Annotated in this window: 64 protein-coding genes (2 of these 64 only partly in view); 26 read left to right on the forward strand and 38 right to left on the reverse strand. The window is 64.5% G+C overall.

Features of this window, described 5'->3' with window-relative positions:
- Both tyrS and ACMV8A_RS06215 read right to left on the reverse strand, forming a co-directional pair.
- A protein-coding gene (tyrS, locus tag ACMV8A_RS06210; protein WP_495324890.1) for a tyrosine--tRNA ligase crosses the window boundary here: on the reverse strand, nt 1-217 show its 5' portion. Its footprint begins 980 nt before the window's first position; the window shows 217 of its 1,197 coding nt (coding positions 1-217); it begins with the start codon at nt 215-217; its stop codon lies off the left edge, out of view.
- 318 nt (nt 218-535) lie between these two features.
- Nucleotides 536-667 (reverse strand): hypothetical protein, encoded by a 132-nt coding sequence (locus ACMV8A_RS06215; protein WP_495324891.1) that lies wholly within the window; start codon nt 665-667, stop codon nt 536-538.
- Nucleotides 668-775: 108 nt separating this feature from the next.
- On the opposite strand from ACMV8A_RS06215, the gene ACMV8A_RS06220 reads away from it, so the two are divergent.
- Nucleotides 776-1,864: a peptidoglycan DD-metalloendopeptidase family protein gene (locus tag ACMV8A_RS06220; RefSeq protein WP_495324892.1), complete on the forward strand. Its 1,089-nt coding sequence runs from the start codon at nt 776-778 to the stop codon at nt 1,862-1,864.
- 4 nt (nt 1,865-1,868) lie between these two features.
- Complete coding sequence (locus ACMV8A_RS06225) at nt 1,869-2,993, forward strand: anhydro-N-acetylmuramic acid kinase (protein WP_495324893.1); 1,125 nt, start codon at nt 1,869-1,871, stop codon at nt 2,991-2,993.
- Here ACMV8A_RS06225 and ACMV8A_RS06230 read toward each other — a convergent pair.
- The 5 genes from ACMV8A_RS06230 to argC all read right to left on the reverse strand — a co-directional run bounded on the left by ACMV8A_RS06230 (nt 2,977) and on the right by argC (nt 6,815).
- Entirely contained in the window at nt 2,977-4,128 is a 1,152-nt protein-coding gene (locus ACMV8A_RS06230) for a citrate synthase (protein WP_495324894.1), read from the reverse strand. The two genes, ACMV8A_RS06225 and ACMV8A_RS06230, sit on opposite strands and share 17 nt — an antisense overlap.
- 102 nt (nt 4,129-4,230) lie before the next feature.
- Nucleotides 4,231-4,572, reverse strand: a complete 342-nt coding sequence (erpA, locus tag ACMV8A_RS06235; protein ID WP_495324895.1) for an iron-sulfur cluster insertion protein ErpA — start codon at nt 4,570-4,572, stop codon at nt 4,231-4,233.
- 66 nt (nt 4,573-4,638) lie between these two features.
- Complete coding sequence (locus ACMV8A_RS06240) at nt 4,639-5,067, reverse strand: bactofilin family protein (protein ID WP_495324896.1); 429 nt, start codon at nt 5,065-5,067, stop codon at nt 4,639-4,641.
- A gap of 6 nt (nt 5,068-5,073) precedes the next feature.
- Nucleotides 5,074-5,787: a DUF6776 family protein gene (locus ACMV8A_RS06245; protein ID WP_495324897.1), complete on the reverse strand. Its 714-nt coding sequence runs from the start codon at nt 5,785-5,787 to the stop codon at nt 5,074-5,076.
- Nucleotides 5,784-6,815, reverse strand: coding sequence for an N-acetyl-gamma-glutamyl-phosphate reductase (gene argC, locus ACMV8A_RS06250; protein WP_495324898.1), 1,032 nt, complete (start codon nt 6,813-6,815; stop codon nt 5,784-5,786). Before argC ends, ACMV8A_RS06245 begins: the two co-directional genes overlap by 4 nt.
- Before the next feature lie 201 nt (nt 6,816-7,016).
- Here argC and ACMV8A_RS06255 point away from each other — a divergent pair, with 201 nt between their 5' ends.
- Together ACMV8A_RS06255 and hemJ are read left to right on the forward strand one after the other, a co-directional pair.
- Nucleotides 7,017-7,514, forward strand: coding sequence for a peroxiredoxin family protein (locus ACMV8A_RS06255; RefSeq protein WP_495324899.1), 498 nt, complete (start codon nt 7,017-7,019; stop codon nt 7,512-7,514).
- A gap of 2 nt (nt 7,515-7,516) precedes the next feature.
- Complete coding sequence (gene hemJ, locus ACMV8A_RS06260; protein ID WP_495324900.1) at nt 7,517-7,942, forward strand: protoporphyrinogen oxidase HemJ; 426 nt, start codon at nt 7,517-7,519, stop codon at nt 7,940-7,942.
- Nucleotides 7,943-8,012: 70 nt separating this feature from the next.
- On the opposite strand, the gene ACMV8A_RS06265 is transcribed toward hemJ, so the two are convergent.
- The 7 genes from ACMV8A_RS06265 to ACMV8A_RS06295 form a co-directional block, all read right to left on the reverse strand.
- Nucleotides 8,013-9,005 carry a cytochrome-c peroxidase gene (locus ACMV8A_RS06265; RefSeq protein WP_495324901.1) on the reverse strand — a complete coding sequence of 331 codons (993 nt, stop codon included), beginning with the start codon at nt 9,003-9,005 and terminating at the stop codon, nt 8,013-8,015.
- Between the two features lie 228 nt (nt 9,006-9,233).
- Entirely contained in the window at nt 9,234-9,470 is a 237-nt protein-coding gene (locus ACMV8A_RS06270) for a FeoA family protein (RefSeq protein ID WP_495324902.1), read from the reverse strand.
- A 1-nt stretch (nt 9,471) separates the two neighbouring features.
- Entirely contained in the window at nt 9,472-11,412 is a 1,941-nt protein-coding gene (feoB, locus tag ACMV8A_RS06275) for a ferrous iron transport protein B (protein ID WP_495324903.1), read from the reverse strand.
- 273 nt (nt 11,413-11,685) lie between these two features.
- Nucleotides 11,686-13,770, reverse strand: a complete 2,085-nt coding sequence (locus tag ACMV8A_RS06280) for a TonB-dependent receptor family protein (protein WP_495324904.1) — start codon at nt 13,768-13,770, stop codon at nt 11,686-11,688.
- A 118-nt stretch (nt 13,771-13,888) separates the two neighbouring features.
- Nucleotides 13,889-14,302, reverse strand: a complete 414-nt coding sequence (locus ACMV8A_RS06285; protein ID WP_495324905.1) for an ExbD/TolR family protein — start codon at nt 14,300-14,302, stop codon at nt 13,889-13,891.
- Nucleotides 14,302-15,012, reverse strand: coding sequence for a MotA/TolQ/ExbB proton channel family protein (locus ACMV8A_RS06290; RefSeq protein WP_495324906.1), 711 nt, complete (start codon nt 15,010-15,012; stop codon nt 14,302-14,304). Before ACMV8A_RS06290 ends, ACMV8A_RS06285 begins: the two co-directional genes overlap by 1 nt.
- Before the next feature lie 166 nt (nt 15,013-15,178).
- On the reverse strand, nt 15,179-15,811 hold the full coding sequence (locus ACMV8A_RS06295; protein WP_495324907.1) for an energy transducer TonB: 633 nt from the start codon (nt 15,809-15,811) through the stop codon (nt 15,179-15,181).
- Between the two features lie 128 nt (nt 15,812-15,939).
- Between ACMV8A_RS06295 and ACMV8A_RS06300 the strand changes: the two genes are divergently transcribed.
- Both ACMV8A_RS06300 and thiD read left to right on the forward strand, forming a co-directional pair.
- Complete coding sequence (locus tag ACMV8A_RS06300; RefSeq protein WP_495324908.1) at nt 15,940-16,506, forward strand: class II aldolase/adducin family protein; 567 nt, start codon at nt 15,940-15,942, stop codon at nt 16,504-16,506.
- 151 nt (nt 16,507-16,657) lie between these two features.
- Entirely contained in the window at nt 16,658-17,458 is an 801-nt protein-coding gene (thiD, locus tag ACMV8A_RS06305; RefSeq protein ID WP_495324909.1) for a bifunctional hydroxymethylpyrimidine kinase/phosphomethylpyrimidine kinase, read from the forward strand.
- A 15-nt stretch (nt 17,459-17,473) separates the two neighbouring features.
- Here the strand turns inward: thiD and ACMV8A_RS06310 are convergent, their stop codons facing one another.
- Nucleotides 17,474-17,755: a heavy-metal-associated domain-containing protein gene (locus tag ACMV8A_RS06310; RefSeq protein WP_495324910.1), complete on the reverse strand. Its 282-nt coding sequence runs from the start codon at nt 17,753-17,755 to the stop codon at nt 17,474-17,476.
- Nucleotides 17,756-17,888: 133 nt separating this feature from the next.
- On the opposite strand from ACMV8A_RS06310, the gene thiE reads away from it, so the two are divergent.
- From thiE to ACMV8A_RS06345, 7 genes are all read left to right on the forward strand, one after another.
- Nucleotides 17,889-18,527, forward strand: a complete 639-nt coding sequence (thiE, locus tag ACMV8A_RS06315; RefSeq protein WP_495324911.1) for a thiamine phosphate synthase — start codon at nt 17,889-17,891, stop codon at nt 18,525-18,527.
- A gap of 153 nt (nt 18,528-18,680) precedes the next feature.
- The gene (gene katG, locus ACMV8A_RS06320) at nt 18,681-20,855 is read left to right on the forward strand and encodes a catalase/peroxidase HPI (RefSeq protein ID WP_495324912.1); all 2,175 of its coding nucleotides are present in this window, start codon (nt 18,681-18,683) and stop codon (nt 20,853-20,855) included.
- Nucleotides 20,856-20,979: 124 nt separating this feature from the next.
- Nucleotides 20,980-21,216: a FitA-like ribbon-helix-helix domain-containing protein gene (locus tag ACMV8A_RS06325; RefSeq protein ID WP_495324913.1), complete on the forward strand. Its 237-nt coding sequence runs from the start codon at nt 20,980-20,982 to the stop codon at nt 21,214-21,216.
- Nucleotides 21,206-21,574: a type II toxin-antitoxin system VapC family toxin gene (locus ACMV8A_RS06330; protein ID WP_495324914.1), complete on the forward strand. Its 369-nt coding sequence runs from the start codon at nt 21,206-21,208 to the stop codon at nt 21,572-21,574. Before ACMV8A_RS06325 ends, ACMV8A_RS06330 begins: the two co-directional genes overlap by 11 nt.
- A 70-nt stretch (nt 21,575-21,644) precedes the next feature.
- Nucleotides 21,645-22,928, forward strand: coding sequence for a glutamate-1-semialdehyde 2,1-aminomutase (gene hemL, locus ACMV8A_RS06335; RefSeq protein WP_495324915.1), 1,284 nt, complete (start codon nt 21,645-21,647; stop codon nt 22,926-22,928).
- A gap of 99 nt (nt 22,929-23,027) precedes the next feature.
- The gene (locus ACMV8A_RS06340; protein ID WP_495324916.1) at nt 23,028-23,660 is read left to right on the forward strand and encodes an MBL fold metallo-hydrolase; all 633 of its coding nucleotides are present in this window, start codon (nt 23,028-23,030) and stop codon (nt 23,658-23,660) included.
- Nucleotides 23,661-23,731: 71 nt separating this feature from the next.
- Nucleotides 23,732-25,924: a hybrid sensor histidine kinase/response regulator gene (locus ACMV8A_RS06345; RefSeq protein ID WP_495324917.1), complete on the forward strand. Its 2,193-nt coding sequence runs from the start codon at nt 23,732-23,734 to the stop codon at nt 25,922-25,924.
- 8 nt (nt 25,925-25,932) lie between these two features.
- On the opposite strand, the gene ACMV8A_RS06350 is transcribed toward ACMV8A_RS06345, so the two are convergent.
- Entirely contained in the window at nt 25,933-26,769 is an 837-nt protein-coding gene (locus tag ACMV8A_RS06350; protein WP_495324918.1) for a rhodanese-like domain-containing protein, read from the reverse strand.
- A gap of 328 nt (nt 26,770-27,097) precedes the next feature.
- Here ACMV8A_RS06350 and ACMV8A_RS06355 point away from each other — a divergent pair, with 328 nt between their 5' ends.
- Nucleotides 27,098-27,409 (forward strand): DUF2934 domain-containing protein, encoded by a 312-nt coding sequence (locus ACMV8A_RS06355; RefSeq protein WP_495324919.1) that lies wholly within the window; start codon nt 27,098-27,100, stop codon nt 27,407-27,409.
- A 66-nt stretch (nt 27,410-27,475) separates the two neighbouring features.
- On the opposite strand, the gene ACMV8A_RS06360 is transcribed toward ACMV8A_RS06355, so the two are convergent.
- Nucleotides 27,476-28,753, reverse strand: a complete 1,278-nt coding sequence (locus ACMV8A_RS06360) for a bifunctional O-acetylhomoserine aminocarboxypropyltransferase/cysteine synthase (RefSeq protein ID WP_495324920.1) — start codon at nt 28,751-28,753, stop codon at nt 27,476-27,478.
- Between the two features lie 208 nt (nt 28,754-28,961).
- On the opposite strand from ACMV8A_RS06360, the gene ACMV8A_RS06365 reads away from it, so the two are divergent.
- Nucleotides 28,962-30,917, forward strand: coding sequence for a VTT domain-containing protein (locus tag ACMV8A_RS06365; protein WP_495324921.1), 1,956 nt, complete (start codon nt 28,962-28,964; stop codon nt 30,915-30,917).
- 25 nt (nt 30,918-30,942) lie between these two features.
- On the opposite strand, the gene ACMV8A_RS06370 is transcribed toward ACMV8A_RS06365, so the two are convergent.
- The 4 genes from ACMV8A_RS06370 to ACMV8A_RS06385 all read right to left on the reverse strand — a co-directional run bounded on the left by ACMV8A_RS06370 (nt 30,943) and on the right by ACMV8A_RS06385 (nt 34,188).
- Nucleotides 30,943-31,530, reverse strand: a complete 588-nt coding sequence (locus ACMV8A_RS06370; RefSeq protein ID WP_495324922.1) for an LON peptidase substrate-binding domain-containing protein — start codon at nt 31,528-31,530, stop codon at nt 30,943-30,945.
- Between the two features lie 9 nt (nt 31,531-31,539).
- Complete coding sequence (locus tag ACMV8A_RS06375) at nt 31,540-32,145, reverse strand: flavin prenyltransferase UbiX (protein ID WP_495324923.1); 606 nt, start codon at nt 32,143-32,145, stop codon at nt 31,540-31,542.
- A gap of 160 nt (nt 32,146-32,305) precedes the next feature.
- Nucleotides 32,306-33,658, reverse strand: a complete 1,353-nt coding sequence (gene mpl, locus ACMV8A_RS06380) for a UDP-N-acetylmuramate:L-alanyl-gamma-D-glutamyl-meso-diaminopimelate ligase (protein ID WP_495324924.1) — start codon at nt 33,656-33,658, stop codon at nt 32,306-32,308.
- 29 nt (nt 33,659-33,687) lie between these two features.
- The gene (locus tag ACMV8A_RS06385) at nt 33,688-34,188 is read right to left on the reverse strand and encodes a hypothetical protein (RefSeq protein ID WP_495324925.1); all 501 of its coding nucleotides are present in this window, start codon (nt 34,186-34,188) and stop codon (nt 33,688-33,690) included.
- A gap of 119 nt (nt 34,189-34,307) precedes the next feature.
- On the opposite strand from ACMV8A_RS06385, the gene rnd reads away from it, so the two are divergent.
- Nucleotides 34,308-35,474: a ribonuclease D gene (gene rnd / locus ACMV8A_RS06390; RefSeq protein ID WP_495324926.1), complete on the forward strand. Its 1,167-nt coding sequence runs from the start codon at nt 34,308-34,310 to the stop codon at nt 35,472-35,474.
- Between the two features lie 53 nt (nt 35,475-35,527).
- Nucleotides 35,528-36,697, forward strand: coding sequence for a phospholipase D-like domain-containing protein (locus ACMV8A_RS06395; RefSeq protein WP_495324927.1), 1,170 nt, complete (start codon nt 35,528-35,530; stop codon nt 36,695-36,697).
- Between the two features lie 2 nt (nt 36,698-36,699).
- Here the strand turns inward: ACMV8A_RS06395 and ACMV8A_RS06400 are convergent, their stop codons facing one another.
- On the reverse strand, nt 36,700-36,894 hold the full coding sequence (locus ACMV8A_RS06400) for a YjfB family protein (protein ID WP_495324928.1): 195 nt from the start codon (nt 36,892-36,894) through the stop codon (nt 36,700-36,702).
- 103 nt (nt 36,895-36,997) lie between these two features.
- Here ACMV8A_RS06400 and ACMV8A_RS06405 point away from each other — a divergent pair, with 103 nt between their 5' ends.
- Complete coding sequence (locus ACMV8A_RS06405; RefSeq protein ID WP_495324970.1) at nt 36,998-37,519, forward strand: metallophosphoesterase family protein; 522 nt, start codon at nt 36,998-37,000, stop codon at nt 37,517-37,519.
- Nucleotides 37,520-37,688: 169 nt separating this feature from the next.
- Here ACMV8A_RS06405 and ACMV8A_RS06410 read toward each other — a convergent pair whose 3' ends face one another.
- The 3 genes from ACMV8A_RS06410 to moaD are packed head-to-tail and all read right to left on the reverse strand — an operon-like array spanning nt 37,689 to nt 38,823.
- Nucleotides 37,689-38,084, reverse strand: a complete 396-nt coding sequence (locus ACMV8A_RS06410; protein WP_495324929.1) for a TraR/DksA family transcriptional regulator — start codon at nt 38,082-38,084, stop codon at nt 37,689-37,691.
- A gap of 60 nt (nt 38,085-38,144) precedes the next feature.
- Nucleotides 38,145-38,588, reverse strand: coding sequence for a molybdenum cofactor biosynthesis protein MoaE (locus ACMV8A_RS06415; protein WP_495324930.1), 444 nt, complete (start codon nt 38,586-38,588; stop codon nt 38,145-38,147).
- A gap of 1 nt (nt 38,589) precedes the next feature.
- On the reverse strand, nt 38,590-38,823 hold the full coding sequence (moaD, locus tag ACMV8A_RS06420) for a molybdopterin converting factor subunit 1 (RefSeq protein ID WP_495324931.1): 234 nt from the start codon (nt 38,821-38,823) through the stop codon (nt 38,590-38,592).
- A gap of 91 nt (nt 38,824-38,914) precedes the next feature.
- Between moaD and moaC the strand changes: the two genes are divergently transcribed.
- The 5 genes from moaC to ACMV8A_RS06445 all read left to right on the forward strand — a co-directional run bounded on the left by moaC (nt 38,915) and on the right by ACMV8A_RS06445 (nt 41,883).
- Nucleotides 38,915-39,403 (forward strand): cyclic pyranopterin monophosphate synthase MoaC, encoded by a 489-nt coding sequence (gene moaC / locus ACMV8A_RS06425; protein ID WP_495324932.1) that lies wholly within the window; start codon nt 38,915-38,917, stop codon nt 39,401-39,403.
- A gap of 10 nt (nt 39,404-39,413) precedes the next feature.
- Complete coding sequence (locus ACMV8A_RS06430; protein WP_495324933.1) at nt 39,414-39,593, forward strand: hypothetical protein; 180 nt, start codon at nt 39,414-39,416, stop codon at nt 39,591-39,593.
- Nucleotides 39,594-39,666: 73 nt separating this feature from the next.
- Entirely contained in the window at nt 39,667-40,278 is a 612-nt protein-coding gene (gene wrbA, locus ACMV8A_RS06435) for an NAD(P)H:quinone oxidoreductase (RefSeq protein ID WP_495324934.1), read from the forward strand.
- 140 nt (nt 40,279-40,418) lie between these two features.
- Nucleotides 40,419-40,751 carry a hypothetical protein gene (locus ACMV8A_RS06440; RefSeq protein ID WP_495324935.1) on the forward strand — a complete coding sequence of 111 codons (333 nt, stop codon included), beginning with the start codon at nt 40,419-40,421 and terminating at the stop codon, nt 40,749-40,751.
- A 238-nt stretch (nt 40,752-40,989) separates the two neighbouring features.
- Complete coding sequence (locus ACMV8A_RS06445; protein ID WP_495324936.1) at nt 40,990-41,883, forward strand: cation diffusion facilitator family transporter; 894 nt, start codon at nt 40,990-40,992, stop codon at nt 41,881-41,883.
- 160 nt (nt 41,884-42,043) lie between these two features.
- On the opposite strand, the gene ACMV8A_RS06450 is transcribed toward ACMV8A_RS06445, so the two are convergent.
- Nucleotides 42,044-42,634, reverse strand: coding sequence for a malonic semialdehyde reductase (locus tag ACMV8A_RS06450; RefSeq protein WP_495324937.1), 591 nt, complete (start codon nt 42,632-42,634; stop codon nt 42,044-42,046).
- Nucleotides 42,635-42,702: 68 nt separating this feature from the next.
- On the opposite strand from ACMV8A_RS06450, the gene mutH reads away from it, so the two are divergent.
- The gene (gene mutH / locus ACMV8A_RS06455) at nt 42,703-43,398 is read left to right on the forward strand and encodes a DNA mismatch repair endonuclease MutH (RefSeq protein ID WP_495324938.1); all 696 of its coding nucleotides are present in this window, start codon (nt 42,703-42,705) and stop codon (nt 43,396-43,398) included.
- 4 nt (nt 43,399-43,402) lie between these two features.
- Here mutH and ACMV8A_RS06460 read toward each other — a convergent pair whose 3' ends face one another.
- The 5 genes from ACMV8A_RS06460 to ACMV8A_RS06480 form a co-directional block, all read right to left on the reverse strand.
- Entirely contained in the window at nt 43,403-43,774 is a 372-nt protein-coding gene (locus ACMV8A_RS06460; RefSeq protein ID WP_495324939.1) for a PilZ domain-containing protein, read from the reverse strand.
- Nucleotides 43,775-43,836: 62 nt separating this feature from the next.
- Nucleotides 43,837-44,496 carry a dienelactone hydrolase family protein gene (locus tag ACMV8A_RS06465; protein WP_495324940.1) on the reverse strand — a complete coding sequence of 220 codons (660 nt, stop codon included), beginning with the start codon at nt 44,494-44,496 and terminating at the stop codon, nt 43,837-43,839.
- Nucleotides 44,497-44,680: 184 nt separating this feature from the next.
- Entirely contained in the window at nt 44,681-45,499 is an 819-nt protein-coding gene (locus ACMV8A_RS06470; protein ID WP_495324941.1) for an NYN domain-containing protein, read from the reverse strand.
- 10 nt (nt 45,500-45,509) lie between these two features.
- Entirely contained in the window at nt 45,510-45,836 is a 327-nt protein-coding gene (locus tag ACMV8A_RS06475) for a cupin domain-containing protein (protein ID WP_495324942.1), read from the reverse strand.
- A gap of 42 nt (nt 45,837-45,878) precedes the next feature.
- Complete coding sequence (locus ACMV8A_RS06480; protein WP_495324943.1) at nt 45,879-47,435, reverse strand: cyclic nucleotide-binding domain-containing protein; 1,557 nt, start codon at nt 47,433-47,435, stop codon at nt 45,879-45,881.
- An 87-nt stretch (nt 47,436-47,522) separates the two neighbouring features.
- Here ACMV8A_RS06480 and ACMV8A_RS06485 point away from each other — a divergent pair, with 87 nt between their 5' ends.
- Together ACMV8A_RS06485 and ACMV8A_RS06490 are read left to right on the forward strand one after the other, a co-directional pair.
- Nucleotides 47,523-47,927 carry a DUF1622 domain-containing protein gene (locus ACMV8A_RS06485; protein ID WP_495324944.1) on the forward strand — a complete coding sequence of 135 codons (405 nt, stop codon included), beginning with the start codon at nt 47,523-47,525 and terminating at the stop codon, nt 47,925-47,927.
- 24 nt (nt 47,928-47,951) lie between these two features.
- A complete protein-coding gene (locus tag ACMV8A_RS06490) occupies nt 47,952-48,209 on the forward strand; it encodes a glutaredoxin domain-containing protein (RefSeq protein WP_495324945.1) in 258 nt (85 codons plus the stop codon).
- Between the two features lie 27 nt (nt 48,210-48,236).
- Here the strand turns inward: ACMV8A_RS06490 and ACMV8A_RS06495 are convergent, their stop codons facing one another.
- The 7 genes from ACMV8A_RS06495 to ACMV8A_RS06525 all read right to left on the reverse strand — a co-directional run.
- Nucleotides 48,237-49,124, reverse strand: a complete 888-nt coding sequence (locus tag ACMV8A_RS06495; protein ID WP_495324946.1) for a DMT family transporter — start codon at nt 49,122-49,124, stop codon at nt 48,237-48,239.
- A gap of 204 nt (nt 49,125-49,328) precedes the next feature.
- Nucleotides 49,329-49,790 (reverse strand): DUF4124 domain-containing protein, encoded by a 462-nt coding sequence (locus tag ACMV8A_RS06500; protein WP_495324947.1) that lies wholly within the window; start codon nt 49,788-49,790, stop codon nt 49,329-49,331.
- Nucleotides 49,791-49,892: 102 nt separating this feature from the next.
- Nucleotides 49,893-50,099: an Alvin_2107 family globule sulfur oxidation protein gene (locus tag ACMV8A_RS06505; RefSeq protein WP_495324948.1), complete on the reverse strand. Its 207-nt coding sequence runs from the start codon at nt 50,097-50,099 to the stop codon at nt 49,893-49,895.
- Between the two features lie 111 nt (nt 50,100-50,210).
- Complete coding sequence (locus ACMV8A_RS06510; protein ID WP_495324949.1) at nt 50,211-50,600, reverse strand: thioredoxin family protein; 390 nt, start codon at nt 50,598-50,600, stop codon at nt 50,211-50,213.
- 3 nt (nt 50,601-50,603) lie between these two features.
- The gene (locus ACMV8A_RS06515) at nt 50,604-52,043 is read right to left on the reverse strand and encodes a CFI-box-CTERM domain-containing protein (RefSeq protein WP_495324950.1); all 1,440 of its coding nucleotides are present in this window, start codon (nt 52,041-52,043) and stop codon (nt 50,604-50,606) included.
- A gap of 5 nt (nt 52,044-52,048) precedes the next feature.
- The gene (locus ACMV8A_RS06520; protein WP_495324951.1) at nt 52,049-53,023 is read right to left on the reverse strand and encodes a hypothetical protein; all 975 of its coding nucleotides are present in this window, start codon (nt 53,021-53,023) and stop codon (nt 52,049-52,051) included.
- A 5-nt stretch (nt 53,024-53,028) separates the two neighbouring features.
- Nucleotides 53,029-53,338, reverse strand: partial view of a FecR family protein gene (locus ACMV8A_RS06525; RefSeq protein ID WP_495324952.1) — the final stretch only. Its footprint extends 614 nt past the window's final position; only the last 310 of its 924 coding nucleotides appear in the window; the start codon falls outside the window, past its right edge — the gene reads right to left on this strand; the stop codon is at nt 53,029-53,031.

The raw sequence follows: 53,338 nt of genomic DNA on the forward strand, positions 1-53,338 counted from the left end.
CGATGAGGAACATCACCTCGTGGCCCAGCTCCTGGAACTGGCGCAGCTTGTTGATGAGGACGGTATGGCCGAGGTGCAGGTCCGGCGCGGTAGGGTCGAAGCCGGCCTTGATACGCAACGGACGCCCTTCCTTCAGCTTGGCCTTTAGATCGTCCTCTGGCAGGATTTCGTGGACACCGCGTTTGAGCAGTTCAAACGCTTCCTCAACCTTGGTCATTCCCCTCTCCCAAACACGTTCCTATATAACCAGCGCCCGGCCGCCACACAGCGGCTCACCAGCCACAAGGCGGGGCCGAAACGGGCGAGTAGCGGAGTTTACACGAGTAGATGACTGGCGCAGCGCGCGGCACGCATGGTTATTGGCAGCGGTGACGCATTCCGGCAGCGTATTCTAGGGTACCATACGCGGCGCGCCGTACTTGGCGGCGGAGACACACCAACATTGACCCGCAGCCCCAGGCGGAGTAAGTTTAGCCAAAAGGTTTTTCGAGATATTTCCGTGGATTACAACACTATCTTAAACCGGGACTGTAAATCACTGGGAGAGACGCCGCGGGGCAATCCGTTGCGCCGCCGCACCATCCACGCCCTGATCCTGGGTGGGGCCGCAGTATTTGGCCTGCTGGCACTGCTGCAACCGGCGCACGACGCCGCAGCCATACGCCATGAAGCCAGCCCACAGCCATTGTCTCTCCCCCTCCCCGCCACACCCTCCGCAACTATCGCCTTAGAAGAATCCCCACCGGCGGCAGAGCTGGTCTGGCAGGATATTACGGTGCGATCCGGCGACACCCTGTCGGCCATTTTCGACCGCCTCAAAATCAGCCCGCGCGAACTCCATGCCTTGATGGCCACGGATCGTGCCATGACAGCCACCCTGCGTCAGCTCCTGCCAGGCCAGGTGTTGCGCTTTCAGATTGACGAGGAAGAGGGACGACTGAACGCACTGCATTACCGCATCGATCCGCTGACCACCCTGGCGGTGGAGCGCGGCGACGACGGTTTCAGCGCCCGCCACATCACCCGCCAGGTGGAAAACCGTCTGGCCTACACCAGCGCCACCATCGAGACCTCGCTATTTGCTGCCGGCCAGCGCGCCGGTCTGTCCGATGGACTGATCATGGAGCTGGCCACCATCTTCGGCTGGGATATCGATTTCGCCCTGGACATCCGCAATGGTGACCATTTCACCGTGCTGTACGAGCAGGCCTTCCTGGAGGGTGAGCACATGCGCGACGGCAACATCCTGGCGGCGGAATTCATCAACCAGGGCCAGACCTACCGCGCCATCCGTTTCGAAGACCAGCAGGGCAACAGCAGCTATTACACCCCGGAAGGTCTGTCCATGCGCAAGGCCTTCCTGCGCTCGCCGGTGGACTTCAACCGCATCAGTTCCGGCTTCCAGCCCGAGCGTTTCCACCCGGTGCTGGGCGTCAAGCGGCCGCACCGCGGCGTGGACTACGCCGCCCCCGTCGGCACCCCGATCAAGGCCTCGGGCGACGGCCGCATCGAATTTATCGGCACCAAGGGGGGCTACGGCAAAACCGTGATCCTGCAACACGGCGGCGCCTACAAGACCCTGTACGCCCACATGTCTCGCTACCGTCCCGGCCTCGCGGCGGGCACGCGGGTCAAACAAGGCCAGATCATCGGCTATGTCGGTCAGACCGGCGTCGCCACTGGCCCGCACCTGCACTACGAATTCCTGGTCAACGGCGTACACCGCAACCCGCTGACGGTCAAGCTGCCCACCGCCGCCCCCATCCCCGCGCAACACAAGGACGAATTCCAGCAACAGGCGCAAATGCGGCTGGCCCAACTGGAAGCGGTGAAGCAGACCACCCTGGCCATGAACAACCGCTGACATCTTGGCGGACACCCTTTACATCGGCCTCATGTCAGGCACCAGCCTGGATGGTGTCGATGCCTTACTGGTGGATTTCGCTGCGGCCTCGCCCGTGATCCGGGCCAGCCACCACCAGCCCTACCCCACCGCGTTGCGCAGCGCACTGCTCGAACTCAGCCACGCCAGTCGTCCCGAGTTGCATGGGCTGGCCCAGCTGGACGTGATGCTGGGCGAGTTGTACGCGGCGGCGGTGCAGACCTTGTTGACCAAGACCGGGGCCGATGCCGGCACCATCGCCGCCATCGGCAGCCATGGCCAGACCATACGCCATCACCCCCACGGCCCCCATCCCTATACCTGGCAGCTGGGCGATCCCAACATCATCGCCGAGCGCACTGGCATCACCACCGTGGCCGATTTCCGCCGCCGCGACATCGCCGCCGGCGGGCAGGGCGCCCCATTGGTACCGGCGTTTCACGCCGCCCTGTTTCGTCACACCGAGCGCACCCGGGTCATTCTCAACCTGGGTGGCATCGCCAACATCACGGTGCTGCCGCAGGACACCAACCAGGCGGTGACCGGTTTCGATACCGGGCCAGCCAACGTGCTGCTGGACGGCTGGACGGCGCGGCACTGCGGTATCGCCTATGATGCCGGCGGCCGCTGGGCCGGCGGCGGCACGGTGCTTCCCGACTTACTGGAACAGTTGCTGGGCGACAGCTATTTCACCCAGGCGCCGCCCAAAAGCACCGGACGCGAACGCTTCAATCTGGAGTGGTTGGAGGCACAACTGAAGGGCATGGAAGACCCGCAGGACGTGCAGGCGACTTTGCTGGAGTTGACAGCGCGCAGTGTGGCACAGGCTATCGCCAGCCATGCGGCGTCTGCAAAGGAAGTGCTGGTGTGCGGCGGCGGCGCCGGCAACGACGTCCTGATGCGGCGTCTGGCCTTCCACCTGGCACCGCGCGCCGTGCACAGCACGGCGGTCTACGGCGTGGAACCCCAGGCGGTGGAAGCGATGGCCTTTGCCTGGCTGGCACGGCAGACCCTGCACGGCGCGCCGGGCAACCTGCCGGCGGTAACCGGCGCCCGCCACCCGGTGGTGCTGGGCGGTATCTACCGCGGTCGGCTCAGCGCCGATCGATGAGGACGTAGTCGCGCAGCGGCTCGCCGCTGTAGACCTGGGTGGGACGGAAGATGCGGTTGTCGGCCAGTTGCTCACGCCAGTGGGCCAGCCAGCCGGCGGAGCGGGCCACCGCGAAGATCGAGGTGAACTGGTCCGACGGAATGCCCATCTCCGCGTACAGGATGCCGGAGTAGAAATCGACATTGGGATATACCCCCTTGGCGCCCAGCCGTTCGGCCGCCGCCTCTTCCAGCGCCAGGGCGGTTTCGAACTCGGCGCTGACGCCACGTTCCCGCGCCAGTTTCTCCACCAGTTTCTGCAGGATATTGGCGCGCGGATCCTTCACCTTGTATTCGCGGTGACCAAAGCCCCACACCTTCTCCTTGGCCGCCAGCTTCTGCTCCAGCCAGGGTTTCACCTTATCCGGTGAACCGATCTGCTTGAGCATGTTCACCACCTTCTGGTTGGCACCGCCGTGCAGCGGGCCGGACAAGGTACCTATGGCGGCGGCCACGACGCCATAGGGGCTGGCCAGGGTGGAACCAGCCACCAGGGCGGCGAAGGTGGAGGCATTGATGGTGTGTTCGGCGTGGAGCACCAGGCAGGTATCCATGATGTCGGCCAGCAGCGGGTCCGGATCGTCACCGCTGAACATATAGAGCAGGTTTTCGGCGAAATTGAGGTCACAGCGCGGGGCGATGGGGTCGTAGCCGTTGCGGATGTGTTCCCACATGGTCACCAGCACCGGCATACGGGCAATGATCTTCACCGTCATGTTGTGGATGTAGTTGAGGTCATCACACAACTGGGCATCGGTAAGGCACTCGTTGCCAGGATAGAACATACCCAGGCTGGCCACGGCGGTCTGCAACAGCTCCATCGGATGGCCGGTGGTGGGCAGGTGCTTCATCATCTCGCGGATGTTGTACTTCACCCGGCGATTGCGGCGCAGATGGTCGTCGAACTCGGTCAGCTCGGCGGGCTTGGGTAGGCGCCCGTCCAGCAGCAGCAGGGTGGTTTCCTCGAAGGAGCTGTGCTCGGCCAGTTGCTCGATGGGGTAGCCACGATAGGCCAGAATCCCCTTCTCACCGTCGATGAAGGAGATATTGGAACGGGTGGCAGGAACGCCCTCAAGTCCCGGCAGATATTCGCTCATCCTGTCCTCCGAGCACGAAATCAAAGGGGCACAAGGATACCACAACAAAAAGCCCCGGCACCGCCAAGCGGCCCGGGGCTGGTGTACTGCGCTATCTTGCGGTCAGGTCGAGAAGGAAGAGCCGCAGCCGCAGGTGGTGGTGGCATTCGGATTGCGAATCACGAACTGCGCGCCTTCCAACCCCTCGGTGTAATCGATCTCGGCGCCCACCAGATACTGGAAGCTCATCGGATCGATGAGCAGGGTGACGCCGTTCTTGACTACGGTGGTGTCGCCTTCGTTGACGGCCTCATCAAAGGTGAAGCCGTACTGGAAACCGGAGCAACCACCGCCGGTCACGAATACGCGCAACTTGAGGTTGCTGTTGCCTTCCTCATCGATCAGCGACTTCACCTTGCCGGCGGCACTGTCAGTGAAAATCAGCGGGCTGTCTACATCACTCATGGTCTATCTCCACTACAAATCGGGTGGGCTCATCTGAACCCATTATCAGTATCCTTAGTTATTTAGTCAAGAATCAGCCTTGGCAGGTTCCCGCGGAAGTAATTGCTGGGGGGAGGTGTCGACAACCCCTTCGCCGCGATGCACCAGATTGCCGTTCACCTCGGCGCCACGCGCCATTTCGATGATCTTGTAGTAGACGTTGCCCTTGACCCGGGCCTGGGGCGCCAGCTCGATATGATTGGCGGCATAAACGTCACCCACCACACAGCCGTTCAGCACCACGTTGGGCACCCGCACATCACCCTCGATGAGGCCACGCTCGGACACACTCAGCACCGAACCACTGTCCTGGTCGGCGATGACGTTGCCCTTGAGGGTGCCATCCACGTGCAGGCCGCCGCTGAACACCACATCACCGCGGATCTCCGTGTTCTGCCCGATCAGGGTATCGATCTTGGCGCTCTTGGTGGTCGTCGACTTCGATTTTCCAAACATATTCCGTCATGCCTCCTCTACCGGCCATTCGACGATCTTTTCGACCTTGTCCGCGCTGCCGCTGGCAGGGTCGACCTTCACCACCACCCGTAGTGGAATGAATCCGTTGGGCAGCGTCAGATCGCCTTCAAAGTTTTGAAAATACTTGAAATTGAAGTTAAAAAACTTGGTGGCCTCGGCGCTGACCTCATGCAGCAGCAGGGTCTTGTTCTGCCCGTCCTGCAGCCCTTCCACCTCGAAGGTGGCACGGCCTCGGGCCAACCTATCACTTTTCAGCACCTGGGTTAACACCAACTTGTAGCGAAAACCGTTTTCCACGCCATTGGCGGCGATCTCGAAGGTCTCCACCCGCAGGCCCTGCTGAGAGTCCTTGGGCGACACGATGCCACGGTAAAACGCCAACTCGCTCTTATATTCGGAAATCTCGGCCTGCAGACCGCCCACCGTCCCTTCCAGCGCCTTGTAGGCCTGGCGGTCGATCTGGATGCTGCGCTCCAAAATCGCCTTCTCCTCGCGCAGGGCAACGATCTCCTGTTGCAGTTCGGCATTCTGCCGGTTCAGCACCCCCTGCTCCTGTTGCGCGGTCAGCGCATCAAAACCGGCGCGGTAGCGACCGTATTCGAACAGCCCCCAACCGGACAGCAGTGCAACCAGCACCAAACCGCCGATCACCAATCGCAGGCGCCAGGGGCGGTGTGGTGTTACGACCAGGCGGCTCATGGCAAGACGGCGATCTGGTCAATGCCGGCGGTCTCCGCGCAACCGAACATGATGTTCATATTCTGCACCGCCTGACCGGAGGCTCCCTTCACCAGATTATCGATCACCGACAGCACCACCACGGTGTCACCGCCCTGCGGGCGGTGCACGGCGATGCGGCACAGATTGCTGCCACGCACGGTGCGGGTCTCGGGGAAGGAGCCGGCCGGCATTACGTCCACAAAGGGTTCACCGGCGTAGCGCTGCTCGAACAGCGCCTGCAGGTCGGTGTCCGGCTTCTCCAGCCGGGCATAGAGAGTGGCATGGATGCCGCGCACCATGGGCAGGAGATGCGGCACGAAGGTCAGCCCCACCGGCTGGGCGGCGACATGATTGAGGTTCTGGCTGATCTCTGGCAGGTGGCGGTGGCCCTTCACGCCATAGGCCTTGAAGCTGCCCTCTACCTCGGAATAGAGGATGCCCACCTCGGCCTTGCGCCCGGCGCCGCTGACGCCGGATTTGGCGTCGGCCACCAGGCCGGCAGGCGACACCACACCGTTCTGCAGCAGGGGCAGGAAACCCAGGGTTACGGCGGTGACATAGCAACCGGGATTGGCCAGCAGGCGCGCCCCCTTGATGGCGGCACGGTTCATCTCGGGCAGGCCGTACACCGCCTGCGCCACCAGGTCCGGGCAGGCGTGGGGCATGCCGTACCACTTCTCCCACAGGGCGATATCCGGAATGCGGAAGTCGGCGGCCAGGTCGATGAGGCGCACCCCGGCATCGAGCAGCTCACGCGCCATGTGCATGGCGGTGCCGTTGGGGGTGGCGAAGAACACCACGTCGCACTGTTTCAGCGCCGTCATGTCCGGGGCGGTGAAGCGCAGGTCGACGCGGCCGCGCAGGTTGGGGAACATGTCGGCCACGGGCGTGCCGTCGTCGGAACGGGAGGTGATGACCTTCAGCTCCACCTCGGGATGGCTGGCCAGCAGCCGCAACAACTCGACCCCGGTATAGCCTGTGCCGCCAACGATGCCCGCCTTGATCATGACTGGTCCTGTGCGTAAAGGAAGAAAGGTGGGCATGATAAGCCCGGGAGCCCCAAAGAAAAAGTGTCGCCGCGCACCAAACGGCGAACTGGCGGCGCCGTTGTGGCCCTGTGCTATAGTCGCCGCGCGGCGGCGCGGGGAACAGAGTGCGCCGCAGAGAGTCGAACCGACGTACATCCCCTACCTACAGCCGATTCCGTCATGAAGAGCAAAGACCTCGCCATCGCCGCCTTCGCCGTGGCCCTCGTGGCCCTGCTGGGCTATCTGTGGTTCAGCCCCGCCGGCCTCAAGCCCGCCCCTGCCGTGACCGTCGCCACCCTGGACGGCGGCCAGGTGAACATCGAGCAATACCGCGGCAAGCCGCTGCTGGTCACCTTCTGGGCCACCACCTGCCCCGGCTGCGTCAAGGAGATCCCGCACTTCGCCGATCTGTACCGGGAGTTCGGTCCCCAGGGCTTCAACATCGTCGCCATCGCCATGGCCTACGACCCGCCGGAGCAGGTGCGCTTCATGGCTCAGCAGCGCGCCATACCTTATACCGTGGCGCGAGATAGCGACGGCGCGGCAGCCCGCGCCTTCGGCGACGTGAAGCTTACCCCCACCACCTTCCTCATCGACCCGCGCGGCCGTATCGTGCAGCAGAAACTGGGCGAGGTGGATATCGCCGACCTGCGCAAGAAGATTGTGGAGATGCTCTGAGCATGCTGTGGGTGAAGGCCTTCCACATCATCGCCGTGGTGACCTGGTTCGCCGCCCTGTTCTACCTGCCGCGGCTGTTCGTCTACCACGCCATGGCCAGCGACCCGGAGGGCATCGAACGCTTCAAGGTGATGGAGCGCAAGCTCTACCGCGGCATCATGACCCCCAGCGCGGTGGTGGTGCTGTTGCTCGGCAGCTGGCTGCTGTGGGACTACGCCTGGCTTGCCTACAAACACATGGGCTGGCTGCACGCCAAGCTGACGCTGGTGGCCATTCTCTACGGCTATCACTGGTACTGCGGCCGCCTGCTCAAGGACTTCGCCACCGACCGCAACACCCACAGCCATGTGTTCTACCGCTGGTTCAACGAATTCCCCGTCCTGATCCTCATCGCCGTGGTGCTCCTGGCGGTGGTCAAGCCGTTCTAAAACCCCTGCGCAAAAAAACCAGGCCCGGTAGTACCGGGCCTGGCTTTTGTTTTTCAACGATTACAGTGGATCAATCAAACGGCTTCGGCACCGGGGTCTTGTCGGTGGACGGCGGCAGGATCGGCAACAAGAACTGGGGCTGATCGCCGGTCAGGGTCTTGAGGAAGGCCACGATCTGCGCGTTCTCCTTCGCCGTGAATTTCTTGCCCAGCTGCAGACGGCCCATGATGTCCACCGCCTCGGTAAGAGTTTGCGCCTCGCCGTCGTGGAAGTACGGGTAGGTCAGTTCCACGTTGCGCAGGGTCGGCACCTTGAACGAGAAACGATCCGCGTCCTTGCCAGTGACCTCGACACGGCCCTGGGCCGGGCTGGTCGACTTGTACGGTGCCACCAGGCCCATTTTCTGGAACGAAGTGCCACCCACGGCCTCGCCGTAATGGCAGGCAACACAACCGCTGTCCTTGAACAGCCTGTAGCCGGCCAGCTCATCGGCGGTGAGGGCGTTCTTGTTGCCCAGCAGCCACTGGTCAAAGCGGGAGTTGGGAGTCACCAGGGTCTTCTCGAACTCGGCGATGGCGGTGGTCACCATGTCGATGTCGATCTTGTCCTTGCCGAACACCTGCTTGAACTCCACCACGTACTGCGGAATGGACTGCAGCACGTCGATGGCCAGGGTATGGGTGAAGGCCATCTCGCCCGGATTGGCGATGGGGCCGCCGGCCTGGGCCTTGAGGTCGGGTGCACGGCCATCCCAGAACTGGGCGACGTTGAGGCTGGAGTTCAACACCGTGGGTGCGTTGATCGGCCCCTGCTGCCAGTTATGGCCGATGGAGGTCTTCAGATTGTCGGTGCCGCCCATGCTCAGGTTGTGGCAGGAGTTGCAGGAGATAAAGCCGGACTTGGACAGGCGCGGATCGAAATACAGTTTCTTGCCCAGTTCCACCTGCGCCAAGTTGATTTCCTGCACCGGACGGATGGGGTCAATGGGTTCCTTGGCAACGGCCGTACCGCCGGCGGCCAGGAGGGCAGTGGAAACAGCGACAGCAAGCAGTCTTCTTTTCATGGTTATACCCCTTACGGTTATGAGGAGACATTAGACTTGTTACAAACGATGGACTCAGTCTATGCCTTAGATTGAGTGAAAAGAAAGCTGCAATCCGTTGATGTTATTGACCTAGATCAAGAGAGTGTGAAAAAGACTGCTTCTTGGTGTGAGCCGCAGGGATGCGGCCCCCACACAAATACCTCACCCACACGCTGGCCCAGGACCGACCCCGGCCCAGCGCTGGCTTCATTCCGATCTCTGTACCAGTACGCAGGCGGCCAGTACCTTTTCCAGCGCCAGTTCGGTGTGTTCCACCTGCACCACAGTGACCGGCTTCTGCGCCAGCACGCGTACCTGTTGCCCGGGGATCAGGCCGTAGGCGAGCAGACGCTCGCGCAGGTCGTGGGCCGTGTTGGGCACGAAGCCATCGATGCGCACATGGCAGCGGGCCGGCATGTCGGTGAGGGTCTTGAAGCTCTTCATGTCATCCTCCCCAGCCGGCGAAGGCAAGGGCGTGGTGCAGCAGGCCGCCGAGGAAGAAGGCCAGCGGCATGATCAGGGCCAGCATCAGGGCGGCGCGACGCAGACCGTGCTCCTTGACGATCATCAGCAGACTGGCGAAACAGGGCACGAACAGGGTCAGGGTGACGATGCCCACCACCATCTGTTGGGCGCTGAGCAAGGAACCCATGGCGAACAGTCCGGTGGCGCCGAAGTCGCGGCGCAGGAAGCCCATCAGGAAGGCCGCGGTGGCCTCCTTGGGCAGGCCGAGCCAGCCGGTGACCAGCGGCTCGGCGGCCTGCATCAGCCAAGGCAGCACACCAAGCCGGTCCAGCACGAACAGGGCGAAGGCGCCAATGAGGAACAGCGGGATCACCTCCATCAGGTACCACTTGAGGCGTGCCCAGGTCTTGATCAGCACGTTGCCCGGTACCGGCAGGCGCAACGGCGGCAGCTCGGTCATCAGCGGGATGCGCTTGCCCGGCATCATGCGGTTGGCGAGCCAGCCCACGGTGACCAGCACCAGCAACACCATGGTGAACCAGATCAGGGTGGCGGAGAAGGAAATACCGGCGAGGATGCCCATCACCACGCCGAGTTGGGCGGAACAGGGAATCGCCAGGGCCAGCAGGAAGGTGACGATGAGGCGCTCGCGCGGGGTCTGCAGGATGCGAGTGGTGAGCGTCGCCATGGTGACGCAGCCAAGGCCGAGGATCATCGGCAGCACGGCGCGGCCATTCAGGCCCAGCGCCTTGAAGCTGCGATTGGACAGCACGGTGAGGCGCGAGAAATAGCCCGAGTCCTCCAGCACGCCGAAGGCGATGAAAAAGGTGGTGACGATGGGCAGGATCAGGGCCAGGGCATAGGTCATGCCCATGGTCCACAGACCGTACTGGCCCACCAACAGGTCGTTCAGCCAGGGCCAGGGCACCCAGGACTCCACCAGCCCCTGGAACCAGGGGTTGATGACGCCGCCGAACAGGTCTTCCTCCAGCAGGCCCACCAGGGTGCCGGCGCCGAATTCGCCGACGAACCAGTAGATGCCGTACAGCACGGCGAGCAACATCGGCCAACCCCACAGTGGATGCACCGCCAGGTGACCAAGCCGCTGCGCCAGGCCGGTGCGGCCCTGCTCAGCCACACGGATCACACGGTTGGCGACGCGGTCGGCAAAGGCCATGCGCGTCTGCTGCAACACCGCCGCCAGCGGTTCGACGAAGGACTGCTGTACGGCGTCGCGGTGGACACGCAGCAGCTCCACCTGCTCGGCGCCGATACGTTCGGTGAGCCAGCTTTCCAGCTCGCCGTCGCCGGCCAGGAACAATAGACCCAGGGCGCGCGGCGCCAGGGTATCCATCGGCAGCAGGGGCGCCATCACATCCAAGGCCGCCTCGATCTCGGCCGGGTATTCCAGATGGAAGCGCGGCACCGGCGCCTTTTTTATCTCCTCCTGCAACTGCGTCACCCCCTTGCCGCGGGTGGCCACGGTGGGCACCACCGGCAGACCCAATTCGGTGGCTAGCGCGACAGGGTCGATGTGGGCGCCGCGCGCCTCCGCCTCATCCACCATGTTCACCGCCAGCACCATGGGCCGCCCCATCTCGGCGAACAGCGCCGTTAGCTGCAGGGAGCGGCGCAGGTTCTTGGCATCGCCCACCTGCACCAGCACCACGTCCTTTTCGTTCAGCAGGGCGCGGGTGGTGGCGTGCTCATCGCCGGTGCGCGAGGGCAGCGAGATGACCCCCGGGGTGTCCAGCACCGGCAGATCGCCCAGCGCCCGCGCGCTGCCGCGCGACACCTCCACGGTGGTGCCAGGATAATTGGCGACGACCACATAGCGCCCGGTGAGGGCGTGAAACAGTACGGACTTGCCCACGTTGGGCTGGCCGACGAGCAGCAGACCGCCGGTGGCGGGGGTATTCATCCCGGGTTCCTCAGGTGATGGGGTACGGCAAAGGCGCTGAGGATACAGGAACCGCCTGCCATCGCCCACTGTATGACTGATTCGTTCCGAGCAGCCCGCCCTCCCTGCCCGGCAGAGCTTCCGCGGCACAGGGATGTGCCGCCATGTTCCAACGACGATAAGTCGTTGGAACATGAAGCGAATCGAAAATCACACTTTTCGATTCGCGTGGGCGGAGAAGCCCAGGATGGACTTATTCGGACCTTCCCAAGAAGAGCAGCGCTCATACCTCGTTTAAAACATGTACTTCGCCCCCAGCTCGAAACTGCGCGACGGGCCAGCGTAGATGCCCTGGCGCAGGCTGGCGATATAGCGCTCGTCGGTCAGGTTCTTCACTGCACCGGAGAGGCTGAGCTGCTTGTTCACCGCGTACTGCGCGCTCAGGTCGAGCGTGGTGTAGGCCGCCAGCTTGCCGGTGAAGAAGCCGCTGGTATTTTCCGTCAGCACCTCGGTATTGGCCGCATCGGTGTACTGCGCACCGACATAGTTGGCATGCAGCGCCGTCTTCAGGCCGCCGCTGCGGTAGGCCAGGATGAGGTTGGCCACCAGCTCCGGGGTGTAGGTGACGCGGTTGCCGTCGGGGATATCCACGGTGACGCCATCTGCCTTGTAGCGATCACCCACATACCTGGCCTCCGGCACATAGGTGGCGTTGACGTCCACGCTGAAGCCAGCATCGAAATCATAACCGAAAGCACCTTCCAGGCCCTGGTGCAGGGTCTTGCCGCCATTTTCCTTCACGAAGCCGCCGCTGTTGGAAGGGATGACCTGATTGGAAAAATCCATGCGGAAGGCGGTCATTTCATAGCGCATCCGGCCGCTTCTGCCGCGCAGGCCGATTTCGTAATTCATGGAGCGCTCCGCCTCCAGTTTCTGATCGGTACCGCCGCTGATGGCGTCGGCATTCTGCGCCGGGGCAAAGGCCTTGTAGACGCCACCGTAGATCTGTGCCGCCGGCGTGGCCTGCCAGGTGGCGCCGATGCCGGGCATCACTTCGGTGTTATCGGTTTTGCCGTCGTTGGCGTCGTTGCGCAGATCGTCGGTCTTTTGCGTGTAGCTTTCCACGCGCACACCGGGGGTGACCGCCAGCGTGTCGCTGACGATGAAGCGGTTCTGCGCGAACAGCGCGATGCTGGAGGCCGACTCGTTGCGCTCCACGGCGATGGTGCCAGAGCGCGGGTACTGCCGCGTGGCGTTGACGGTCACGTTGTGCATGCTTTCCTCGTCGATGCGCAGGCCCAGTTCGGCTTCGTTCTGCATGCCGAAGCTGTCGTGACGCACATGCAGACGGGTGTCGATGCCCTTGCGTTCGAAGGCGCGGTTGTTGCCATTCACGCTGTTGCTGTAGTTCCACTGCGTCAGGCCATCGACGATGATGGTCGGCGTGCCGCCCACGGTCCCGAAGCGCCAGTAGTCACGGTACATCTCACTCCAGTACAGCACCGTACTCAGGCTCACCGCAGGGCTGATCTCCCAGTCATGATTCACATCGACCGACTTGCGGCCGGTGAGAAACCAGTCGTCGGGCGCCGGGTTATAGGTTGCACCCGCCTTGTAGGCATCGAGGAACAGGCCGCGGTAGGAAATGTTGGCCTGGTTGTCGTAATGGGTGAACTTGAGGCCAACCCATTGATTGTCGCCCAGCGCCATGCCGCCCTTGATCATAAGGTCATCCATCACGAAGCCCTTGTCCTGAAAACCGTCGCTGGAAGCCTTGGTATAGACGAAGCCGGCGGAGGCATCGCCGGACGGCGAGCTGCCGCCCGCCTCCAACACACTCTCCTTGTAGCCGAAGGAGCCGACGCGGCCAGCGATGGATACGCCATCTTCCGGCTGCTTGGTCTTGTAGTTGATGACGCCTCCGATGGTGTTGGGGCCATAACGCAGGGAGGCGGCGCCCTTCAGCACTTCGATGCTCTCCATGCGCTGGATGCGCGGGTTGTAATAACGGCCGTTGCCGACGAACAGGCCGGGGGCGACCGGCACACCGTCCTCCAGGATCAGGGATTTGTAGTCACCGGCGCTCAAGCCGCGCATGCCAATGTTGGCGACGATGGCGCTTTCCTCTTCCGGCTTGATCACCACGCCGGGCACGGTCTTCAACGCCTCTTCGGTGGAGCGCGGCTGCTGCAATTCCAGCGCCTCCTTGGTGAGGATGGCCACAGCGCCGGGTTGCCGCGCCACGTCCTGTTCGCTTTCACCGACCACATCGATGCGCGGCAGGCGCACCTCGTCGGCGGTAACGGCAACAGGCGCCAGGGCGGCGGTGATGGCCAGGACCAGCGCACGTGGCGCGATCGAATTGAGGGTTTGATGCATGGGTAGAGCCTCCTCGTCAGCGGGTGTCATGTGGCTGTCACTGGCTGGCTGAAGCGCGGAGGCTTACTGGCTGGCTGATGATGTTCGAAATGCGAAACTACAAACTCGAAACCGTCATTTATCTTTCCGGCTCCATTACGAAGCCGAGCCGGGCGACGCCGGCGTTGCGCCCCGCCGCCAGGACACGGGCGACGTTGTCGTAGGGTGTGGTCTTTTCGGCACGCAGATGCACTTCCGTTTCCGCATCGATGCGCACGAGGTTCGCCAGACGTTCCTGCAATTCACCGTATTCCATCGACACATCGTTCCAGTACAGCCGGCCAGCGGCGTCGATGCTGAGGGTGATGGTGTCGGGTGTGGTTTCGTTGGGCATGCTACTGGCCTGCGGCATGTCCACCTTCACCGCATGAGTGAGCACCGGCGCGGTGATGATGAAGATCACCAGCAGCACCAGCATGATGTCCACCAGCGGAATGACGTTCATCTCCGCCATCGGTTCCTCGCGCCCGCCACCCAGCCCGCCGAAGGCCATCAGGCCACCTCCGCGCGCTGCGCCACCAGGGCGCAGTGGGCCGGTGTTACGCAGGCGCCGGTGGTGAGAAAGGCATGCAAGTCATGGGCAAAGCCGTCCATTTCCTCGGCCAGCACGCGATTGGCGCGGCTGAAGGCGTTGTAGGCCAGCACCGCGGGGATGGCGGCGGCGAGGCCGGCGGCGGTGGCCACCAGCGCCTCGCCCAGCGGCCCCGCCACCATCTCCATGCTGGCGCTGCCGGTGCGGGAGATTTCCACCAGGGCGTGATAGATCCCCCACACGGTGCCGAACAGGCCGACGAAGGGCGCCGTGCTGCCCACCGAGGCCAGCAGGGTCATGCCGGAGGAGGAATGGGCAGCCTCGCGGTTCATGGCATTGCGCAGGGTGCGCACCAAAAACTCGTCGACACCGCAGACATCGCCGATGTGGGCGCGCGAGCGGCAGGTGAAATGCTCCAGGCCGGCGATGCCGTTTCGCGCCAACCGCGCCAGGGGCGACACAGCATCGGCCGAAGCCACACCGGCCGCCGCCCGCATGTCGGCCGCATCCCAGAACGATTGGACGAATCGGTTGTTGGCGCCGCGCACCCGGCGCAGCCAGATGGCCTTCACGAGAATCAGATACCAGGTCAGCGACGACATCAGCAGCAGGGTGAGAAACACCCCAATCAATACCCAGTCGCCCTGTTCGAACACCAAAACCAGATTCATTCTAAAAATCTCAGTCAGTCCGCAAATGGACGCAAATATTCATGTTGTTACAAAGGGATGAACTGCTCACCCGCAGGTGAGGCGGTACATCGGCGGCTCTGATGGGCCACCAAATTTGCGTCCATTCGCGTTTATTGGCGGACTTAGTCATTTTTAGGTTCACTTTTCACCCCAGACTGAACACGATAGGCACGATGACCCAGGCCTCCACCGCGCGGCTGCCACGCCGCGCGGGAACGAAACTCCACCGCTGCACCACATCCAGTGCTGCCCGATCCAGGCGCTCGAAACCGCTGGAGGCATTCAGCTCCACCCGCCGCGGCTTGCCGTGCGGGTCCACCAACACGCGCAGGATGACCTCGCCCTGCTCGCCCAGCCGCTTGGAGATACGCGGATAGGCCGGCGCCGGATTGCGCAAGTAGTCGGCCTGGAAGTTCGGCTCCACCAAGGGCATCTCTTCATCGGCCACTTCACCCACTTCCGCCGTCGCAGTGGCCGGGACCTCCGGTTGCGGCTGAACGACCGCCTGCGCTTCCGGCGGCGCCGTCACCTTTGGCGGAGCCGGCCGCGGCACAGGCCTCGACGGCGGCGGCGGGGCAGGCGGCACCACCTCGACCGGTGGTGCCGGGCGGCTCGGCAGCAGGGATATGGTCACCACCTGGGGCCGGGAAGCCGGCGGTGTCAGACCGGGCGCCGCTACCCACACGGCCAGAACCACCGCCAAGCCGTGCAGGCCGAAGCTCACCGCCGCTGCAGAAAGCTGCAGACCGCGCCAGCGCGATACACCCACCAATGTCACGACGGCATGCCCCTGCGTTCCATGGGACTGGATACTAAATGCGGATGAGAACGATTGTCAATTAGATTATTGGCGGCGCGATATGTGGTGGTGTCGTCAAGGCGGACGCCTTGTGATGGAATAGCGCGATGGAAAACCTCAAAGCAGACCTGGTCCGCCACTACCGCTGGCTGCGCCAGTACGGCATCAACGACTCCCACAGCGGCAACGCCTCGGTACGCGACGGCGACACCGTGTGGGTCACCCCCACCGGCTGCTGCGCCGACCTGCTGGAGCCGGACCACCTGGTACGCTGCCACATCGACGGCAGCTGCGGTACAGGCGCCTCCCTGGACGCGCCGCTGCATATCCAGGTCTACCAGCGCAATCCCACGGCCCGCGCCGTGCTGCACAGCCACGGCGCCCACACGGTGGCGCTGACCATGAACGGGCAGGACTACCTGCCGCCCGACTTCGAGGGCCAGCTCTACTTCCCGCGCGTGCCGGTGCTCACCATCCCCTACAGCCACTACGTCGCCGAGGCGCCGCACAAGGTGGCTGAGGTGCTGGCGGAATATCCGATCACCGTGGTGCGCGGCCACGGCGTCTACGCCTGTGCCCAGACGCTGAACCTGGCCTACAAATGGACCTGCTCGCTGGAACTCTCCGCCAGAACCGCCTTCATCGCGCGCCAGGCGGGGACGCTGAACGTCTAAGTCAACACCTGCCGCAGAGACGCAGAGGCGCAGAGATGTCTTGGTCGTGGGAAATCAACAGACGGGCGGAGACAATTCCGGGCAGGATTTCCGCGTATAAATACTCTGCGTCTCCGCGTCTCTGCGGCAGATGTTCATGAAGGAATAAATAATGACCCAGCACGACATCCCGGCGGTGATGACCTTCGCCGGCAACGACCCCACCGGCGGCGCCGGCATCCAGGCCGACATCGAGGCCATCGCCTCCATGGGCTGCCAGGCGGCGCCGGTAATCACCGCGCTCACCGTGCAGGACACGCGCAACGTGATCCGCTTCGAGCCGGTGTCGTCGCTGCTGGTGATCGAGCAGGCGCGCGCGGTGCTGGAAGACATGCCCATCGCCTGCTTCAAGCTGGGCATGCTGGGCAGCGTGGAAAATATCGAGGCGATCCACACCATTCTGAACGACTACCCGGAGATCCCGGTCGTGCTCGACCCGATCCTGCGCGCCGGCGGCGGCAGCGAACTGGCCGATGCGGAACTCATCGATGCGATGACCGAACTGCTGCTGCCGCAGACCACCGTGCTCACCCCCAACAGCCAGGAGGCGCGCCGCCTCGCCCCCGAGGCCGACACCCTGGATGCCTGCGGCCAGGAACTGTTGGCGGCCGGCTGCGAACTGGTGCTGATCACCGGCACCCACGAAAACACCGCCACCGTGGACAACGTGCTCTACGGCAACATGCGCAAGCTGGAAACCTTCTCCTGGGAACGCCTGCCCTACAGCTACCACGGCTCCGGCTGCACCCTCGCCTCCAGCATCGCCGGCCTGCTCGGCCAGGGCCTGGAGCCCTTCACCGCCATCCACGAGGCGCAGGAATACACCTGGGAGGCGCTGAAAAATGGCTACCGCATCGGCATGGGCCAGCACCTGCCCAACCGGCTGTTCTGGGCGCGGGCAGAAGAGGAATAAAAATGCGGGATGGGCCTAGTCGGAGCCGTCCATGCGCCCGATGGCGCACGAAACAAAAGACGCCGCCTTGGCCTTGAGTGAGGCCACACCCTGCACCGAACCGGTCTCCGGGTAACCGGATTTGGCCAGTGCCGCCACCACCGCCGGGCGCAGCGACTCATCGGCCTCCACCTTCACCAAGCCTTCTTCCACCACCACCTCGGCGCCGCTCACGCCTTCGATCTCGGTGACGCGCTTGCGGATGGTGTTGGCGCAGCCGCCACATTTGATGTTTTCTACCTGTACGGAAAAAGCCATGAAAGTACTCCCGCTACTGCTCGGAACATCGCCCCTCGGCGAGGGGACCAGGAAACGGCTATTCTAACGGTCCCTGGCGCCACGCCAAGTAAGCGTCTTCCTCATCCCAGTAAACCGTTGCGACCAAAACACCATGACCTCCCTGCCCCGCGGCCTCTACGTCCTCACCGACAGCGCCCTGATCCCCGACGAAAAACTCGTCCCGGCCGTGGCCGCCGCCATCGCCGGCGGTGCGGTGATGGTGCAGTACCGCGACAAGAGCGATGACATGGGCAAGCGGAGGTGGGAGGCGCAGGATCTGGTCAATCTGTGCCGGCCGCTGGGCGTGCCGCTGATCATCAACGATGACGTGGCGCTGGCCGCGGCGGTGGGCGCCGCCGGCGTGCATCTGGGCCGCGACGACGGCGACATCGCCGCCGCCCGCGCCACCCTCGGCCCCGGTGCCATCATCGGTGTCTCCTGCTACGACGACCTGGTGCTCGCGGCGGCCGCGGCGGCCGCCGGCGCCGACTACGTGGCCTTCGGCAGCTTCTATCCCTCGCGGGTGAAACCCGATGCAGTACGCGCCACGCCGGCCCTGCTGCAACAGGCCAAACAGCAACTGCACCTCCCCATCACCGCCATCGGCGGCATCACCGCCGCCAACGCCGCGCCCCTCATCGCGGCCGGCGCCGACCTGCTGGCGGTGATCTCCGACGTGTTCGGCCAGCAGGACATCCGCGCCGCGGCGCGGCGTATTGCCGACCTGTTCGCGCCACCCTCGGGTACATAGTAACCGCAGGCCCGATAAGGCGTTGTGACCGTGGGGGATACGCCGCGCACAATAGGCATGACCAATCGCGGCGATTCAAACAAAGAATTGGCTGGATCGGCTCCCGCTCTCTACCTTTGAAGGCACTGGCGGCCAATCACAAAGGAGAGTGCCATGACGACCGAATCCAAGTGCCCGTTCCACCACAGCGCCGGCGCCGGCCCGTCGCTGCGCGACTGGTGGCCGAATCAGCTGAACCTCAAGATCCTGCACCAGCCCTCGCCCCTGTCCGACCCCATGGGCGATGGCTTCAATTACGCCGAGGAATTCAACAAGCTCGATCTCGCTGCGCTGAAGCAGGACCTGCGGGCACTGATGACCGACTCGCAGGACTGGTGGCCGGCGGACTTCGGCCATTACGGCCCGCTGTTCGTGCGCATGGCCTGGCACAGCGCCGGCACCTACCGCATCAGCGACGGCCGCGGCGGCGCGGGCGCCGGCCAGCAGCGCTTCGCCCCCCTCAACAGTTGGCCCGACAACGTCAACCTCGACAAGGCGCGCCGCCTGCTGTGGCCGATCAAGCAGAAGTACGGCAAGCAGATATCCTGGGCCGATCTCCTGATCCTCACCGGCAACGTCGCCCTGGAGTCCATGGGTTTCAAGACCTTCGGTTTCGCCGGCGGGCGCGCCGACGTGTGGGAACCGGACGAGTCGGTCTACTGGGGGCCCGAGGGCAAATGGCTCGATGACCAGCGCTACTCCGGCCAGCGCGACCTGGAAAATCCCCTCGCCGCGGTGCAGATGGGCCTGATCTACGTGAACCCGGAAGGCCCCAACGGCAACCCGGACCCGGTTGCGGCAGCCAAGGACATCCGCGAGACCTTCCGCCGCATGGCCATGAATGACGAGGAGACGGTGGCCCTCATCGCCGGTGGCCACACCTTTGGCAAGACCCACGGCGCCGGCCCGGCGACCGCGGTGGGACCCGAGCCCGAGGCGGCCGACATCGAGCAACAGGGCCTGGGCTGGAAGAGCAGCTACCGCAGCGGCAAGGGCGGCGACACCATCTCCAGCGGCCTGGAAGTCACCTGGACCACCACGCCGACCCAGTGGAGCAACAACTTTTTCTGGAACCTGTTCGGCTACGAATGGGAGCTGACCAAGAGCCCGGCAGGCGCACACCAGTGGGTGGCCAAGGGTGCCGGGGCGACGATCCCCGACGCCCACGACCCGTCGAAGCATCATGTGCCCACCATGCTGACCACCGACCTGTCCCTGCGCTTCGACCCGGTCTATGAAAAGATTTCGCGCCGCTTCATGGAACACCCGGACGAATTCGCCGATGCCTTCGCCCGCGCCTGGTTCAAGCTGACCCACCGCGACATGGGGCCGCGTGCACGCTATCTCGGCCCGGAGGTTCCGGCCGAGGCGCTCATCTGGCAAGACCCGATCCCGCCGGTCGATCACCCGCTCATCGACGCCAAGGATATTGCCGCCCTCAAGGCCAGGGTGCTGGCCTCGGGGCTGTCGGTGGCGCAACTGGTGTCCACTGCCTGGGCCTCCGCCGCCACCTTCCGCGGCTCCGACAAGCGCGGCGGCGCCAACGGCGCGCGCATTCGCCTCGCCCCGCAGAAGGACTGGGCGGTCAACCAGCGGGCGGAGCTGGCACGGGTGTTGAAGACCCTGGAGGGCATTCAGGGTGAGTTCAACGCGGCGGCCAGCGGCGGCAAGCGGGTATCGCTGGCCGACCTGATCGTGCTGGCCGGTGGCGCTGGCATCGAGCAGGCGGCACAGAAGGCGGGTCACGCCGTGACCGTCCCCTTCACGCCGGGGCGCATGGACGCCACGCAGGAACAGACCGACGTGGAGTCCTTCGCCGTACTGGAACCCTACGCCGACGGCTTCCGCAATTACCTCAAGGGCAAGTCCGCCGTCCCGGCCGAACACCTGCTGGTGGACAAGGCGCAACTGCTGACCCTCACCGCGCCGGAGATGACGGTGCTCATCGGCGGCCTGCGCGTGCTGAACACCAACTTCGACCACAGCACCCACGGCGTCTTCACCCGGCGGCCGGAGACACTCAGCAATGACTTCTTCGTCCACCTGCTCGACATGAGCACCGAGTGGCAGGCGGTGTCGGCGGACAAGGACCTGTTCCAGGGGCGCGACCGCAACACCGGCGAGGTGCGCTGGACCGCCACCCGCGTCGATCTGGTGTTCGGCTCCAACTCCCAGTTGCGGGCCCTGGCCGAGGTCTACGGCAGCGCCGATGCACAGCATAAGTTCGTGCAGGACTTCATCGCCGCCTGGACCAAGGTGATGAACCTGGATCGCTTCGACCTGGTCTGACGCCGGGCCTTGCGAATGCTGCCGGGGCGCCTGCCCCGGCAGCCGATTGGCGGTGACAACTTGCCCACCGTCACCTTGCCCCCTACAATCGGCATCCATTACGGCTCCATTTTGGAGGCACACCATGAGTGTCAATCTGTCCATCAAAAACGCCCCGGACGACCTGGTGCAGCAATTGAAGGCCCGCGCCGAGCGCCATCACCGCTCCCTGCAGGGCGAGATGATGGCGATCCTGGAGGCAGCGGTGCGTACGACCGAACCGCTGACGCCAACACAAGTGCTGGCACAGGTCCGTCAGCTCGGTCTGACCTCACCGGCCGAGGCGGTGGCGATGCAGCGCGAGGATCGGAATGACCGTTAAGGTCGTCGACGCCTCGGCAGCTGCGGCCATATTATTCGGCGAGCCGGCGGCGGAGACGGTGGCGCTGCGGCTGGAGTCGGCACGGTTAGTGGCGCCCGCCTTGCTTGGTTTCGAGGTCGCCAACATCTGCTGGAAGAAGGCGCGCCGCCATCCGGAACTACACGAAAAACTACTCACCGCGCACCGCCTGCTGGCGTCACTGGCCATCGACACCGTCGCCGTCGATCACCATGCAGCGCTGCAGCTGGCCCTCGAAACCGGTCTGACCGGGTATGATGCGAGCTATCTGTGGCTGGCCCGCCTGTTGAACGCCGAGCTGGTCACCCTGGATGATCGCCTGGCCGCAGTGGCCGGATAAACTCTGTACGCCCTTGGCGCTCTTTGCGTATTTGCGTTGAACTGTTTTTATCAATAGGAAAGCCATCACCATGCCTCACTCGCACGAACTCTTCGCCGCCGCCCAGAAACACATCCCCGGCGGCGTCAACTCGCCGGTGCGCGCCTTCAAGGGCGTGGGCGGCGAGCCGATCTTCTTCAAACGCGGCAATGGCGCCTACCTGTGGTCGGAGAGCGACAAGCAGTACATCGACTACGTGGCCTCCTGGGGCCCGGCCATCGTCGGCCACGCCCATCCCAAGGTCATCGAGGCGGTACAAAAGGCGGCGCTGAACGGCCTGTCCTTCGGCGCGCCCACCGTGACCGAGACCGTGATGGCCGATCGCCTGTGCGAACTGGTGCCCTCGATGGATATGGTGCGCATGGTATCGAGCGGCACCGAGGCCACCATGTCGGCCATCCGCCTGGCGCGCGGATTCACCAATCGCGACAAGATCGTCAAGTTCGAGGGCTGTTACCACGGCCACTCCGACTCGCTCTTGGTGAAGGCCGGCTCGGGCATGCTCACCCTGGGCGTGCCGAGCAGCCCCGGCGTACCGGCCTCGCTCGCCGAACACACCATCACCCTGCCCTATAACGACGCCGAAGCGGTGAAGGCCGCCTTCAAGACCGACGGCTTCCACATCGCCTGCATCATCGTCGAGCCGGTGGCCGGCAACATGAACTGCATTCCGCCGGTACCGGGCTTCCTGGAAACCCTGCGCGCGGTATGCGACGAGTACGGCGCGGTGCTGATCTTCGACGAGGTGATGACCGGCTTCCGCGTCTCCCTCGGCGGCGCCCAGGGCCACTACAAGATCAAGCCCGACCTCACCACCTTGGGCAAGGTCGTCGGCGGCGGCATGCCGGTGGGCGCCTTCGGCGGCAAGCGCGAGATCATGGAGAAGATCGCCCCGCTCGGCCCGGTGTACCAGGCCGGCACCCTGTCGGGCAATCCGGTGGCCATGGCTGCGGGCCTCGCCAACCTCGACCTCATCACCCAGCCCGGCTTCTACGAAGACCTGACCAAGAAGACCGAATACCTGGTCAATGGCTTCATGGCCGAGGCGAAGAAGGCCGGCATCCCCATGAGCGAGAACCACGTCGGCGGCATGTTCGGCATCTTCTTCACCGAGGAGGAAAAGATCACCAGCTACGGCCAGGCGGTACAGAAGTGCAACGTCGACCGCTTCAAGCTGTTCTTCCACGGCATGCTCACCGAGGGCGTGTATCTGGCGCCGTCGGCCTTCGAGGCCGGCTTCGTCTCGGCGGCGCACACCATGGCCGATCTCGACGCCACCATCGCGGCGGCAGGCAAAGTGCTGCGGACGTTGTAGCAGTCAAATCAATCCACCCATGAACGCAAAGGGACGCGAATAAATGCGCAACATTTGCGTTTATTGGCGTTCATTCGCGGACTGATTCTTTTAATCTCCATGCGTTATCAAATCATCCCCGTCACGCCGTTTCAGCAGAACTGCTCCCTCCTCTGGGATGAGCAGACCCTGCAGGGCGCGCTCATCGACCCGGGCGGCGATGAGGAGAAACTGCTCGCCGCCGTGCAGCAGGCCGGTGTGACCCTCACCAAGCTGCTGCTCACCCACGGCCATCTGGACCACGTCGGCGCGGCGGGCAGGCTGGCCGATCGGCTGGGCATCCCGGTGGAGGGACCGCAGGAAGAAGATGCCTTCTGGCTGGCGAAGCTGCCGGATCAGGCCATGATGTTCGGCTTTCCCGACACCGCCGCCTTTCTGCCCGAGCGCTGGCTCCATGACGGCGATACGGTGCAGGTGGGCGCCCTGACGCTGGATGTCATTCACTGCCCCGGCCACACGCCGGGCCATGTGGTGTTCCACCACGCGCCATCGCAGCTGGCCTTCGTCGGCGACGTGCTGTTCCGCGGCTCCATCGGCCGCACCGACTTTCCGCGCGGCGACCACGACACCCTGATCCGCTCGATCCGCGACAAGCTGTTTCCCCTGGGGGACGCGGTGACCTTCGTGCCCGGCCACGGCCCCCTCTCCACCCTGGGCCGTGAGCGCCTGAGCAATCCCTTCGTGGCCGACTGACAGTGGTCCATACCTGACGTAGAATAGGGCCTTTCTTCAAGGATGCTGCGGCCCCTGCCAGCGACAATGGAATGAACGCCTCCGCCTCGCCCCGCCATACCCCACAACCGGCCACCGTGGAGGCCGCCCTGGTGGACATGTTCCACCGCCGCGCGCCTGCGTCCATCATCGCCCTGAACATCCTGTTTGCCGGCCTGCTGGTCCTGCTGTGGTGGGAATACCTCGAGCCGCTACCGCTGCTACTGTGGTTCGGCGCCATGACCCTGGTGGCGCTGGCCAATATCCTGCGCCACCACCGTTACGAGGCCGCCCTGCGCAAGGGCGTCATGACTCCCGCGCACTGGCGGCACTCCTTCATCCGCGGCACCCTGGCCAACGGCCTGATGTGGGGCGCCGGTGGCATCCTGCTCTACAGCCCGACCTATCCGTTGCACAGCGCCGTGATCCTGTTGCTCATCTGCGGCATCGCCGCCGGCGTCGCCGCCTCGCAGGCCTCGGTGTGGCCGGCGGTGGTACTGTTTGCGATCACGGCAATCCTGCCACCCGCGGCCGCCATACTCGCCATCGGCGAACCCATCCATATGGTCACCGCCGGCCTGCTGACGTTTTATCTGGTGTATATCCTCACCGTCGGCGAGATCAATCACCGCACCCTGCTCGATGCCGTCCGCCTGCGGTTTGAAAACGACCAGCTGCTGCATCACCTGCGGGAACGGGAACAGCACTTCCGCTCCCTGGTGGAAAACGCGCCGGACATGCTGATGGCGGTCAGTGCCGACGGCCGGTTGCTGTTTCACAGCCCGTCCATGGAGCGCATGCTCGGCCATGATGCCGAACAGCTCGTCGGGCGCTCGGTGTTCGATCTGATCCATGCGGACGACCATGCGTTGGTACGCGACAAGATGCGGCAACTGCTGAGCGGCAACAGTGATAGCGGCAGCGCCGAAACCCGCTGGCGTGGCGCCGACGGCCAGTGGCATCTGTTGCAATGCGTGGCACGCCGTATCGGCGACAACGAACCGGCGGCCCTGGTGGTCAACGCCCGCGACATCACCGCCCAGCGCGCCATGGAGGATGAGCTGCGCCAGGCCCGGGACACGGCGGAAAAGGCCAGCCGCATCAAAAGCCAGTTCCTCGCCACCATGAGTCATGAAATCCGCACCCCCATGCATGCCATCCTCGGCATGGCGGAGCTGTTGCAGCAAAGTACGCTGAACGAGGCACAGCAGAGCTATGTGCGCACCTTCCAGACCGCCGGCCGCCACCTGCTCAACCTCATCGACGACATCCTGGATTTTTCACGCATCGAGGCTGGCGGCCTGCAACTGGCTGAGCATACCTTCCACCTGTGCCATCTGCTGGACGAGGTGAATGGACTGCTCGGACCGCAGGCCCAGGCCAAGGGTTTGCAGCTGCGCATCGAGGTCGACCCAGCGCTGGCACCATGGCGCCACGGCGATGCCCAGCGCCTGCGCCAGGTGATCGTCAACCTGGTGGGCAACGCCATCAAATTCACCCCGCAGGGTGCGGTGGCGTTGCGCGTTACCGCAGAGGAAGATTCCGCCGACATGCTGCGCTTTACCGTCACCGATACCGGTATCGGCATCGCAGCGGATCAACTCGCCAGCCTGTTCGCGCCGTTCAGCCAGCTCGACGCCGGGCACACGCGGCAACAGGGTGGCACCGGCCTCGGCCTGTCCATCTGCCGCCGCCTGATCGATGCCATGGGGGGAAGAATCGCTGTGGAGAGCGAGGTCGGCCGAGGCAGCCGCTTCAGCTTCACCGCGCGCCTGCCTCAGGGTGCGACTGCCCGCACTACGGCGATCAGCTCAACGGACAACACCGCCCCGCTGCCGCCGGCACACCTGCTGGTGGCGGACGATTCGGCGATGAATCGCCTGGTGATCAGGGAGTTTCTGAGCCATAGCCCCTGCCGTATCACCTTTGCCGACAACGGCGTGGAGACGGTGGAGCTGTTCATGCGACACCACTTCGACCTGGTGCTGATGGACATCCAGATGCCGCAACTGGACGGCCTGAGCGCCACCCGGCGCATCCGTGCCTACGAGGCAGAGCGTGGCCGCGCCGCCATACCCATCGTGGCCCTCAGCGCCAGCGCCATGGAAGAGGATCGCCGCGCCGCCCTGGCCGCCGGCTGCACCACTTTTACCCCCAAACCACTCGGCAAGGTCCATCTGCTGGAACTGTTGCGGCAGTATCTCGACACGACCCAGGCCCACGGTCCCGGGCACGAACTGGCCTAGGCTGGCGATTACTCTGCTTTGGCGCTGCGGCCGACGATGTCGCCCATCATCAGATCGAAATAACCCTTGGCGCCGCCGGCCATGAAGTAATAGGAGGCCACCTTTTCGGACTCCAGGTAATACTGCAGCCAGCGCACCTGCTGCCCCGCTTCGTCATAGATCAACAGGGTCTTGCCCTCCTGTCGCGCCTGCTCGACATACTTCTTCAGCGCCGCGTTATCCAGCGGCACCGAGCGCTGGCGCATGGGGAACAGGGTGATGGCCTCCTGCTGGAACTTGTCGCGCACATCGAGGATCAGGGCATTGTCGCCGATGCGCTTCTCGAAATCGGCCGGGCTCAGGGTATGGGCATCCAGCTTCGCCTTGCCGATGAGACTGGCCGCATCGACCGGAGAACGCCCCAGCAGCACGGAGTCATCCGGATAGGCCTTGACCCAGTCGAAGATGCCGGCGTCATAGGCAAACACATTGCCGACACCGTTGTTTTGCGCCTCCAGGGCCGCCTGATAGGACTTCATGCAGGTACGGCCGTTGCAATAGAACACGATGGGGTGGGTCGACTCGGCGCGCAGTGCCTTGATGGCCTCGACAAACCCCTTCTCGCCCAGCACCACATTCACTGCATCCTTGATGTGCAGCGTATCGAACTCGTAACGCGAGCGGGTATCGACAATGATCACATTGGGGCGCATGGCCTGCAACTGCGCCAGCTCCACCCATTTGACAGTGGGGTAACGCGAACGGCCCGGCATTTCGTCGCTGGCCCAGGCCGGCGCGGCGGCCAGCAGCAATGCCGTCAGCAACAACCAGGCGTAGCCGTCCCGGTGACAATTGATGATCTTCATGATTTTCCTCCCAGCTCTGCCACCGGATGTTCGGTGGCAACCCCTGCTTTGGTTATTGTTGTCAGGAACAGCCTGGCCTTAGCCTGCCGTTCCGCCGTCCTCTGTTGCTATGGAGTCCGGGGCGGAGGGTTTTATTCCGCCGGCCCCCTGTCCCAACTATGCACGGCGCGACGCACAAATGTTGTGCGGTCGCTCCCATGCGGGCTGACGCATTATGGCCTGCTGGGCAAATTTGTCATTGAACTTTCAAGGTTTCGTAGCACAATAGAAGAACTGAGCTATTTTAAATGACATTCATCACGCAGCATATCAGGTCAGGGAGCGCATCATGGCAGAGAAGAAATCGACCACCACCAGCAAGAAATCCACCACCGGCACGGAAGCAAAGCCCAAGGCCAGCCCCAAAACTGCCGCGAGCAAGGCAACCGCCCCAAAGAAGACCGCGGCCCCCAAGACCAGCGCACCGCGTGCGAAGAAGGCGGCCGCGACCAGCGTCAGTGAGGAGATGCGCCTGCACATGATCCGCGAGGCCGCCTACTATCGTGCCCAGCACCGCGGCTTTGGCGGCGGTGCCGAGATGGAGGACTGGTGTGCCGCCGAGCGCGAGATCGACGTGATGCTGGGGAGGCTGACCAAGTAGGCCTGCCCATCCCCCGAAAGCAAAACGCCGCTGTTACCAGCGGCGTTTTGCTTTCGGCGGCACCCATTATCCGGCAGCGGCGAGGGCCTGGGTGATATCGGCGATAATGTCGTCGATGTGCTCGATGCCGATGGACAGACGCACCATGTCCGCGGTCACCCCGGCAGCCTTCAGCTCGGCGTCGTTGAGCTGGCGGTGGGTGGTGGTGGCTGGATGGCAGGCCAGCGACTTGGCATCGCCGATATTCACCAGACGCACGATGAGCTTGAGCGCGTCGATGAACTTCGCCCCCGCCTCGCGTCCACCCTCGATGCCGAAGGACAGGATGCCGGAGCCGTTGCCGTCGCGCATGTACTTCTGCACCAATGCATAATCAGGCGAATCGGGCAGGCCGGGATAATTGACCCAGCGCACCTGCGGATGCTTCTGCAACATCTGCGCGACCTGGAGGGCGTTGGCGCCGTGACGCTCCATGCGCAGGGCCAGGGTCTCGATGCCTTGCAGGACCAGGAAGGCATTGAACGGCGACAGCGCCGCGCCCATGTTGCGCAGCGGCACCACGCGGGCGCGGCCGATGAAGGCCGCCGGGCCGAAGGCCTCGGTGTACACCACACCGTGATAGGACGGGTCCGGTGTGTTGAGCATGGGGAAGCGCTTCGCATGGGCCTTCCAGTCGAACTTGCCGGAATCGATGATGATGCCGGCGATGGAGTTGCCGTGGCCACCCATGTATTTGGTCAGGGCGTGCACCACGATATCGGCGCCGTGCTCGATGGGGCGGCACAGATAAGGCGAGGGCACGGTGTTGTCCACCACCAGCGGCACCCCCTTGGCGTGCGCCGCGGCAGCAAGGCGGCCGAAGTCCACCACGTTGGCCGACGGATTACCGATGGACTCGCAGAACACCAGCTTGGTCTTGTCGTCGATGAGCGCGGCCAGGGCGTCGATATCATCGTGCGCCGCGAAGCGCACCTGGATGCCCATGCGTGGCAGGGTGTGGGCGAACAGGTTGTAGGTGCCGCCGTACAGGCGTGCGGTGGTGACGATGTTGTCGCCGACCTCGCACAGGGTCTGCACCGTGTAGGTGATCGCCGCCATGCCCGAGGCCACCGCCAGCGCCGCCACGCCGCCCTCCATCTGCGCCACGCGCTGCTCCAGCACGGCATTGGTGGGGTTCATGATGCGGGTGTAGATATTGCCCGGCACCTTCAGGTCGAACAGATCGGCGCCGTGCTGCGTGTCGTCGAAGGCGTAGGAGGTGGTCTGGTAGATGGGCACCGCCACCGCCTTGGTGGTGGGGTCGGGGGCATAGCCGCCATGGATGGCGATGGTTTCCAGTTTCACGACGTGACTCCTCTTTTTTTGTTCCAGACCCGCCGCAGAGACGCGGAGGCGCGGAGAAAGCTTTTCGTATGTTACGGATGTGGCGCGGACTGTCCAATAGCCAAGCCGTTACGCCAACATCATCGCACGCTCAGGAGTACGAATCCTCCTCATGGTCAACTCTGCGGTCTCTGCGCCTCTGCGACGAAATTGGTTTTAGAATCACCCCATGGACTTCGGCCTGCTGGATATCATGCTCGACTGGCTGCGCGCCAACCCGGCCTGGGCCGGCGTGGCGGTGCTGCTCATCGCGTTCGGCGAGTCGCTGGCGCTGGTGGGGCTGTTCCTGCCCGGCGCGGTGTTGATGTTCGGCGTCGGCGCCCTGGTGGGCGCCGGGGTGTTGCCGCTGTGGCCCACCCTGGCCTGGGCGGCGGCGGGAGCCATCGCCGGCGATGGCATCAGCTTCTGGCTGGGACGTCACTTCCACCAGCGCATCCGCGTCATGTGGCCGCTGCGCAGCCATCCGGAACTCATCTCCCGCTCCGTCGACTTCTTCCACCGCCACGGCGGCAAGAGCGTGCTGCTCGGCCGCTTCATCGGGCCGATCCGACCGGTGATCCCGGTGGTGGCGGGCATGCTGGAGATGCCGGTGCGCCGCTTCGTGCTGGTGAATGTGATCTCCGGCCTGTTGTGGGCGCCGGTGTATGTGCTGCCCGGCATGGTGTTCGCCGCCTCGCTGGGCCTCGCCGCCGAGGTGGCCACGCGGCTGGCGCTGTTGCTCGGCACGCTGTTGTTGCTGCTGTTCCTGGTGTTGTGGCTGACACGCCGGCTGTTCGAGTGGTGGCACCGCCAGGCCTATCACCTGTTGCGGCGCGGCCTGTTCTGGGCCGAGCGCCACCCGCGCCTCGGCCATCTACCCGCCGCCCTGCTCGACCCAGCCCATCCCGAGGCACGTGGCCTCAGCCTGCTCGGCCTGCTGTTGCTTCTGGCCGGCGCTACGCTGCTGTGGACGGTGCAGGCACTGGGGGGCGGACCGCTGCCGGATCTGGACGAGGCGCTGCGCCACGCCCTGGAGGCGCTGCGCACACCGTGGGCGGATCGGCTGCTGCTGCCCCTCGCGGCCCTGGGCGCGCCGCTCACCCTGCTGCCGCTGTTCGGCACAGTGCTGCTCTGGCTCCTGCTCCGCCGCCAGTGGCAGGCCGCCAGTCACTGGCTCGCGGCAGCGCTGTTCGCGCTCCTGTTCGCCCTGCTGCAGGGGCTCACCCCTGCGGGGATCGCGCCGGCCAAGGCGGTGGTGGCTGCCGCCGCCCTCTATGGCTTTCTCGCCGTGTTGCTCAGCCGCGGCTGCGGCGAACGCTGGCACTGGCTGACCTATAGCGCCACGTCCCTGCTGCTGGCCCTGATCGGCTTTGCCCACCTGTATCTGGACAGTCAGCCGCTGTCGGCGGTGTTGATCGGCCTGTCGCTCGGACTGCTGTGGGCGACTCTGCTGGGTGTCGCCTGGCTACGCCACCCGGCAGGCCGGCCCGCCGCGCGCCCGCTGCTGGCAGTGGTGCTGCTGACGGTACTCATGGCGGGCGCATGGTATCGGACGCACCAATTTGCGACCGATCTGGCGCACTATGCCGTCCGCGCACCCGACCACCCGATGGACGTTACCCACTGGTGGCAACAGGGCTGGGCGAGCCTGCCTGGCGAGCGCGATGACGTGCGCCACCGCCACAGCCATCCGCTCACGGTGCAATACGCCGGCGAGCTGACGGCACTGCAACTGGTGTTGGAGGCACAGGGCTGGCGGCGCCCCGTCGCCCTCGACGCCCTGAGCTGGCTGCAATGGCTCAACCTCTCTGCCGCGCCGGCGCAATTGCCGGTGTTGCCCCAGGTCCATGCCGGCCACCACCAGCACCTGCTGCTGATCCGCCCTGCGCCGGACGGCCACCGTGTGCAGGCTTTGCGGTTGTGGCCCAGCGGAGTGCGACTGCAACCGGGCGATACCCCTTTGTGGATCGGCAACTGCACCTGGCTGGAGAGCGCGCGCGTACTGGGCAGCTTTGCCGTACCACGCACGGTGGAGGATTTCGCCACACCGCTGCCACCACTGCGGGAGGATCTGCACGCGGCGGGCTGGAGGATAAACGTGGTACGGCGGGAAGATGGCCGCGAGGCGGTGCTGGTGCAGCGGTGAAGCCATGGTCTGGACGCTCACCTGCCTAGACAAAATCCCCGTTTTCCATCACGGCGCGCAAACGCTCCAGCCGCGCCAGTGCATCGTCCAGTTGCAACAGGTATTGCTTCAGCTCCAGCTTGAGCGGCAGCAGTTCGGTGAGGCGGGCACCAAGCCAGGCCGCATCATCATAATGGCGCGGCAGCTTGGCGTAGGGAAAGTCGAGCTGATCCAGGATGCCCTGTAGCAGTTGGGCCAGGTGCCGATAGTCCTCCGGCACAACGCAGGGCGGCTCCGCCGCCAGCAATTCCACCTCGGCGCGGACCAACTGGTTGGGCTGCACCTCGCTGGTGAGGATGCGGAAGCGCTGCTCGCCGCTGACGTTGATGCCGAGCAGGCCATCGTCGCGGCGATCGAACCAGCTGATGCGCGCCAGCGTGCCGACCTCGTAGGTACTCGCCGCGACACCGATCTCCTTGCCCTCACGGATCAGACAGATACCGAAGCCGCTGTCCTGCCGCAGGCAGTCGCTCACCATGTCGAGATAGCGCGGCTCAAAGATACGTAGCGGCAGGACGCCGCCGGGAAACAGGACGGTATGCAGGGGAAACAGCGGTATGTTCAGCCTGCGCATGATGCAAACCTAGTCGCCCCAGCGTGGGGCAAGCCTCTGTTCCAGGCCGAGATGATCAAGGATGCGCGCCACCACAAAGTCCACCAGATCGGACACCTGCTGCGGCTGGTGATAGAAGCCGGGCGCCGCCGGCATCACGGTGACGCCGAGACGGGCCAGGGTGAGCATGTGTTCCAGATGAATCGCCGACAGCGGCATCTCGCGCGGCACGATGATCAACTGGCGCCGCTCCTTCAGCATCACGTCGGCGGCACGCTCCATGAGATTGTTGCTGGCGCCGGTGGCGATGGCCGACAGGGTGCCGGTGGAACAGGGACACACCACCATTGCCCGCGGCGCGCTGGAGCCGCTGGCCACCGGCGCCAGCCACTGGTCCTTGCCAAACACCTGCAACTGGCCCGGTGCGGCCGCGTACATGCCGCTGAAAAAGGCCTGCATCTCCTCCGGCCGCCCCGGCACCTTCAAATCGGTTTCCGTCGCCAACACCACCTGCGCCGGCGCCGACACCATCAGATACACCGGCTGCCCGGCCTCGATCAGACACTGCAACAGACGCAGGCCATAGGGCGCGCCGGAGGCACCGGTCATGGCCAGGGCGATGGCGTCGCGGCTCATCGTGAGCAAACCCCTTTGTCGCAGAGACGCAGAGATACAGAGACAGCCTGTTCGTAAAAATCCGCTGTCTTGCACAGCGGCGAGCCGACCGGGCGGGCGATGGGGTAATGCTCGGACTTCATTAACATTCTCCGCGCCTCCGCGTCTCTGCGGCAGATGTTCAGTGTTTCAGGGCGTCCAGCAGCTTGGCGTGGATACCGCCGAAGCCGCCGTTGCTCATCACCAGCACGTGGTCGCCGGGGCGGGCCGCGGCGCGTACGGCGGCGACGATGGCATCGATATCAGCGTAGACGATGCCCCGCTCTCCGAGAGATGCGGCTGCGGCGCCCAGATCCCAACCCAGGTCGGACGGGTGGTAGAGGAACACCAGATCGGCGGCGGCCAGGGACGGCCCCAGGGTATCGCGGTGCACGCCGAGACGCATGGTGTTGGAACGCGGCTCCAGCACCGCCAGGATGCGGGCGCTGCCGACCCGCTTGCGCAGGCCGGCCAGGGTGGTCTCGATGGCGGTGGGATGGTGGGCGAAGTCGTCGTACACCGCCACATCCCCCGCCACGCCGCGCAGTTCCAGCCGGCGCCGCACGCTCTTGAACTCACCCAGCGCCGCGCAGGCCTGCGCCGCCGGCACACCGGCATGGCGCGCCGCGCCGATGGCGGCGAGGGCATTGCTGACGTTGTGCCCGCCGAGCAGCTCCCACTGTACCGCGCCCTGCTTCACGCCGTTCCAGAAAACCTCAAACCGGCTGCCATCCCCGGCCAGCAGCTGCGCACTCCAGCCGTCGGTAGCGCCAAACCGCTCCACCGGCGTCCAGCAGCCCATCTTCAATACCCGCGCCAGCGCCGCATCCGCTGCCGGCGCCAGGATCAGCCCCTCGCCCGGCACCGTGCGCACCAGATGGTGGAACTGCCGTTCGATGGCGGTGAGGTCAGGGAAGATGTCGGCGTGGTCGTATTCCAGGTTGTTGAGGATCGCCGTACGCGGCCGGTAATGCACAAATTTGGAACGCTTGTCGAAGAAGGCGGTGTCGTACTCGTCCGCCTCCACCACGAAGAACGGCGTGTCGCCGCCACGGGCGGAGAGGCCGAAATTGTGCGGCACGCCGCCGATGAGAAAACCCGGCGCCATGCCGGCATAGTCCAGGATCCAGGCCAGCATGGAGGCGGTGGTGGTCTTGCCGTGGGTGCCGGCGACGGCGAGCACCCACTTGTCGCGCAGCACATGTTCGGCCAGCCACTGCGGCCCGGAGGTGTAGGGGATGTTGCGGTTCAGCACATGCTCCACCGCCGCGTTGCCGCGCGACAGGGCATTGCCGATCACCACCCTGTCGGTGTGCGCCGGGATGCCTTGCGGCGCATAGCCCTCGGTGAGGTCGATGCCGGCAGCGGCAAGCTGCTCGCTCATGGGCGGATACACGCCGGCATCCTGGCCCGATACCGTATGGCCGGCGGCACGCGCCAGCAGCGCAATGCCGCCCATGAAGGTGCCGCAGATGCCGAGGATGTGTATGTGCATGGGATGCCTTTACGTTGGATTCTCTGCCGTCAGACCACCAGGCCCATCACGCTGTAGGCGAGAAAGGTGTAACCGAGGGCAAACAGCAGGGCGACCCCCTGATTGACCTCCAGGGCGTGACGCAGGATATGTACCGTCACCACCACGCTCCACACGATCACCACCAGCGACAGCAGCGAAGGCACGGCGCGCGCGCTGTCGCCCTCCGCCGCATAGAACCAGGCCGTGAGCGGCAGGGCCAGCAGGCCCAGCACGATCTCGCAGCCGGCCAGTGCGGTGGCCGTCTGCTGCAGCCGCTGCGGCTTGCGGTGCACCAACAGCAAGCCCTGCACCACGCCCAGCAGCAGCACGGTGCCAAGCACCGCCGCCAGCAGGGATTGCGCCAGCGGCAGGGTGAACAGGGCAAACACCAGCCCCAGCAGCGCATGCGTCAGCAGCGTGAGCAGGAGTAGAAAGCGTGATGCAGGCAGGTGCTGTGGTCCGGCGCGGAGCCGGCAGATATCCATGAATACCTTGAGCAATTGTTCCATCGTGCAGGGTTCCAGCGCCGTAGCGGCGGCGGCCCATGATACCTTTCGCCTCGCTGCGGCAGCAATGCACCGCCGCTCACCGTATACTTGGCGCACTTTCCGCGAACCACGAGCCGCCCATGTCCGTACCGTATATCGATAATCCCGCCGACCTCGCCGCCTACTGCAACGAACTGCGCCAGCACGACTGGTTTGCCCTCGACACCGAGTTCATGCGCGAGAAGAGCTACTACCCGCAGCTGTGCCTGATCCAGATCGCCACCCCCGACGGCGCCGCCTGCATCGATCCCTTCGGCATCGACGACCTCGGCCCGTTGCTGGAACTGCTGTACGACCCGGCCATCCTCAAGGTGTTTCATGCCGCGCGGCAGGATCTGGAAATCTTCCATGTCATGCGCGGCACGCCGCCGGCGCCGGTGTTCGACACCCAGCTCGCCGCCACCCTGCTCGGTCACGGCGATCAGATCGGCTACGGCGCACTGGTGAAGGAGACCCTGGGCGTGGAGCTGGAAAAAGCCCACAGCCGGGCCGACTGGAGCCTGCGCCCACTCACTCCGGAACAGCTGGAGTATGCCGCCGACGACGTGCGCTACCTGGTGCAGGTGTATCAGAAGCAGCGCGCCGCCCTGGAGCAGAACGGCCGCCTGCCCTGGCTGGCGGAGGACTTCGCCGCCCTGTCCGATCCGCGCACCTACGAAAATCCGCCGCAGGAGGCCTGGCGCCGCATCAAGGGCGTCAATTTCCTCAAGGGCGCGCAGTTGGCTGTGCTACAGCAGGTCGCCGCCTGGCGCGAACAGGTGGCGCAGGACTCCGATCGGCCGCGGCGCTGGGTGTTGAAAGACGAGGTGATGTTCGACATGGCCAAACTGATGCCGGACAGCCTGGACAAGCTCGGCCGCATCCGCGGCCTGGAAAAGGGCACCGTGGAGCGCAACGGCAAACGCCTGCTGGAACTGATCCAGCTAGGCCGCAAGATGCCGAAGGAAGACTGGCCGCAACTGGAGACGACGGTACGCCTCGCGCCGGAACAGGAGGCACTGGTCGACGCCATGATGGCGCTGGTGCGGCTGCGCGCCCAACAGCATCAGGTGAGCGTCCCCACACTGGCGCCGCGGCGCGAGGTGGAGCGTCTGCTGAGTAACGATCCCGAGGCCGCACTGCGCCACGGCTGGCGTGCGCAACTGGTGGGCCACGATCTGGAACGGCTGCTGCGCGGGGAATTGTTCCTGCATGTGCGGCAGAACCGGCTCGAAGTGGTGGAAAATACAAACGCTGCGACCTGTTGAGGAACAGGGCGCCACCCCTTGTCCTGGGAGACTGAAAACTTCAGTTAGACGCCATGCAGGCCACCCTCAACCGCAAACGTTTCCCCTGGCGCAGCAGCAACCGCTTCGAACTGCTGGTCGACGGCGGGCGTTTCTTTCCCACCATGCTCACCGCCATCAAGGCAGCGCAGCAGTATGTGCTGCTGGAGATGTACCTGTTCGAGTCGGGCACCATCGCCAGCGAATTCATTGATGCACTGGCGACCGCCGCCGCGCGCGGCGTGCGCGTCTACGTGTTGCTAGATGACTTCGGCGCCCGCGAGTTGAACCAAGGCGATCGCCAGCACCTGATCAATGCCGGCGTACATCTCGCCTTCTACAATCCGCTGCGCTACGGCAAACTACGCCGCAATCTGTGGCGTGACCATCGCAAGCTGCTGCTGGTGGACGGCACCGTGGCATTTACCGGCGGCGCCGGTATCACCGATGAATTCGCCCCGGTTGTACCCATGCACTGGCATGACGTGATGCTCGCCATACGCGGCCCCTGCGTGGCCGACTGGCACGCCGCCTTCGCCCAGGTGTGGCATCTGGTCCACAACAACCGCAGCGATATGCCAGACCTGCCCTTGGCGCCGGACAACGACGGCACCGCCCCTGGCCACAGCGCCGGCCGCGTCACCCTCAACGAGCCGCTGCGCATGGAGATCAAACGCTCGCTGCTCAAGCGCCTGCGCGGCGCCGAACGCCGCATCTGGATCGCCAGCGCCTATTTCATTCCATCGTGGAAGATCCGCCGCGCCCTGTATCAGGCGGCGCGCCAGGGCTGCGACGTGCGCCTGCTGCTGCCCGGCCCGCACACCGATCACCCCGGCGTGCGCCATGCCGGCCGGCGCTACTACAGCAAGCTGCTCGCCGCCGGCGTGCGTATCTTCGAATATCAGCCGCGTTTTCTGCATGCCAAGATTCTGCTGTGCGACACCTGGGTGTCCATCGGCTCCAGCAACATCGACCGCTGGAATTTCAGCTGGAATCTCGAGGCCAATCAGGAGGTGGAAGATCACGGCCTGGCCGAGCAGGTAGCCGCGCTGCTCGAAGCCGACTTCACCCACAGCCGGGAGTTTCTCGCCAGCGAGTGGCGCCAGCGCTCCTGGCACCGGCGCGTGCAGGAGCGCTTCTGGGGATGGGTGGAGTTGTGGCTGGAGCGGCTCAGCCAGGGCCACCGACGCGGCCCGAAGCCATGAACTCAGGCCGTGACGTTGAGGTGAGTACCGAGATTGGCGGGTAATGCCGGCGCCGGCTGCGGCAGGGCCTGCAACAGCGCCACGGCGCCGGCCACCTGCACATCGAGGGCCTTGCGCAACACGCTGACAGCGACGGCATCACCCACCTGCTGGGCCCGCATCGCACTGGCGACGGCACTCAGGGCAGCTACATCCATACTTGCACTCTCCGGCGGACGGTTAATGGAACAGCGTCCGGCGGCGGGAAAACTTTAGCCCCGCCCCTTGGCCGGGTCCGGCGGGCGTGGCACCATGCGCAGCATGAAAATCTGTCTTGTTTCCGATAGCCACGACAACCGCTCCCTGCTAACTGCCGCCGTGGCCGAGGCCAAGGAGTTGGGCGCCCAGGTGGTCTGGCACTGCGGCGACGTGGTGGCGCCCACGGCGCTGCGGCCGTTGCAGCAGTTCGGCCTGCCGGTGCACGTCATCCACGGCAACAACATGGGCGACACCTACGCCATGTTCATGCTGGCGCAGGAACCGGGCAGCGTGGTCTTCTATCACGGCCAGGACGCCGGCCTCGAGCAGGGCGGCAAGCGCATCTTCCTGGTGCACTATCCGCACTACGCCCATGCCCTGGCCCTCACCGGCGATTACGATATCGTCTGCTGCGGCCATGACCACCGCCCCGTCATCAAGACCATCGACAACGTCAAGGGCGGCAGCACCCTGCTGCTCAATCCCGGCACCGTGGCCGGCGTCGGCCCGCGTGCCAGCTACATCTTCGGCGATCTGGAAACCATGGCGTTCGAAATCCGCGACGTGCCCGGGGGTAAGAAATAACAACCCGCCGCAGAGACGCAGAGGCGCGGAGAGTTACGAGGTTTTCATGCACGGGAGGGGCTGAAATCACAGCCAGACATTGAGCGCTGGAAACAAGACAAGAGACGTCATCAGATGGCCAAATCGACTATGCCGCTACACCTTGTATCTTGTCCCTAGTGCCTGTCTTCTACAACGAGGGCCGACCCTCTTCGGCGTACTGCTTTTCATGCTGTTCCTGATGTTCGATGCAGCGCCGCGCCGCCGGGTAGGCCTGTAGGCGGGCATAGGGGATGTCGATACCGCAGTCCTCGCACAGACCGTAGCCGCCGGCACTGATGCGTTCCAGCGCCGCCTCCGCCTCGCGCAGCTCGATGATCAGGCGCCCCATCACCGCGACATTGACGTCGGTGAGCAGATCGGCCACCGACTCTTCGCCGGCATCATGCACCTGACCGGCCAGATCACCGTACTGCTCCCGATCCGTTACCAGCAGATGATCGCGGATCTCGCCGCGCAGGCGCGTGCGCTCAGCGTTCAGCAGATGCTTGAGGGTGTTCAGTTGATCGTCGCTCAAACGCGTCATGGTATTTCCTTGTAGGTCGAACCTGCAGGGCGGTCTTCGGTCCGCCAACAACATTCCGACTCAATATCCGGCGGTGTTCTTGTCCACCCAGCGGTGATCGCCCGTGGGCAGCCGTTCCTTCTTCCAGAATGGGGCGTTGGACTTGAGGTCTTCCATGATGTGGCGGCAGGCCTCAAAGGCATCCTTGCGGTGGGCCGACCACACCGCCACCAGCACGATGGGATCGGCCGGATGCAGTTCACCGACGCGATGAACGATCAGGGTATCGAGCAGTTCCCAGCGCTCGCTGGCGGCGCGGCAAATCTTTTCCAGATGCTTCTCGGTCATCCCCGGGTAGTGCTCCAGGGTCATGGCATGGACCGCATCGCCTTCATTGATGTCGCGCATGGTGCCGACGAAAACGGCGGCCGCCCCGGCCGCACCGTGCAGCGCAGTCTGCGAGAGTTCGTATTCCGCCACCTCGCGCCAGGGTTCGAGCGGTGCGGCGCGTACCTCGATCTTCACTTCAGCCTCCGGTCACCGGCGGAAAGAAGGCCACCTCGTCACCGTCCTGTACGGTGGCATTCTGATCGGAGTATTCCATGTTGATGGCCACCAGCACATTGCCCGGCATGGCCTTGCCGCCGGAGGCCTGCAGCCAGACATCGGCCGCCGTCGCCACCTCGCCGATCTCCACGGTGGCGCCGTCGCACCCCAACTGTTCTTTCAGGCTGGCAAAGAATTTCACTGCGACAGTCATGTTCTTTGTCCCCGTTCATTTGCGCCGCTATCCATCGAGAGCCTATCATGGTTGCCCTCGACGAACCAATTGCCCGCACGAGACACCGCCCATGAGCGAATTGACCCATTTCAACACTGCCGGCGCGGCCCACATGGTGGACGTCGGCGCCAAGGCCGTCACCGCCCGCAGCGCCGTCGCCGCCGGACGCATCACCATGCTGCCGGCCACCCTGGCACGGGTGGCGCAGGGCAACGCCAAGAAAGGCGATGTGCTCGGGGTGGCGCGCATCGCCGGCATCATGGGCGCCAAGAAGACCGCCGAACTGATCCCGCTGTGCCACCCCATCGCCCTCACCCACGTCGACATCGAATTCGAACTGGATGAAGCCAACAATGCCGTGCACTGCCGCGCCACCTGCGAGACCGCCGGTCAGACCGGGGTCGAAATGGAGGCGCTCACCGCGGTGCAGGTCGCCCTGCTCACTGTCTACGACATGTGCAAGGCGGTGGACCGCGGCATGACCATCGACCAGGTGCGCCTACTGGAAAAGAAGGGCGGCAAGTCCGGTCACTGGCGCCGCGAAGAAACCTCTAGCTGAGCAATCCCCCATGAACGATCAAGAATTCGGCCCCACCTTCTGGCTCGGCAACGCCGTCCTCGCCCTCGCCCTCTTCATGCTGCTGTTCATGGGCACGATGTGGGAAACCTTTGGCCCCCTCGCCTTTGTGCTATGGACGGCGGTGGCGGGGCTGGGCATCTACCTGGTGATGCTCAAGCCCAAACCCTAGCCAGCGGGCTACCCCTGTACTAAACCCTTCCGTATCCGGCCCGCTGCGGGCCGCGCACCACGGGAGGTGTGTCATGAAAATCCTTATCGTCTACTACTCCATGTACGGCCATATCCAGCGCCTGGCCGAGGCGGTAGCGGAAGGCGTGCGCGAGGTGGCCGGTGCCGAGGCCGTGTTGCGCCGCGTACCGGAGACCCTGCCGGCGGAGGTACTGGCGAAGATGGGCGCCACCGCGGCGCAACAGGCGCAGGCAAACATCCCGCTCTGCACGGTGGAGGAACTGGGCCAGGCGGACGCCGTCATCTTCGGCACACCGACGCGCTTCGGCAACATGTGCGGCCAGATGCGGCAGTTTCTCGATGCCACCGGACAACTGTGGGTCAGCGGCGCACTCATCGGCAAGGCCGGCAGCGTATTCACCAGCAGCGCCACCCAGCACGGCGGGCAGGAATCCACCCTCCTCAGCTTTCACACCACCCTGCTGCATCACGGCATGGTGATCGTCGGCCTGCCCTACAGTTTTCAGGGGCAAATGGGCATAACTGAAATCACCGGCTGTTCGCCCTACGGCGCCTCCACCATCGCCGGCGGTCAGGGTGAACGCATGCCGAGCGCCAACGAGCTGGCTGGCGCCCGTTTCCAGGGCCGCCACGTCGCCACCATTGCCGCCAAACTCTGCGCCTGATGCACCAGGCCGGGGCGCGCTGCGGGGTCGGCGCCCCGTTATCGTCCATGCCGGCACGCGTCCGTACGCAATACTGCGTGCGCGCATGCTGGCCCGGCTTTTGCTCTGTCCATTGCATCGCCCCTGATGGAGATTGCACGATGCATACGACCACCAATGAACTATCCCGCGAGCGCATCCGCCTGATGCTGATGATGCGGCGCATGGTGCGTGAGGAATTCGGCGTCACGGTGCTGTTGAGTGAAACGGAGGCCACGGAAGAGCTGCTGGCCTTCGCCGCACGCGCCCGCAACACCCTGCTGCGGCAGATGGGACGAGAACTGGAGGTGCTGACCACGGCGGAACCGGACAGCACGGCAGAGCAAGCGGCGCCGCTGCGCTACCGCGGAGCGCCGGTGCAGGCAACCGCGCCAGCCACGGAATCAAAACCGGCCGACGTGCGCCGCATCTATCGCGGGCAGGTGATCGGCTAGGGAAGCTCTGAATATGGGAGGGTCTGAATAAGTCCATCCTGGACTTCTCAGCCCACGCGAATCGAAAAGTGTGATTTTCGATTCGCTTCATGTTCCAACGAGTTATGGTCGTTGGAACATGGCGGCACATCCCTGTGCCGCAGAAGCTCTGAACTTATTCAGAACTTCCTAAGCTCAGAGCCACCCTGGGACCGCGCCACGCCTACTCGGCCTTTGGCATAACAGCTACACTGGCCGCATGCACGCTCACACCCACCATCAACCGCCGCGCCGCCATGTCCTGATCATCGCCCTGTTGCTGACCCTGGGCTATGCGGGGGTGGAGGCCGTGGTCGGCCTGTGGTCCGGCTCGCTGGCGCTGCTGGGTGATGCCGGCCACATGCTCACCGACGCCACGGCGCTGGGCATCGCCGCCCTCGCCGCGCGGCTGGCACTACAACCGCCCTCACCGCGTCATTCCTATGGCCTGGGGCGCATCGAGGTGGTAGCGGCGTTGCTCAATGCGCTGTTCATGCTGGGCGTGATCGCGCTCATCGCCTGGGAGGCGGTGGCACGGTTGCAGACGCCGGCGCCGGTACAGGGCCTGGCGGTGATGATCACCGCGGCCATCGGCCTGCTCATCAATGGTGTGGTGGCTTGGTTGCTGCTGCATGGAGACGGCAGCCTCAACGTGCGCGCCGCCCTGCTGCACGTGATGGGCGACCTGCTCGGTTCGGTGGCGGCGCTGGCCGCGGGCGCCGTGATCTGGCTCACCGGCTGGACGCCCATCGACCCGCTGCTGGCCCTGCTGATCTGCGGCCTGATCCTCTATTCCACGCTGAACATCCTGCGCGAGGCCCTGCATGTGATGATGGAGGGCGTGCCGTTGCACCTGGACCTGCGCGAGGTGGGCCAGGCCATGGCCGCTGTCGCACCGATCAAGGCCGTCCACGACCTGCACATCTGGACCCTGGGCTCGGGCCGCATCGCCCTCTCCGCCCACATCGTGCTCGACCGGCTGGATCACTGGGAACAGGTGCTGACGCGGCTGGAACAGCTGCTGCACGCGCGCTACGACATCGACCATGTCACGCTGCAACCGGAGACCGCTACGTTTCCGCTGCGGCCGATGCCCTATGACAAACGGGACTAGGGAAAGTCTGAATAAGTCCATCCTGGACTTCTCAGCCCACGCGAATCGAAAAGAGTGATGTTCGATTGGCTTCATGTTCCAACGACTTATCGTCGCTGGAACATGGTGGCACATCCCTGTGCCGCGGAAGCGCTGAACTTATTCAGAGCTTCCCTAGCCCTCACTCAATCCGGCACGCCTCGTCGAAGGCCAGACGCGGGCCGCGCGGATACAGCTTCTCGCGCACGCCGTAGCCCAGGGCGCAGATGAACAGTGACTTCACCTTGCCGTCGGGGAAGAACGCTGCATCCAGCTTGGCATTGTCGAAACCGGACATGGGGCCGCAATCAAGGCCAAGGCTGCGCGCGGCGAGAATGAAATAGCCACCCTGCAACGCCGTATTGAGCGTGGCGCTGGCGGCGATCTTCTCCGGCTTGCCGGCATACCAGGAACGGGCGTCGGTGTGCGGGAACAGACGCGGCAACTTGTCGTAGAACTCCAGGTCCATGCCGATGATCGCCACCACCGGCGCCGACATGGACTTGTCCACGTTGCCCTCCGCCAGGCAGGGCTTGAGGCGCGCCTTGGCCGCGGCGCTGTGTACGAACACGATGCGCGCCGGGCAGCTGTTGGCGGCGGTCGGTCCCCACTTCATCAGGTCATAGAGTTGCTGCAACTGCTCCGGGCTGACCGGACGGTCCTGCCAATGGCTGAAGCTGCGCGCCGCGCGGAACAGGGTGTCCAGGGCGGTATCGTTCAAGGGCTCGTTCATTATCGTTTCCTATATGGTTAACCAGTATTGCCCGTGTGCCGGCGCCTGCTCGACACGAACGGCGCGGCATGCGCATACTCGCACGCATGCCACACATTACACCTCCCCGCGACGAAACCGAACTGCTGGCCCGGGTGCGCCGCCTCGCCGGCCGTACGCTGGGCGAGCTGGCCGGCGAACTCGGCGTGGCCGTACCGACGGATCTGCGCCGCCACAAGGGCTGGGTGGGTCAGCTCATCGAGCAGGCCCTCGGCGCCTCCGCCGGTTCGCTGGCTGCCCCTGACTTTGAGGCCATCGGCGTGGAACTCAAGACCCTGCCGGTGGATGGGCGCGGCCTGCCGCGGGAATCCACCTACGTCTGCACCGTGCCGCTGGAGGCGGCGGGCGAGGACTGGGAGCATAGCTGGCTGCGGCGCAAGCTGGCGCGCGTGCTGTGGCTGCCGGTGCAGGCGGAAAAGGACGTAGGGCTGCCGCAGCGACGCATCGGCAGCGCCCTGTTGTGGAGTCCGGCGCCGGAAGAAGAGGCGCTCCTGCGCCGCGACTGGGAGGAATTGACCGAGCGCATCCTGCAGGGGGAACTGGAACAGATCAGCGCGCGCCACGGCGAGGTGCTGCAGATCCGCCCCAAGGCCGCCGACAGCCGCGTCCTGCGCCACGCCGTCGGCGCCGATGGCGAGCGCGTACTGACCAACCCACGCGGCTACTACCTGCGCGCGACCTTCACCGCCGCCATCCTGCGGCGCCACTTCGTGCTGCCGGGATAGGTGCTCAGCCGGTACCGAGGCGCTGGCCGTAGCGGGTATACAGGAGGGAATCGAGGTAACGATTATAGAAAGTACGGCCGTCGCCCTCGAAGTCGACGAATTCGACGCCGATACGGAAGCAGCGCTCGCTGCCATCATAGACCGCCCGCACCACCCGGACACGGGAGTAGACCCGCACATATTCATCCGTCCCGCTGTCGATGACGCTGAAGAATACGCGCAGGACATCGCCCATATCGGCGTTGTACTCGCTGAGCAGCTGCATACCGCCCAGGGAGATGTCATAGGTCCAGACGTAATGTGTCTCGCCGCTGGACAGCAGGACGCCCACCTTGAGGCGAATCTTTACACGGGGACTGGCGCGTCGTTCCTGCATGGCTCCAACAATTCATAGATTGCGGCCGACGGGCCGCGGTGACATCGAAGGCGGGCACTATCTCACAGCGGCGCAACGCGCTGCAAAAATTCCTTCACCAGCTCCCAGGACCGGTTGGCGTAGGTCTCGCTGTAACGCTCACTGCCGGGATTGACGAAGCCGTGGCCGGCGTCGAAGGTATGGGTCTCCACCGTCTTGCCGGCGGCGGCCATGGCCTTGTTGAAGCTCTCCATCTTGTCCGGCCAGGTACGCTCCTGCTGGGCATAGATAGCCAGCACCGGCCCGCTCAGTTCGCGCAGGGCCGCCACGTCGGTGACCATGCGGCAATAGAACAGAACGGCGGACTTGACTGTCTCCGGATCGAGCAGCGCCGCCAGCATGGCCTGCCGGCCGCCCAGCGACCAGCCCAGGGTGGTGACGGTGCGGCCGCCCTGCTTGAGGTATTCCAGCGCCGCCAGCAGTTTGTTGTCCGCCAGGTCCTGGTCCAGGTTGCGCATCAGCTCACCGGCCTGCTCCGCATTGCTGGCCTTCTCGCCGTCATACAGGTCGACGACCATCGCCTTGTAGCCCAACGCGGCAATCTTGTCCGCCCACTGCTGGTTGTACTTGAGCACACCCCACCAGTCATGAATGATCAGCACGGCATGGCATGCCGTATCGGGACCGGTGACATAGGCCTCGACCTCATTGCCGTCGTGAGTTTTAAGCACCATCATTGCCATAGCAGACACCACAAGAGTCGGTACGCCCATCCCTGTCGCATGGATACGCCGCATGGTCGTCCCGTACCGTCGGCGGCGCCTATTGTAGCGGTGCCGTCGTATGAGTCCATCCTGAAATTTTTCTGGCCCGACCGCTCTTAACGCATTGGCGCGACGATGGCAAGAGCCTGGCAAGGCGCGGGAACTACTCCTCGTGCTCCACACTGCGGACAAGGATATTGCCCGATTTGTCATCGCGGTCGACCCGCAGCAGCTGGCGCGCCGCCATCTCTGCCAGCAACTTACCGAAAGAGCGAAAACCATAATAAGACTCGTTGAAGCCGGGCTTGCGCCGCTTCAGCGCCTGTTTGACCATTGAACCCCAAATGGTCTCCTCCTCCCCCCGTTCGGCATACAGGGCCTCCACCGTTTCCGTCACCAGGTCGAAGGCCTCCTGTGTCTTGTCCTCCTCCTCGCGCGGCGCCTCCTTGCTCTCTGCCGTCTTCTTGGCGGCCTTCTTGCGACTGCGGGTCTTTTTCTTTTCCTGTTCGCGCACCAGGTCATCGTAGAAGATGAATTCATCGCAGTTGGCGATGAGCAGATCGGAAGTGGACTTCTTCACGCCGACGCCGATCACCACCTTGTTATTCTCCCGCAGCTTGGATACCAGCGGCGAAAAATCCGAGTCGCCGGAGATGATGACGAAGGTATCGACGTGGGACTTGGTGTAACACAGGTCGAGGGCATCCACGACCATGCGGATATCGGCCGAGTTCTTGCCCGACTGGCGCACATGAGGGATCTCAATCAGTTCGAAAGAAGCCTCGTGCATGGGGGCCTTGAATTCCTTGTAACGATCCCAGTCGCAATAGGCCTTTTTCACTACGATGCTGCCCTTGAGCAGCAACTTTTCCAACACGCGGGCAATATCGAACTTGTCGTATTTTGCATCGCGCACGCCGAGGGCGACATTCTCAAAATCACAAAACAGGGCCATGCTCTGGGTGGTGCCGATGGTGGCCATCCTGTTCTCCTCAGTCCTGGTAGTGCAGCGCCAGCCATACCGTGGGCTGCTGTGTGGTGGTCCATTCGACCCGGTGACGGGTGCCGGCCGGGATATTGAGATAGTCGCCCGGACGCAACACCACCGTTTCATTTTCCCCGTCGAATGACAGCCCGGCACTGCCGCTCAACAGCAGCACCCACTCATGCTCGGGCTGCTCAAACCAAAAACCGGGCGGCGAGGCCTGGCCGTTGGAGACGATGCGCTCCAACCGGGAAGACGGCGCCTGAACCAGTGTCTCAAACACCTCGTCCGGCAAGGCCGCAGGGATATTGCCCAACAGATTGCGAATCTTCATGGCAGCTCCGGAATTGCGTTCAGTGTACCGCCCGCGGTGCGGCTATACCGCATCGAGATGGAAGAAACGCCGTATTTTGCGCAGTACCTCAGACTCATGCTGCGCGTTCTGCGCCGTATGTGCCTGCGCATCCAGCGCCTGCCGTGCGCTGTCCAGACCGCCGCGGCGCCCGGCCATGACGTGAGAAATCTCCTCGGCCAATGCTGGACGTGACTGAATGATGCTTTCAAACGAAGCCTTGTCCAGCCGGTAACACTCGACGTCGCTGCGGGCGACCACCGTGGCGCTGCGCGGCTCGCCGGTCATCAGTCCCATCTCGCCGAAAAACCCCGGCCCCTGCGCCGCGTCGATGACACCCAACGGGCGGCGACCGCCGGCCGACTCCAGCACCACCTCCGCCTCACCCTCGGTGACGATATACAACCAGTGCGCCACCGCGCCCTGCTGCGTCATCACATCACCGCGCACAAAGGGGGTGTACTTGAGCCGCTCCGCCACCAGGCGCAGTTCGTCCTCGGTGAGGGTGCGGAACAGCTCGACCTGGTGCAGGAAAGCGAGGCGCCGCTGTATCTCCTGCGCATGGCGCTGCTCATCGTGCTTGACGCCCTCCTTCTCGATATGGACGTACTGCTCCGGTATACAGGGCACAATCCCCGCCCGTTGCAATGCCGCGTAGATGTGCTGGCGCACGACCGAATCGGTCGGGTCGTCCACCGCCAGATCGGTCAGCCAGTAGCGCACCGCATAGCGCGCCGAACTGTCGCCGAAATCCATCATCACGCAGTTGGGCGCTGGCTTGCGCGCCACATGGGGAATATCCGTCTTGTTCAGAGCCCGCTCCACGACGTCGATCACCCGCGCCGGCGGTACGCCGAAGGAAATATTGAACCAGACCCAGCGCCGCCACTGTTCCGGCTGCCCCTGGCGGCGCCCCAGCACCACGAACTTTCCCTTCATCAACTGGCTGTTCGGTATCACCACCGTTTCCCAATTGCGCGTCTCCACCGAGGTGGAGCGCCAGCGGATGTCCACCACGCGCCCGGTGACATCATCGACCTTGATCCAGTCGCCCACCTGCAGCGAATCATCCAGTTGCAGAGCGATGCCGCCAAGGATATTGCCCAGGGTGTCCTGCATGGAAAACGCGAGCACCGCCGTAATCACTGCGGAGGTGGCGACGATGCTGGACAGGTCCAGCCCGGCATAGCGCAGGCGCACCATGGCCCATACCAGATAGGCGGCGATCACCGCCATATCTTCCAGAATGCGCGGCGGCACCAGCCGCAACACCGGCAACAGCCAGCGGAACAACAGTAGGCCGGCCAGGCGAATCACCGCCATGCCTTCGATCAACAGGAACAGTTCACGCAGGGTCGAGGCCGCCGCCGTGTAGCCGCCGGCATACAGCAGGGCGCTCAACAGCAGGCCGGCCAGGCTGACGGCGAACAGCAACAGGGTATTGAACAGGGGACGCCGTGCCTCGGGTACGGCACGCAGCAACACCAGCGCCATCAGCGCCACCATCGGCAACAACCAGCCGAGGCCCTGATGCCCGGCATAGTGCGCGGCTACGCCCCAGTCCCATTCCACAACCGACATGTTCTCTCCCCCAGACCTGGTTCGACTCTGTTATATCCTAGTCGCCGGCTGCTAGGATAGGCACATTCCCGACGGAGCACGACAGCAATGAGCGAACTACAGACGGCACCAGCCTGGCTGCCCGGACCCCACCCCGGCATGCTGGAGGCGAGCATCGTGAACGGTGTGGAGTGGTTGCGCCTCATCGTCGAAACCACGGGCGCCCTGGTCATTGCCCTCGGCATAGCCTTCGCCATCCATGGCTTCGTCAAGGCGCTGCTGTCCAAGCGCCCATCCGACTTCACCGCCGTGCGGCTGACCTTCGCGCGCTATCTCAGCCTGGCTCTGGAGTTTCAGCTCGGCGCCGACATCCTGTCGACCGCCATCGCCCCCAGTTGGGATCAGATCGGCAAACTGGGCGCCATCGCCGTGATCCGTACCGCACTCAATTTTTTCCTGCAACATGAAATGCGTGAGGCGCAGCACGACCTGCGCGAACCGCGCCAGACCTGACCACCAGCAACCACCGGAGTCCCCATGCCTCGCGTCAAAATTTACAGCACCGGCACCTGCCCCATATGCGACAAGACCAAGACCCTGCTCAACAAGTGGGGCATCGACTATGAAGAGGCACGCATCGATCTGGACCGCAGCCTGTTGCAGGAATTCTCCCGCGTCACCAACGGCGCGCGCACCGTGCCGCAGATCACCATCGACGAGCGCTGGATCGGCGGCTTCAATGAATTGACCGAGATGCACATGGAAGGCGAACTGGACGAACTGATGGCGGAGTAGCTGTCCGCCGCCTGTTCGCTCCGCCGTTCAGCCCCGTGCGCGCAGGCGCCGCAGCAGATGGCCGCCCCACTGGTAGATAAGGAGGCCGATGAGGATGCAGGCGGTTCCCTGCCACACGCGCAGCTCCACGGTCTCGTCATTCACCCAGTTGCCGAGCAGCAGCGCCAGCACCGGCGTCATCAGGGTAATCACCGAAATGGCGCCGGCCGACAGCCGCTTCAGCACGAAGAAATACAGGTTGAAACCGACCACGGTTCCCATCACACCGAGATAGATGATGGCCCACAGGCTGCGCTGGTCCAGCGCCACCGGCCACGCCCCATCGGAGATGCCCCAGGTCAGCAGGTAGGCGGTGAGCGCCAGCAGCAACGCGCCGCCGTTGAGGGCCATCGGATGCACCGAAGCTCCGGTACGCTTCACCCACACCGCACTGGCCGCCTGCAACAGCACACCCGCCAGCACGGCAACGATACCCTGCCAGGCGATATGTTCCAGCGCCCGCCCGGCCAGGAAGATCAGCGCCAGGCCCGCGATGCCGAGCAACACACCGACGATGCGCAGCGACGACAGACTGCGTTCGTTCAACCACCACGCCGCCATCACGCCGGTGAACAACGGCGTCAAACCGTACAACACCGAGATCAGGCCGGAGGGAATGTACTGCGCACCCCAATAGGTGCACAGCATGGCGGCGTAGATGCCCAGGGCCGCGGCGACATAGGCACGGCGCGCCTCGCGATGCCAGGGCAGGCCGATGCGCAGCAGCCACAGCAGCAACAGGCTCAACACGGTGCCCAGCGCCATGCGCGCCGTGGCGGCAAACAGAAAGCCCGCGCCCTCGCTACTCCATTTGATGGCGAGCGGCGTGGTGGACCAGATCAGGATGATGCCTACATAGGCGGCAGGTACCGACATTTTTCCTTCCCGAAAATGCAAAGGCCGCAGACTCTACGTCTGCGGCCTTTGCTGAAACGATGCCTGAACTGAGGCTTAAACCGGTTTCATTCCTGCGGCACGCAGACGCAACGCATCGCGCCCTACGGCGCGGCGTACCTTGAGCATCGGTCGTGCATTCAGGTGTGCCATGGGGACTAAGCTACGCTGCCGGCGCCGCAGGCGTCAAGGTGTGGCACGCAAATGCCCGGCCTGCTCCAACCAGCCGGTGAGCGTCGCCGCATGGAAGCCGTTCATGCGCTGCTCGCCCACCAGGATGATGGGAACGCCGGTGCCGCGCAGACGGCGATAGTCTTCGCGGCCCTTGCGCGTGGTTTCGATGTCGTACTCGCTGAAGGCGACGCCGCGCGACTGCAAAAAACTCTTGGCCTGGCGGCACACGCCGCACCAGGTCGCGCTGTACATCACCACCGGCTCGCGCTTGCCGAACATGTCCTCCGGCACCGGTGTCGACCCCATCTGGTTGTAGCGCAGTTCGACACCCGCCGCCTTGCGCTCCGGCGGCGGCGCGTCACCGAAATGCACATTGCCCGCGGCATCGGTCCAGCGATAGACGCCGGAACCCCAGGCTGGCACGGCCAGGATGAGCAACAACAGCAGGAGAGCGATGTTACGCAGGAGGTTCATGGGCCGCGCCATCAGTCTTGGATTCGACGCAGCATAGCGCCCTCGGCCCGCAAAGCAAAAGCCCCGCTGTGGCGGGGCTTTTGTGTCGGTGCAGGACCAGGCTCAGGCGGCCTTCTTGCCCGTCCAGGCCTGCCAGCCGTCCATCACCTGGTTGTAGCCGTCGTCGTAGCCGGCCTCATAGGCCGCGGTGATGTGCTGCTCGCCGCGGCGCGGGTTGTGCAGGAAACCACAGGCCCAGCCGTCGATGTATTGCCGATCCACGCCGGCCTTTTCCATGGTGTCCATTGCCTTGAAGTAAGTGGTGTTCATGTTGCCTCCTGAAATACCTGTCAATTGGCCAAAGAAGTCGTACCCCAGCGGGGCATGGCATTAACATAGTATTTCAGTACACTATTTCAACCCCGCAGGGTTTATGTCTTTTCAGCGCAGCACGACGTCCAGCTGTTTCTCGCCCACCGCCCCCAGCCACACCTTCACCACCGTGCCCCCCTCCACCAGCACCAGGGTCGGCGTGGCGCGGATACCGAACTGCCGCGCCGCCGCCGGCTGCTGCATCACGTCCACTTTCACTACGTTGCCGTAGCGCGCCGCCATGGTGTCGATGAGCGGCCCCAGGGCACGGCAAGGACCGCAATGCTCGCTGTAGAAGTAGAACAGCAGCTTGTCGCGCCCCTGCTGTTCCGGTGTGAGCAAGGCGGCATAGTCGGGTGCGGCTCGACCCTGCATGCGCTTGCCGCCCAGCCAGATGAACAGCGGCATGGCCATGAACACGGCCATCACGCCTATGAGTATGAACGGCAGATATTCCACGCCTCACCCCGCTTGACAGAGCAAGGCGCGGCGGCGGCGCCATCCGATCAGCGCCGCCAGCAACGCAAACATTGCCAGCATGGCCCAGGCCGGATGGCGCAGGACATACACCACCGGCGTCAGCACGCCGCGCACCATCACACGCAAGCCCTCACGCTCGCGGATGTAATCGGCGACGGGCGGCGAGTGCTCGTAGTACTGCTCGACGAACCAGCGCCCGGGGGCATTGGTGAGCAGATGACGGTCGCGGAACTCGCGCAAGGTGGCGACGTGCTCCTCGAACGGTGAGCCGTAGGCCGCAGTGGCGATGAAGCAACCGGACGACATCGCCGAGGCCCCCTGCGCACCTTTCACCGGCGCAACGCGGGTGACGGCAAGCTCCACCGGTGCTGTGCCCTTGGGCGGCAACACCGTCAGCCGGACGATAGACCCGGCCGGCCCGGTCAGACGGTACTGCACCTCGCCCGGTTCCAGTGTCGGGACATTGACCCCATCAATCATCAGGAGGAGAGTCCCCTCCACCATACCGGCCTGGGCGGCCGGGCCGTTTTTCACTGGATACAACGTATGGTTCTTGCTGGCGCCAGGGGAAAAATCGGTATCGTCCGGGTAATGAACATTGACACCGATCTTCCCTTCCCCCAGCGGCCCGTAGAGCACCAACGTCTCTTGCACCGGCTCCAGTTCGGTGACCTCATGGCAGGGATAGCCCATGACACTCACGCCATACACGACATGATAACGGCGCTTGGTGAACTGCGCGGTCATCCGCGTGCCGTCGAGACTGATTTCGCCCTCGAAACTGCCGCTGTCGGCCGGAATCACGCAGTCGCCCAGCTTGTATTCCCCACGGCGCCAGTCGCCGCGCATCAGGCTGCCGCTGACCTCGCCGCGCATGCTGAAGGTCGCCCGAGCCGTGACCGGCATGGTCATGCGGCCGACCAGCGGTACAAATATTTCCTCGGCATCGGTACTATCGAGCGATTTTGCGTTGCTCGACACGGTCAGCTTGCCCTCCGCCATCTGCACGGCATAGCTGCCGCCACTGCCGACCCATACACCGGACATGGCCTGGCGCACGGTGGCCTGTTCCTGGCGGAACTCCAGCTTGATGACTTCGTCGCGCACCTTCTGCGCATCCGCTGCGCCCGGAGCCAGTTGCAGGTAGCGGTTATAGCTGGCGATGGCGCCGGCCAGATCGCCGGCCTTGGCGCGCACCATGCCGAGATTGAAATGAATGTCGGGCCATTCGGGGGCGAAACGGGCGGCCTGTTCCAGCTCACGGATCGCCAGCTGCAGATCCTGCGGCGACTTGGCCATCTCCAGCGCCGCCTGACCGCGCAGCAGGTGCCGGCGCGCCTCCTCCGGCACGTCCTGCGCCAGCACTGCCGCCGACAACACCAGCAACAAAACCATCTGCCATAGCGAACTCGCCTTCATCATTCCCCCTAGCGTTCCAATTGCTCCATCAATGCACCGGCCTGCTGCGGGTCGGCCTGATACTGCGTTTCCAGTTGCTGCAGGCGCTGCTCGTCCTGCGCCAGCTGTTCGCGCTCGCGCCGGCGCCGCTCCAGTTCCTGTCTCAGCTTCTGCTGCTCTGCCTGCGCCCGCGCCAGCGCCTCGCGCGCCTGGCGCTGCGCATCGCTTTCCTCTGCCCTGCCGGCAGGCACGTCCTGCAACTTCAGATTGGCCAATGCGCGCTCCTGGCGCGCCGCCTCCTGCTCGCTCGCCTGCAGCTGCTGCTCCAGTGCATGGATATTCCGTTCGGCCTGCTGAGTCTGTTGCCGGTTCATCTGCTTGCGCTCGGACAGCAGCGTGACAAACGTCTGCTGCACCTCCACCGGCGTCGGCGCCGGCGGTTCCGGCACCTTGGCGGCGTCAGCCGGCAACTTGAGACCACCGGCGCCCTGCGCCCCCAATTCAGCCTTGGCACGCGCCTCCTCGCCGGTCTCGGCCCGCGTCGCCGCATCGCTCCAGGCGGCGCTGCCCTTGAGCTGCTCCACCGCGATACCGCCGGCCGGCGGCACCGGCTTCAGGCTCAGGCCGCGGGTACCACCGCCATCGTCCAGTCCCTTGAATTCGTGCAGCGTGCCCTGCATCGCCTCGCGAAACTTCTGCTCCTGCAGCTTGAGCTGCGCCTCCTTCTGCGCCTGGGCCTGGGCGGCGGCCTTGGCCTGGGCCTCCTTGCTCTGGCCACCGCCCTGCGACTGCTTGACGCTGGGGCTGTCGTAGCCGAAACAACCGATGGAATCCGCCGGCTGCAGCTTCTCCCGGCGCGCCGCCTCACAGGCCTCCTTGGTAGGAAAACAGCAATAGGTGGACTGGCCGGTGTGTTTGACGATCACCGGCGAATAGGCGATCCACCAGTCGGCCTGCGCGTAGCAGGAGAAGAACAGCAACAGGCCGGCGCTGGCATGACGCATGGCCCTCACTCTTCCGGCTCCTCACGCCACCAGCGCCGCGTCGTGTTCCAGTCGATGGCGGCCACTGCACTGAACGGCCCGCCTTGGCGCATGACCAGGCGCTGCCCGGCCTCGACCATCACCGCGCTGCCGCCATCCGCCGGCATGGCCTCCACCACACCCTCCAGCACCAGCAGTTCGGTGCTGCCGTCCGGCGCCTGCCGCACCGCGAAGCGGGTGCCGCGCACAGAACACGTACCGCTACCCGTACGCACTTGCATGTGTTTCTTGTGGTTGCGCAGCTGTTGCACCGCAGCGAAAAAAGCACCACGGCTC

The organism is Sulfurivermis sp., assembly GCF_059410345.1.

What these genes read in the sequence shown, in the direction of transcription:
- ACMV8A_RS06215 (WP_495324891.1), bottom strand. Translation starts at nt 667, where the DNA reads ATGGCGTATGGCTGCGGCGTCGTGCGCCGGTTGCAGCAGTGCCAGCAG.
- ACMV8A_RS06230 (WP_495324894.1), bottom strand. Translation starts at nt 4,128, where the DNA reads ATGAGCGAATATCTGCCGGGACTTGAGGGCGTTCCTGCCACCCGTTCC.
- erpA (WP_495324895.1), bottom strand. Translation starts at nt 4,572, where the DNA reads ATGAGTGATGTAGACAGCCCGCTGATTTTCACTGACAGTGCCGCCGGC.
- ACMV8A_RS06240 (WP_495324896.1), bottom strand. Translation starts at nt 5,067, where the DNA reads ATGTTTGGAAAATCGAAGTCGACGACCACCAAGAGCGCCAAGATCGAT.
- ACMV8A_RS06245 (WP_495324897.1), bottom strand. Translation starts at nt 5,787, where the DNA reads ATGAGCCGCCTGGTCGTAACACCACACCGCCCCTGGCGCCTGCGATTG.
- argC (WP_495324898.1), bottom strand. Translation starts at nt 6,815, where the DNA reads ATGATCAAGGCGGGCATCGTTGGCGGCACAGGCTATACCGGGGTCGAG.
- ACMV8A_RS06255 (WP_495324899.1), top strand. Translation starts at nt 7,017, where the DNA reads ATGAAGAGCAAAGACCTCGCCATCGCCGCCTTCGCCGTGGCCCTCGTG.
- hemJ (WP_495324900.1), top strand. Translation starts at nt 7,517, where the DNA reads ATGCTGTGGGTGAAGGCCTTCCACATCATCGCCGTGGTGACCTGGTTC.
- ACMV8A_RS06265 (WP_495324901.1), bottom strand. Translation starts at nt 9,005, where the DNA reads ATGAAAAGAAGACTGCTTGCTGTCGCTGTTTCCACTGCCCTCCTGGCC.
- ACMV8A_RS06270 (WP_495324902.1), bottom strand. Translation starts at nt 9,470, where the DNA reads ATGAAGAGCTTCAAGACCCTCACCGACATGCCGGCCCGCTGCCATGTG.
- feoB (WP_495324903.1), bottom strand. Translation starts at nt 11,412, where the DNA reads ATGAATACCCCCGCCACCGGCGGTCTGCTGCTCGTCGGCCAGCCCAAC.
- ACMV8A_RS06280 (WP_495324904.1), bottom strand. Translation starts at nt 13,770, where the DNA reads ATGCATCAAACCCTCAATTCGATCGCGCCACGTGCGCTGGTCCTGGCC.
- ACMV8A_RS06285 (WP_495324905.1), bottom strand. Translation starts at nt 14,302, where the DNA reads ATGGCCTTCGGCGGGCTGGGTGGCGGGCGCGAGGAACCGATGGCGGAG.
- ACMV8A_RS06290 (WP_495324906.1), bottom strand. Translation starts at nt 15,012, where the DNA reads ATGAATCTGGTTTTGGTGTTCGAACAGGGCGACTGGGTATTGATTGGG.
- ACMV8A_RS06300 (WP_495324908.1), top strand. Translation starts at nt 15,940, where the DNA reads ATGGAAAACCTCAAAGCAGACCTGGTCCGCCACTACCGCTGGCTGCGC.
- thiD (WP_495324909.1), top strand. Translation starts at nt 16,658, where the DNA reads ATGACCCAGCACGACATCCCGGCGGTGATGACCTTCGCCGGCAACGAC.
- ACMV8A_RS06310 (WP_495324910.1), bottom strand. Translation starts at nt 17,755, where the DNA reads ATGGCTTTTTCCGTACAGGTAGAAAACATCAAATGTGGCGGCTGCGCC.
- thiE (WP_495324911.1), top strand. Translation starts at nt 17,889, where the DNA reads ATGACCTCCCTGCCCCGCGGCCTCTACGTCCTCACCGACAGCGCCCTG.
- katG (WP_495324912.1), top strand. Translation starts at nt 18,681, where the DNA reads ATGACGACCGAATCCAAGTGCCCGTTCCACCACAGCGCCGGCGCCGGC.
- ACMV8A_RS06325 (WP_495324913.1), top strand. Translation starts at nt 20,980, where the DNA reads ATGAGTGTCAATCTGTCCATCAAAAACGCCCCGGACGACCTGGTGCAG.
- ACMV8A_RS06330 (WP_495324914.1), top strand. Translation starts at nt 21,206, where the DNA reads ATGACCGTTAAGGTCGTCGACGCCTCGGCAGCTGCGGCCATATTATTC.
- hemL (WP_495324915.1), top strand. Translation starts at nt 21,645, where the DNA reads ATGCCTCACTCGCACGAACTCTTCGCCGCCGCCCAGAAACACATCCCC.
- ACMV8A_RS06340 (WP_495324916.1), top strand. Translation starts at nt 23,028, where the DNA reads ATGCGTTATCAAATCATCCCCGTCACGCCGTTTCAGCAGAACTGCTCC.
- ACMV8A_RS06345 (WP_495324917.1), top strand. Translation starts at nt 23,732, where the DNA reads ATGAACGCCTCCGCCTCGCCCCGCCATACCCCACAACCGGCCACCGTG.
- ACMV8A_RS06350 (WP_495324918.1), bottom strand. Translation starts at nt 26,769, where the DNA reads ATGAAGATCATCAATTGTCACCGGGACGGCTACGCCTGGTTGTTGCTG.
- ACMV8A_RS06355 (WP_495324919.1), top strand. Translation starts at nt 27,098, where the DNA reads ATGGCAGAGAAGAAATCGACCACCACCAGCAAGAAATCCACCACCGGC.
- ACMV8A_RS06365 (WP_495324921.1), top strand. Translation starts at nt 28,962, where the DNA reads ATGGACTTCGGCCTGCTGGATATCATGCTCGACTGGCTGCGCGCCAAC.
- ACMV8A_RS06370 (WP_495324922.1), bottom strand. Translation starts at nt 31,530, where the DNA reads ATGCGCAGGCTGAACATACCGCTGTTTCCCCTGCATACCGTCCTGTTT.
- ACMV8A_RS06375 (WP_495324923.1), bottom strand. Translation starts at nt 32,145, where the DNA reads ATGAGCCGCGACGCCATCGCCCTGGCCATGACCGGTGCCTCCGGCGCG.
- mpl (WP_495324924.1), bottom strand. Translation starts at nt 33,658, where the DNA reads ATGCACATACACATCCTCGGCATCTGCGGCACCTTCATGGGCGGCATT.
- ACMV8A_RS06385 (WP_495324925.1), bottom strand. Translation starts at nt 34,188, where the DNA reads ATGGAACAATTGCTCAAGGTATTCATGGATATCTGCCGGCTCCGCGCC.
- rnd (WP_495324926.1), top strand. Translation starts at nt 34,308, where the DNA reads ATGTCCGTACCGTATATCGATAATCCCGCCGACCTCGCCGCCTACTGC.
- ACMV8A_RS06395 (WP_495324927.1), top strand. Translation starts at nt 35,528, where the DNA reads ATGCAGGCCACCCTCAACCGCAAACGTTTCCCCTGGCGCAGCAGCAAC.
- ACMV8A_RS06400 (WP_495324928.1), bottom strand. Translation starts at nt 36,894, where the DNA reads ATGGATGTAGCTGCCCTGAGTGCCGTCGCCAGTGCGATGCGGGCCCAG.
- ACMV8A_RS06405 (WP_495324970.1), top strand. Translation starts at nt 36,998, where the DNA reads ATGAAAATCTGTCTTGTTTCCGATAGCCACGACAACCGCTCCCTGCTA.
- ACMV8A_RS06410 (WP_495324929.1), bottom strand. Translation starts at nt 38,084, where the DNA reads ATGACGCGTTTGAGCGACGATCAACTGAACACCCTCAAGCATCTGCTG.
- moaD (WP_495324931.1), bottom strand. Translation starts at nt 38,823, where the DNA reads ATGACTGTCGCAGTGAAATTCTTTGCCAGCCTGAAAGAACAGTTGGGG.
- moaC (WP_495324932.1), top strand. Translation starts at nt 38,915, where the DNA reads ATGAGCGAATTGACCCATTTCAACACTGCCGGCGCGGCCCACATGGTG.
- ACMV8A_RS06430 (WP_495324933.1), top strand. Translation starts at nt 39,414, where the DNA reads ATGAACGATCAAGAATTCGGCCCCACCTTCTGGCTCGGCAACGCCGTC.
- wrbA (WP_495324934.1), top strand. Translation starts at nt 39,667, where the DNA reads ATGAAAATCCTTATCGTCTACTACTCCATGTACGGCCATATCCAGCGC.
- ACMV8A_RS06440 (WP_495324935.1), top strand. Translation starts at nt 40,419, where the DNA reads ATGCATACGACCACCAATGAACTATCCCGCGAGCGCATCCGCCTGATG.
- ACMV8A_RS06445 (WP_495324936.1), top strand. Translation starts at nt 40,990, where the DNA reads ATGCACGCTCACACCCACCATCAACCGCCGCGCCGCCATGTCCTGATC.
- ACMV8A_RS06450 (WP_495324937.1), bottom strand. Translation starts at nt 42,634, where the DNA reads ATGAACGAGCCCTTGAACGATACCGCCCTGGACACCCTGTTCCGCGCG.
- mutH (WP_495324938.1), top strand. Translation starts at nt 42,703, where the DNA reads ATGCGCATACTCGCACGCATGCCACACATTACACCTCCCCGCGACGAA.
- ACMV8A_RS06460 (WP_495324939.1), bottom strand. Translation starts at nt 43,774, where the DNA reads ATGCAGGAACGACGCGCCAGTCCCCGTGTAAAGATTCGCCTCAAGGTG.
- ACMV8A_RS06465 (WP_495324940.1), bottom strand. Translation starts at nt 44,496, where the DNA reads ATGGCAATGATGGTGCTTAAAACTCACGACGGCAATGAGGTCGAGGCC.
- ACMV8A_RS06470 (WP_495324941.1), bottom strand. Translation starts at nt 45,499, where the DNA reads ATGGCCACCATCGGCACCACCCAGAGCATGGCCCTGTTTTGTGATTTT.
- ACMV8A_RS06475 (WP_495324942.1), bottom strand. Translation starts at nt 45,836, where the DNA reads ATGAAGATTCGCAATCTGTTGGGCAATATCCCTGCGGCCTTGCCGGAC.
- ACMV8A_RS06480 (WP_495324943.1), bottom strand. Translation starts at nt 47,435, where the DNA reads ATGTCGGTTGTGGAATGGGACTGGGGCGTAGCCGCGCACTATGCCGGG.
- ACMV8A_RS06485 (WP_495324944.1), top strand. Translation starts at nt 47,523, where the DNA reads ATGAGCGAACTACAGACGGCACCAGCCTGGCTGCCCGGACCCCACCCC.
- ACMV8A_RS06490 (WP_495324945.1), top strand. Translation starts at nt 47,952, where the DNA reads ATGCCTCGCGTCAAAATTTACAGCACCGGCACCTGCCCCATATGCGAC.
- ACMV8A_RS06495 (WP_495324946.1), bottom strand. Translation starts at nt 49,124, where the DNA reads ATGTCGGTACCTGCCGCCTATGTAGGCATCATCCTGATCTGGTCCACC.
- ACMV8A_RS06500 (WP_495324947.1), bottom strand. Translation starts at nt 49,790, where the DNA reads ATGAACCTCCTGCGTAACATCGCTCTCCTGCTGTTGTTGCTCATCCTG.
- ACMV8A_RS06505 (WP_495324948.1), bottom strand. Translation starts at nt 50,099, where the DNA reads ATGAACACCACTTACTTCAAGGCAATGGACACCATGGAAAAGGCCGGC.
- ACMV8A_RS06515 (WP_495324950.1), bottom strand. Translation starts at nt 52,043, where the DNA reads ATGATGAAGGCGAGTTCGCTATGGCAGATGGTTTTGTTGCTGGTGTTG.
- ACMV8A_RS06520 (WP_495324951.1), bottom strand. Translation starts at nt 53,023, where the DNA reads ATGCGTCATGCCAGCGCCGGCCTGTTGCTGTTCTTCTCCTGCTACGCG.